This window comes from Nitrospira sp. (assembly GCA_016788885.1).
Lineage (GTDB): Bacteria > Nitrospirota > Nitrospiria > Nitrospirales > Nitrospiraceae > Nitrospira_A.
This window is the reverse complement of record JAEURX010000041.1, coordinates 1-48,778: the sequence shown is the minus strand read 5'-3', so window position 1 is coordinate 48,778 and position 48,778 is coordinate 1. Positions and strand designations below refer to the sequence as shown.

Sequence of the window (48,778 nt, the reverse complement as noted above, 5' to 3'; positions counted from 1 at the left end):
GATCGCGGGCTGCTGGCCGTGATGCGGACGGTGTTGGTCGGGTTTGCCGCGCTCGTCTTGCTGTTTGCCCTCAATTCGGAAGCCAGCATTTTCAAGATGGTGGAAAGTGCGTACAAGGTGACGCTGGTGGCGGCGTTTGTGCCGCTCTTGGCCGGGTTGTACTGGCCGCGCGCGACGACGCAAGGCGCCATGCTTGCCATTGTCGCCGGTCTCGCGACCTGGCTGACATTGGAGTGGTCCGTCACCCCCGATCAAGTCTGGCCGCCGCAATTGGTGGGCATGCTGGTAGCATCAGGGGGAATGGTCGTGGGGTCGCTGCTGCCGCAATGGATTCCGCATTCAGCTGCGACGGTTGGGGCACTGAACCGGTCGTCGGTCACGACCCCTGCGGAATAGTGAAGGGCACGGGGTTGTCTCGCTTTGCGAGAGCGGCGCATCGCGTCGGCTGGAGTGGAGGAGAGGGCAAGTAGCCCCAGCGGGTCGGTCGGATGGCCCGGTCTCAGCGCGTGAAACCGTTCGTCAGGTGGATGAGACGGGTTGCAACATTTCACCCACCAGACGAATCAAGTCTTCGGGTGAAAATGGCTTCTGCAAAAATGTCGTCTGTCCCTGCGACTCGTCGCCCGTGACGGGTGGATTGTCGCTATAGCCCGACATGTAGAGGACCTTCAGGTCTGCGAAGTGGCTGCGAAGGCGCGTTGCCAACTCTTTCCCGTTCATGCCGGGCATGACGAGATCGGTGACCAATAAATCAACGTGGAGCGAGTTGCGGCGAATCAGATCCAGCGCCTGGAAGCCGTCTTCCGCCTCATGCACCGTGTAGCCGTGGGTGCGAAGAATGTGCTGGGTCAGCAGTCGGACGGAAGGTTCGTCCTCCACGAGGAGGATGATTTCTGTCGCCTGTTTGGGATCGGGTGTGGACACGGCAGCCGGAAGCGCGACATGCGGAGGCACGACCTCCGGCAGAAACACCGTCATCGTGGTGCCGTGGCCGACGCTGCTCTCGACCGAGATCGACCCTCCACTTTGATGCACGATGCCGTATACCGTTGAGAGTCCGAGCCCAGTGCCTCGTCCCGGCGGCTTGGTGGTAAAAAACGGCTCAAAGATTTTGGCCTTCGTGGCCGCGTCGATGCCGGTTCCCGTGTCGTGGACGCGCAGTCGCACATAGGTGCGGCTGGTACGTGCGTCGTGGTTGGGACCCCACACGTTTTCGGGAAACACTTGGGATGTGTCGATGGTCAAGGTGCCGCCATGCGGCATGGCATCACGGGCATTGACGGCTAGGTTGAGCAGGACCTGTTCGAGCTGGACCGCATCAGCCTTGACCCATCGCGGAGAGGGATCGAGCTGCAGCACGATTGTGACGTGTTCACCGATGAGGCTCTTGAGCAGGGCCATGAGGTCCCGAATCACGCGATGGAGATCCAGTGAGACCGGGTGGAGCATCTGTTTACGGCTGAAGGCGAGCAGCTGCCCGGTCAGCGCCGCGCATCGTTCGCCCGCCCGCTGAATTTCCTGGACGAAGTAGCGGGCTGAGGAGTTTTGACTCAGCTCCTGAAGCAGCACCGCGCTGTATCCGAGGATGACGGTCATGACATTGTTGAAATCGTGGGCGACTCCCCCGGCCAATCGTCCGACGGCCTCCATTTTCTGGGCCTGCCTCAGCTGGTCTTCCAGTTCGCGGGCTTCGGTAATGTCTTCGGTGATCCCACTCAGGTTGTCGACGTCGCCTGTTTCAGAGCGGTGGATGACCATCCGATCATGGATCCATCGAATTTTTCCGTCAGGGCGGACAATGCGATACAGCAGCTGCATATCTCGCCCGGTCGGACTGGTCAACTCCGCATCATAGACTTCCATCACCATCCGTTGATCATCCGGGTGCACACAATCCCGCCAGAGTTTGGGATTGTCATAGAACCGTGCGGCCGGCAATCCCCAGATTCGTTCAAACGCCGGATTCACGTACAGCACCTGCGGCGGTTGGGCACGTGCGAACCACACTCCCTGGTTCAGGTTGTCGGTGAGATAGTTGAATCGCTTCTCACTCGAGAGCCGCGCGCCTTCTGTGAGGCGATGCTCACGCACCTCTTCCTGCAGTCTGGCATTGGCCTGCGCAAGATCGGTGGTGCGCTCGGCGATGCGCTGTTCCAGGTCACTCTGAGCAGTTCGGAGATGGTCCTCGATGATGCGACGTTCGTGGATCTCTTTGGTGATGTCCTGATTCAGCCGTTCCACGGCTTCCGTGCGTGTGGTGAGCGACTGCACCAGGCTGACCTTTTCCAACTGCAAGCGTATGGAGGACATCAGTACACGATTGAAATTCCACGCCGAGTGAACGGTGGCGAGAAGGAACAGGCAGCCCATGGCTCCCATGATGAGATGAAAGTCCTGTCCGCTGAACAGCAGGTGTCCGAGAACGGGCAGTGTGACCGGCATGGCGTAACAGAGAAAGAGGGGCAGCGAGACCGAGAGCACGGAGATGGCCCCCGCGGTCATGCCTCCCAGGACGAACAGGTGCACCAATTCATAAGGAAGTGGGATGTCTGCGGTGAGGAAATAGACGCTGCCGCCCCAGGCGACACCGGCTGCGGTGGTGCTGATCAACATCCAGCGGTGCCAGTCAGAACGAGCCCGGCCAGCTGGAGTCGCACGGCGATATTGCAGAATCAGGATCGCCCGTGCGGCGGCGATGAGCCACAGGAGCAGGACCCAGGCTACCAGCGGCGCATGCGGAACGACCGACCACTCCACGGCAGCGAGAATTGCCGCATTGGCGGCGCTGGCCAACACACCGGTCGGCATGTTGCGATAGAGGACGTGAATTTGTTGGGCGTGGAGGTCGGAGGTTGAGTCAGCCTGAGACGGGCGATCCATGGAGAGGCCTCGCTCGAAAACGGAATCACCGCGCACAAGCCACAGGGGAGATGGTTAGGCCTTCGGTGCGCATCGTGAATGACGGTACTCTAACACGGGTCCGAGAACAGCGGGGCATCAAAAATTCACCCGGAGGTTAATGGAGCCGACATGCAAGGTCGTGCGATAGGTACCGTTGACGGTTGGATTGATGTTGCCGGCGACGGTTCTATTTTCATACAGGATGGCCTGGTAGGCCAGGTCGAGACCGAGTCCCTTGGGGCTGAGCGTTTTGCCGGACCCGCCGCAAGGAATGACCCCGAGAAACCGGCCATGTTCCCGGCACATGAACCCGATTCCGGTGGAGACGGCATGGTTGTCGCCGTCGGGGATAGCAGGGTTGAAGGTTTGGTCGGGAATGGCTTTCTGGGAATGCCAGTACCCGGCGCGCAAGGCGACGTCCCAATCCGGCAGCGGTGCGGGATTCAGCCATTTGTGCTCCGTTCCGATCATCACGGTGTAGCCGCTGATCCAGTTGGCCGGGGTGGCGACGGTGAGGCCGTTCGACAAGTGAGCGTCCAGGTTGCGGACCGATTTCCAGCCTGTATAGTCCACATCCAATTCCAATTTCCATTCCCGTTCTGTGTTGCGAACGGGCCAGAGTGCGATGCCGCCGGTGAGTACCTGCGGCACGACAAAGGTCGTGCGGGCGTCCGCCACATGGGTACCGCCGGCGAGCAATTGGCCGTCGAGATGCAGCGTGGCCTGGCTGCGATAGATGAGGCCGATGTTGACGAGCGGGCGGCCATCTTCATTTCGCAACGGCGTGTACAGCAGGCTGGCATTGAAGCCGGCCGCCGTGTCCCGCCCATTCAATTCCATGCCGGTCCCGGCGGGAATGCCGCGCCCGCCCGGCCAGCGAAACTGACGCTCCACTTGCCCTTCGCCGAACGCTCCCGAAAAGGTATACACATCCGCTCCCAAGCCGATGGCCAGATCTGGCAGCGGTCTAAAGGCGATGGACGGACGAATATCGATCAACTCGAAGGCGGCTTTGGTGGTGGCGGTCGCAAAGGGGCTGCTGTCCGGCCAACGGGTTAATGTGCCGAAGGGGCTGAAGACGGCCAGGCCGACCGCGGTGCTCTCGGACGAACCGATGCCGAGATCCTTGAGGTTCGCGGTGATGTAGAAATTAGATGGAGGCGGAACGGCCACACTGCCGCGAAGGTCTCCATTGGCCTGCGTGCCTGCGGCATTCTGGAACGAGAACCCACCGGCGATGAGTGTGGTGCCGGCCGACAGTTGCACGCCGCGGAGTTGGGTCATGCCGGCCGGATTGTAGTACCCGGCCGAGGCATCGTCGGCTTGGGCCGTGAATGCGGACGCTTGACCGGTTGCCGAGGCACTGTGATCGTAAATGCGAAAACTGCCTGCTGACACCACAGCCGGACACGTGGCGATCATGCCGGCGAGCAGGAGGCTGCACACGGACGACACGCGTCCAGTCGTGAATCGGTTGTGTGGTTCTCTCGTGGTGCGACGGCGATCAGTCGGATGCGGCAATTTCGCCGCACCGGAGCGGATGTTCTGTAACGCATGGAAGGAGTTGTCGGTGGCGGATCGTCGTGTCTTCACCGGTGCTTTCCTCGTATGGCTAAGTCTAGGTACAAGATCGTAGGCAACCGGCCGTGTGCGATCATCTAAGAGCACGGCGGGCGCTTTGTCAAGCCTGGACCGGGCCGACGGGAGATTCAACGAGGTGGCCGGATGTGATTTCGTCCGCCGGATCGCGTATGCTCGGCCTATGGGGATGTGGTGGTGACGGTCGTTAGGCGCTGGTTCGTACGAGGGCTTCTGATCCTAGTGGGCGTCGTGCTCCTTGCCGCAGGGAGCGCCCTGACCTACGGCCTCTACCTTTCCACCAGCCTGGCCCTGCCGACGGGTGATGAGCATCCCCCCCGCCTCATTTATGGCGCCCCGTTCCTGCTGAAGCCCGATTTGGACATTGCTGCCTCGCATCTTATCGAACGCCTCAACCGTCTCGGGTACCACCAGGTCGATGCGGCCGTCCGCACACCCGGCGAATATCGCGTGACGCCCTCTGAAATCGACATCCATCTGCACGAGTTTGGTGATTTGCATCTGCGGCCCGTCCCCACTCGGCTGGTGCTCGATCAGGGGCGTGTGGCACGGGTACTCTCGATTCAGAGTGGCGACGAGTTATTTCCCGCGTATCTGGAGCCTCAACTGATCAGCGGACTGCGTGGCGCTTCGCGGCAAGTCCGCGAATGGGTGTCATACGACGACCTGTCGCCACGGTTTCTCGATATTCTGCTGGCGATCGAGGACCGTCGATTCTTCAGCCATCTGGGCATCGATCCGGTTGCCGTGTTACGTGCCGTATGGACCAATCTCACACGGGGAACGGTCATTCAGGGTGGGAGTACCATCACCCAGCAACTGGCCAAAAACCTGTTCTACTCACCACAGCGCACATTCGGCAGAAAACTGAAGGAATCTATTGCCGCGCTGGTCTTGGAGGCGAAGTATCGTAAACAGGCCATTCTCGAAAGTTATGCCAATGAGATTTACCTTGGGCAGGTCGGTTCGGTGTCGATCTATGGCGTCGGAGAGGCGTCTCACCGGTATTTCGGGAAACGCATGGACGCATTGAGTCTGGAAGAAGCCGCCTTGTTGGTGGGGATGATCAAGGGGCCGAATACATACTCACCGTTGAGAAACCCCACGCTTGCCAAGCAACGCCGGGATGTCGTGCTGGGTCGGTTGCATGAATTGGGCATTATCGATGAGGTGGCCCGTGCGCAAGCCGTCAACGCGCCCGTGCGAGTGATGCCGCCGCAAGACACGCTGGCCGATGCCCCGTTCTTCGTGGATTATCTGCTGCGTCAAGTAGAGGAGGCCACGGGCACTCCGCTTCCCGATGGTGTTCGGGCGTATACGACCCTCGATCCCGTGTTGCAGCGGTTGGCTGCGCAGACGTTGGATAGCGAGTTGATCAAGCTCGAAACGGCCTATCCGGCGTTGAAGGATCATCCCACGTTGGTGCAGGGGGCGTTGGTGGCCATCGATCCGGCGACCGGCGGCATCTTGGCGATGGTGGGAAGCCGTGACTATCGTATGAGCCAATTCAATCGCGCCGTGCAGGCGAAACGTCAACCGGGATCGTTGTTCAAGCCGCTGGTCTATCTGGCCGCCCTGGAGGCGCGCCGTGAACTGGCCGGTGGACAACCCATTACGCCTGCGACAGCCATTGTGGACGAACCGGTCACCTTTGATTCAGGGGCCGGCGTCTGGGCGCCGCAGAATTATGACCACAAATTCCACGGGACGGTGTCGTTGCGGACAGCCTTGGAACAATCCTTCAATATTCCCGCGGTCAAAATTGCGCAAGCGGTGGGGACCAAGCGCATTCTCCATCTGGCGGAGAGCCTGGGGATTCGAAGTGCATTGGCCGATAATCTGTCCATCGCGCTGGGGACGTCCGGGGTGTCGTTGCTGGAACTCACCTCGGCGTATGGCGTCTTGGCGCATGGAGGCTTGATGGTGGCCCCGACAGCCGTGCAGATGGTGATGACTCCGGAGGGGGATCCGGCCTGGCATCATACGCCGGCCCGGCATCAAGCGGTGTCGCCTCAGGGGGCGTATGTGATGACCTCGCTGTTAAAAGGGGTGGTGGAGCGCGGGACTGCGGCGAAGGCCAAAGCGATGGGATTGCGCGGGATTGTGGCAGGAAAGACAGGGACGACGGATGGCTATCGCGATGCCTGGTTTATCGGCTATACGCCGGATGTCGTCGTGGGGGTCTGGGTGGGTTTCGATGACGAGGAGGCGCTACATCTGACGGGCGCGCAAGCCGCCTTGCCGATGTGGGTGGAGTTTATGCGGCGGATCATGCCGGCGAACGCCCATGACTTTACCCAACCGCCTGCGGTGGTGACACGCGAGATCGATCCGCAGTCGTTGCAACTCGCGACGTCGAAATGCCCGCAGCGGGTGGCGGAGGTATTTGTCGAAGGCACAGAGCCGTCGGTCTACTGCGAAGTGCATGGCAGCGGGTTCTGGGAGCGGGTGAAACGCAGTTTTGGTTTTTTCTAGGTCGGTTCGAAAAGCTGGTGTAGGCTCGCTTCATGTTGGGATGGTTCTCCGGTTCACCCGCCACTGCCTGCGACAAGGAGTTCGTGATGATGAAGAAGTCCGGCTTTGTGGAAAGCGACAATATCACCCTGCTGGCCAAGGGCGTCTTGCTCAGGGGCGAAATTCATGTGGAAGGCACCGTCCGCATCGACGGTCGATTGGAAGGTGACCTGCAGACTGCCGGGACGGTCGTGATCGGTGAAGACGGGGTGGTGCAGGGGACCATTACCGCCGGGACGATCATCAGCAGCGGGAAGATCAAGGCGACGGTTCGGGCGACGGAACGACTGCAATTGCTCAAGACCGGGATCCTCATTGGCGAAGTGCATGCGCCAGCCTTCTCGATGGAGGATGGGGCCAAGTTCCAAGGCACGTCGGACATGGGCGTGTCGTCCTGGGGGGAGGATGCGCAGAAGCTCCCGGCCAATGTCCGTGATATTTCCTCTCAGCGGCCCAAGGCGGTTGCGGCGGTGGGCGAAAACTCCTGACAGTTCCCTCCTCGCGCGCGAGGGCCGCATGGCCCGATGTGCTCCCACAACTCCGGCTTGCTCTCTGCTTCTTTCGATAGCACCCGCTCAGGCACGACGGTCGTCCGTGCGTGACATCCTGAGCGGGTTCTGTTATCAACGCCTGCAACGCAGGTGATCTCGGGATTTCCATGAATCGACGACAGATTTTCGCAGTCTGCTTTTTCGGCGTCTTGCTGGGGCTGTTGTATCAGATGGGCCTCATGTTTCGCCCGTTCGTCTTTCCGGTGCTGTGGGCGGTGATCCTGGCGCATCTCTGCTTTCCGCTCCATGTGCGGTTGACGGCCTGGCTTGGCGGGAAGGAGTTGCATTCCGCCGTGATCCTGACGCTGGGCGCGCTCGCCTTGGTGGTGGTGCCGTTGGTCGTTCTCAGCGTGATGTTGGTCAAGGAGGCCGGATCCGCCGAACGCGCGGTGCGGGAGTGGATTGCTTCGGGAGGTGTTCAGCAGTTGCCGGACCGCCTCTCGGGACTTCCCGGCGGCGGGGTGGCGCGCGAGTGGTTGGAACGATTCACGGGACAGGAAAGCGACCTGGAGCAATTTGTGTTATCCAGCGCCAAGACGTTCAGCAAGTTCATCGTGGCTGAATTAAGCGATCTCGTGCGCGACGTGTTCATGTTGGTCGCCGACTTTCTCGTCATGGTGTTTACCCTGTTTTTTTTCTTCAAGGATGGCCGCCATTGGCTCGCGTCGCTCTACGGTCTGATTCCGCTCGAAGCCTCGCATAAAGACAAGATTCTCGTCCGCCTGGACCAAACCATTCGTGCCGTCGTGAAGGGGATTGTGCTGACGGCCGTCGCGCAGGGACTGCTCGCCGGGGCGGCCTATGCTGTGCTGGGAGTGCCTTTTCCAATCGTGTTGATGGCCCTGACCATCCTCCTGGCGCCGTTGCCGTTCGGCGGCACGGCGCTCATCTGGGGGCCGGTCGCACTGTATCTGCTGTGGACCGGGGCATTAGGCAAGGGGCTGGTCATGCTGGCGTGGGGAATCGGGGTCGTCTCGACCATCGATCAGATTTTGAAGCCGCTGTTTATCGGTCAGGGGGCGCAGATTCCCGTGTTGTTGCTGACCTTCAGTGTGCTGGGTGGTTTGGCTGCGTATGGCATTCTGGGTTTGTTTCTAGGACCGATTCTGGTCGGCCTCTTTCTCACCGCGTTGCAGATCTATCGGGACGAATATCAGCCGCCGGCCTCGTCGCTGGTTCAGCGCTGACGCCCCTTCGGGTCAGCGACCGTCAATCGAGCGGGATGGTGATCGTCATGCCCCCCATGACATCGTTGAGGGCAAAGTCGCGTTTGGGACTCAACGGGTGGCTGTTGTGACACTTGACGCAGGCCGCTGAAATCGCTCGGTCGGAATAGATGGCTTGAAAGTACTGTTTGCGGCCGCTCGTCACGATCCCGGTGAACGGCCGGTCGGGGGTCTGTGAAAAGCTTTCGAGGGCTTTCCGCTCCAGCTCGGTGGCAGGGGCATTGCGCTGATAAATCGGCCAGAGGCTAATGAGTCGGTAGCGAATGCCTCGTCCGGACTCCGCGACGAGTTTGCCGGAATGTTGCAGGAACTGTGCGGGGAGCGGCAGCGCATTTTCATGTTCCCAATGTTCCACGGCAGATACGATCCCCTTGGCCTGCATGCGATTGACCACCTGGTCGGTGTAGATGGTCCGGTCGGCGTCCAGCACCGCATGCACAAAGTCTGCGACTTTCTCCGGCGCAATGCCTGCCGGTGCCACGTCCTTGGCGTGTAATGAGTACGTTGAGGCGCAGAGCAGCAGGACGAGCCACAACCAGCGTGAGTGGGCGAGTGTCAGGATGAGATGCATGGCGCCTCCTTCCGTACCCGGGACTTGTCCGCCGGCAGCGTGATGACGCAGGTGGTGCCTTGACCCTCGGGACTCTCCAGGCGGATCTCGCCGCCGAACTTCTTGATCAACCGTTGCGAGACGGTCAGGCCGAGACCTGACCCTTCGCCCTGGCCTTTGGTTGTATAAAACGGATCGAACACTTTGCCGAGGTGTTGCTTGGGAATGCCGGGCCCGTTATCGCGGATTCGAATGGTCACGACATCGTCCTGTTCTTCGGTGGTGAGCCAGAGGTCGCCTTGCCCATTCATGGCTTGAATGGCGTTGGTCAGGACATTGATGAAGGCCAGTCGAAGCTGATCCGGGAGCGCGGTGACCGGAGAGACTGCGACATAGTGTTTCTGAACGTTCAGGCCGAGACATTCATGGGAGGTCTGCACAATGGCTAAAGCTTGCTCCAGTTGGGCGGTGACATCCACGGGGATGCGTTGGCTCTTGGATTCTCGCGCTGCGACGCCAGTGAAGTCTCGAATGATCGCGGCCATCTTCCGCCCATGTCCGACGATGTCCTGCGCATAGCCTTTGGCGCGCTCCAGATCGTCTTCCTCTTGAATGGCTTCCCCGAGACCGAGTATGCCGAACAGCGGGTTGTTGAGTTCGTGGCCGATGCCGGCCGTCAAGACATCGAGGCTGCCGGACTTCTCCGCTTGAATCAACTGATCCTGTAACCGGCTTTCATCGGTGGTGTCGCGTAGGACGAGCCCGAACCGTTTTCCTGCGCCGCTGCGGCCCTCAAGCGGAAACCATTCGTACTGATACAGATGAGGGCCGATACGGAGTTCACGCCGCAGCGAGGGGGGCGCAGGGCTGAGGGCTTGATTCAGCGGGTCGCGTGCCTCCTTCGGCGAGGGGGCTCGATCCGCACGGGGCGAAGCCACAGGCGTCCCTGCTTCAACCAGCCGCAGGTCTCGGCGGAGCGCCTGGAGATGTTCGTCATCGATGGGGAGCAGATCAAACAACGGCCGGGCCGTCCAGTCCTCCGTCTGCAAGGTCTCCCGTGAGGCCCGGTTCATGTACTGAATGAGGCCTTGCTGATCGATCATGATGATGGGCGTCGGCACGGCATCGAGCACTTGGTCCGTGGATTTTTGGAGGTATTGGACTTCCTGTGTCTTCTCTTCGACCTGGGTGCTCAGGCCAGCGAAGGCGGCCTCCAGTTGTGTGTGCATACGGTTGAATTCGACAGCCAGCTCTTCCAATTCATCGCCCGTGTGAATCTGGATCGGCTCCTGCAATTCCCCGCGTCCGATCAAGCGGGCTGCCTCTTGCAGTCGTCGGACCGGCGTGACGATTCGGATGGCGGCAAAATACCCTAAGGTCGCGAGCAGGCAGAGGGCAACCGACGCCAGAATCAGCATCCACAGCATGAGATGCCGGATTGGTGCAAACAGCTCGTCGGAAGACTGCCAGACAAATGTATGCCAGGCCCCGTTTTCCAGGGAACCGTTGGTGGCGCGACTCGTTTCAGGAAGCAGCGCAAATCCAATGATCGCAGTGCCTTGCCCTCCATGACCGTCGCTATCAGCGGTAACCCAGCCCGGTTCCCTGCCGGTGACATGAGGAATCAGCGTCGGGTCTGACAGGCGAACGCCCGTCGGAAGGATAGGGCAGCTCAACACGATCCCCCGACTGTCGATGAGCATCACGTGGCCGGTCTTGCCGAACCGGATGGGATGCGTCGAGGGAGAGAAGAATTCTTTGGCATCGATGACCCGATGGAGAACTCCCACCACTTCATACCGCAGGCTGTCCATGATCGGCAGCGAAATACTGAAGACGTAGGTCTTGGCCTGCTCGTCGAAATGCAGATCCTCGATATAGAGCTGGCCGACGCCCTTGTTGTAGGTACCTTTCCACCACGGGGTATCCGCATGGGCAAAGCTGGGGAAGGTGGTGAGCGCGGCAAAAAGATTGCCTTGCACATCGGTGATGAACAGCTTCTTGGTGGCGGCCCGCACGACCTGGGGCAGAAGCAGGTCCGATTCAGTCTGTGAGCCGGCATAAAATCCCCGTAGCAGAAGCGCCGTGGGATTCTCCGTGACGGCCTTCACGGCAACTGGATCTCGTGCGGCCCAATTCGTGCGTTGGCGGGCGCTGGCTGCCTGCGAGACGCGCGCGTCTCCGGACTGCAATCGATCGCGGTGGTGCTCCAACTGTTGGATGATTCCCGGATGCACCGCGATACGGGACGTTCTGGTCACTTCCTCGGCTACGAGCAGGTCCAACTTTCTGGCGGCCTCGGTGGCCAGGGCTTGGAAACTTTCACCGCTGACGACTTGGATTTCCTTAGAGCCGCGGAGGAAGGCCATGCCAAGCCCGAGCAGCAAAGGAACCACGCCGACCAGCAGCATGGAGACGATCAGCTTACGCTTCAGCCCCCATCCTAGCGGGTTGGACACGGGGTGTCGGGTGCTCATTACAGGCGTGCCCATGATGTTGTCGGTTGCATCTGTGGAAATTCGATCCGGAACGTCGTGCCCACACCGATGTCGCTGTCGACACAAATGTGCCCGTCCATCTTCGAGATCACCGACATGACATTGTACAACCCCAGCCCTGTCCCTTTTCCTGGGGGTTTCGTGGTGTAGAGCGGTTCAAAAATTTTCGAAAAGGCTTCCTTGGGAATGCCACATCCCGTATCGCTTACGGAGACGCTGACCGTGCCGTCCGGGCCGACCTTCGTTTCGAGGGTCAATGTGCCGTGGACCTGGATGGCCTGAACGCCGTTCGTGATCAGATTGACGAAGACGTGCAGCAATTCATCGGGATTTCCCTTCACAGTCGCCTCGTCGTCGTAGTGTTTCACGACGGTGACATCCTGTAGCGTGACGGCATACCGGGCAATTCTCAAGGCCTCGTCCAATTTGGTGTTGAGGTTGACCATCACGTCTTCGACGGCGCCATTGCGCCTGGCATATCGAGTCAGGTCTCGGCAGATAGCGCTGGTGCGTTTGACGGCCTCGGTGATGTCGCGGGCCTGCTCGTGTACGACAGCGAGGTCTTGTTCATCCACGAGATTTTCCGCAAGGCCGAGAATCAACTGCAGGGGGTTGTTGATGTCGTGTGCGATGCCGGCCGCAAACGACCCCAGACCGGCCAGTTTGTCGGCCTGGAACAGTTCGGCCTCAAGTGTTGATTGATGCTGAACGAGTTTCCAGAGCAGTCGCGTGGCGGCTCCGCTCAAGACCTCGGCGTCCGGGCGTTTCATGGCCTGAATCATGGCATTCATGGACGGATCGCCGGTCACATCCATGATCAGACCGACCTGTTCGTTCTGGATGAGGTCGGACACGTGCGGTTCCACGAGCACATGGAGGTCCCGTGCGCGCTGAAGGCCGGGAGCCGCGGGGTCCTTGTCCGTGATTCCGACGATCTCGACGTCGGGAATTTGATGAAGGAGATCTAGGAGGGCCATCCCGCCTTTGCCTGCTCCGATGATGGCAATCCTCGTGGCATGTGGTGTCATGTCTGGGTTCCATGTGAGAGCCAAGGTGCACAGCGTGGGTAACCATGTCCCGGCGTCTGATGCCGTCGGGGAGGTCATCCCGACCTCCCCGACGCTGCTCGTACGAGGCATCCGGCGACATGGTCAACGGCTACAGTTGGGCCAGCTCACGTTGCTCCATGGCTCTGGCTACTGCTGTGCGCAGCTTTTCCCCTTCCACCGGTTTCACCAGATAATCGACCACGCCGCTGCGAAGGAACGAGGTGGCCATGTCGGTGTCGGGGAACCCGGTCAGGACGATGATCGGGACTCGCGGCCATTCCTGTTGGAAATAGGCAATGGCTTCAACCCCGTTGATTTTCGGCATGCGAATGTCGCAGATCAAGACGTCAAGCAGCAGCCGGTTTTCTCCGGTATTGATCACCTCGATAGCCTTTTCTCCGTTCTCCGCCTCAAGCACCTCATAGCCGGCTTTCTGGAGGGTCATGCGAACGACTTTCCGGATGTCCGGTTCGTCATCGACGATGAGCACTCGGCCATTGCAAGCGGTTTCACTCATGAAGAAGCCTGATTTGAAGTCTTCCATGATGCCCTCCTTGATGGTGTCGGTGGTTGTCACTGTTTGCCAGTGAGGTACAGCAACAGGTGTGCCTCCGAGGTGAGGCAGGAGAGTCTTGTGATTTCAGATAGTTAGCTGGATGACGCGCCTGGTTGGTTCAGGCCTGGTGGTTGGGATCCACCAGGCCTGATGAAATGCACCACCGGCGAACGTGGTCGGTAGGCGGGGGTGTTGTATGAGGAACGCCGGTAGTCGTGTATGAAGGGAGGCGCGCCCTGGTGCCGGCAGGTCTTACTTGCTATGGGCTTGTCCGAAGAAATGTAGATCCTTGTCCCCGCGGATGTGTTCCGGGGTGATGACGTATTCCCCTCCCATGGCGGGCGCCCAGATTTTATCGGCCGTCGCTTTGTCCCCTCCGGTAAAAATGAAGCCCATAGCCCCGGCGACCGCGCCCAACATGGCTACGGCCATCTTGATGCCGCCGTACGGTAAGGTCAGGAAGTAGCTTCCCAGGCCCTGGATCGCTTCCGAGCCTGAGCCGGCGGCAGAGGCCGGTCGAACCGAGACGGTCGCCTGGCAGGCAAGGGCAATCAGGAGGGCGCACAGGATCATTCGAACCAGCGGACGGGGATGGTGTGAAACCGTTCGGATCATGGAAAGGCTCCTTTCATTCTACGTACATGAGCGTCAGGAAACCGCCTACACCAACCGGTAGTGTAGCGGCCCTCCGGCCAAATTACCATCTGCCGTCGTGCGGGGTGTCGCAGCGGTTTGCACCACTTGCAGTCACGATTGCCTTCGTCTTCCCGGATGCGCTATTCTCGGACACGATGATTACTGCAGAGGCCGTGACGACATACATCCGTCAGATATTTCCTGACGCTGCCGTGACCGTGATCGATAAGACTGGGACACAGGACCACTTGATCGTGCGGGTGACGTCGGCGGGTTTTGCTGAGAAGAATCTTCTGGACCGGCATCGGATGGTGTATCACGCGCTCGCTGCTCCCATGAAAGACGGGCGTATTCATGCGCTAGAGATTACCGCTACAACACCGGATGAAGTGAACAAGTAGGGAGGGACAGATGGCTGACCCGATTGAGGAAGAGATTCAACGAGAAATTAGGGCGAACAAGATATTGATTTACGGCAAGGGGACCAAGGCCATGCCGATGTGCGGGTTTACCCGGGAGACCATGCATTTTTTTGAGAAATACGGGTATCCCTACGAACTCATCGATGTGCTGTCTCAGCCGGCCAAGCGCGAAGCCTTGACCCGGTTGACCAATTGGCCGACCTTGCCGAAGGTGTTCATCGACGGACAGTTTTACGGGGACACCGATATTTTGGATCCGATGGAAGCCAAGGGCGAAGTCGAGCCCTTGTTGAAAAAAGCGTTCGCCGCATCCTAACGAGGGGGCGGCGGGTCGGAGAGGGTTCCTGCCTGTCCTTGATCCGTCCGGCCCATTGCACGACCTTCCCTTGTCCATCTCCTCAGGGTTCCCACCCGCACGATTCTTGCGAGTTCTTGCGTGACCGTCCCCCAGCCGATAGAATCCTGCCTGCTGCTTATGGGGAAGGATGTGCAGGCAAAACCTCCGCTCTGCGTCGATCTTGATGGCACCCTCATCAAGACGGATCTGCTTTGGGAATCACTTCTCGTGTTGCTCAAGCAGAATCCACTTCTCGTTGTTCTGCTCCCCTTGTGGCTCATCAAAGGCAAAGCCTACCTAAAACATGAGATTGCCAGACGGGTGACGCTCGATGCCAGCACCTTGCCTTATGACCAGGACTTAGTCGAGTTTCTCTCAGAGGAACGCCGATCCGGGCGAGAGTTGATACTCGCTACGGCCAGCCACGAGAGTTTCGCTCGGGCGGTAGCGACCCACCTCGGTTTGTTCGATGAGCGAGTCTTTGGGAGTGACTGCTCCGTGAATCTGAAGGGGGTGCGTAAAGTGGCCCTCTTAGTTGAGCGGTACGGGACTCGCCGTTTTGCCTATGCCGGAAACTCCACGGCTGACTTTCCGGTATGGGCCGAGGCCAGCGAGGCGATTGTCGTCAATGCGTCAGCCGCCGTTGAAAGTCGCGCTCGTACGTTGACGACGGTCAGCCGTGTCTTCAACTCGCCGGCGAAATGGGCAAAGTCGGTCGCCAAGGCGTTGCGTGTCCATCAGTGGGCCAAGAACGTGTTGGTGTTTGTTCCGGTGCTGGCCTCCCATCAACTGATCAACGGTCGGTTGATGCTGCAGGCGGGGCTGGCCTTTCTCGCTTTCAGTTTGTGTGCCTCCTCGGTGTACATCATCAACGATTGTCTCGATCTGGAGTCCGATCGTCGGCACCCGAGGAAAAGAAATCGGCCGTTTGCCTCCGGCAGTCTGTCGATCCCGTTTGGTCTCACCTTGGCTGCGGTTTGTCTCGTCGGGGGCGTCCTGTTGGCCGTTGCGCTTCCCCCATTGTTCCTGCTCGTGCTGGCAGGGTACCTGGTGTTGACTACTGGCTACTCGTTCTACCTGAAACAATTCGTGCTATTGGATGTGATCGTCTTGGCGCAGTTGTATACCGTGCGTGTCTACGGGGGCGGGGCCGCGACCGGGGTTGCGCCGTCGCATTGGTTGTTGACCTTCTCGCTGTTTCTCTTCCTGAGTCTGGCGTTGGTGAAACGGTTCACGGAATTGCGGCTCATGAGCCAAACCGAAGGTAAGGGGTTGCATGGGCGCGGGTATTGGGTGACGGATCTGGAGCACGTGTCCAGTATTGGAACGGCCAGTGGGCTTTTGGCGGTGTTGGTGTTGGCGCTGTATATCAGCAGTAAAGAGGTCCTTCTGCTGTATACGCACGCGGATGTGTTGTGGCTGGTGTGCCCGGTGATGTTGTATTGGATCAGTCGGGTCTGGATGCTGGCCTATCGAAGCCAAATGGATGACGATCCGGTGGTGTTTGCGGTCAAGGACCCCAAAAGTTATGCGATGGCCGCCATCATCGCGGCCATTCTCTTCTTCGCCAAGTGACGGTGCCCGGTTAAATCCCCCACGCCCCGCTAAGATGCAGATTGGCGCCGTTCACATAGCGCGCCTCTTCGCTCAGTAAGTAGCGTACCGCGCCGACTGTGTCTTTCACACTCCCGACATATCCGGCAGGAATCCGTTTGACCACGCCCGCAAGTTCCTCCGGCGGTGCGCTCCCGGAATCGATAAAGCCTGGAGAAATGGCGTTGACCGTAATCCCGTACGGCGCGAGCAGTTTGGCCAAGGTGCGTGTGAGGATCAATACGCCGGCTTTGGCGATATAGTGCCCGGTCACTTCCGGCTGTGCCACCATTTGATCGGCATTGGCCATGCTGAAATTGATGATGCGTCCGAACTTTCGTGCCTTCATGCCGGGAGCGACGGCTTGCCCGAGATAAAAAATCGGATGGAGGTTGCCGTCGAACATTTCCCGCCAGCCTGCCGCCGTTTCATCAAAGAGGTTCACGCGATGGTATGGGCCGGCTCCATTGATGAGGGCATCGATGCGTCCCCACTGGGTTTCGACGTGCGCGACCAGCTGTTGTGCGGCTTGCGGATCAGACACGTCGCATTGGACGGCCAAAGCTTGACCACCACGAGCTACAATTGCCGCACTGGTCTCCTGTGCGGCGGCCGCGCTGGTGCGGTAACAAATTGCGACGGACCAGCCTTGGCCGGCCAAATCGAGGGCGATGGCGCGGCCGATACCTTTGGCTCCGCCCGTGATCAGGGCTACGTGGTTGGGCATGTGAGTCTCCCTTAGGTCTGGCGAGTTCGCAGACGTTTGGCGAGCAATTCCAAGGCATCGGTCGTCCGCATTGAATAGACACGGTCCTGTTTGGGCCGTGTCTTGTCTGCTGCGCAGTCCTCAATCATCTGTTGAAGATCGTCGATGGTATCGACGTCGGACCAGGTCGGAAGCTGCGCGATGTTCAATCCCTCGGCCGTGGCCTTCTGTTGCGTGAGTGCCAGCACCTGATCCGTTGACCAGGGCATGTCTCTGAATAGGTGGGGATGCGGCCTCGTCATCCCGATCAGGTAATAGCCGCCATCCTGGGCCGGACCCAGAACGAGATCATGGCGAGTGAGGGATGCCACGGCATCCCGATAGTGGGTCAAGGGCAGCGAAGGGACGTCCGTTCCCACCACACAGACGTGCCGATAGCCGCGAGCAAACAAGGTGTCGAAGGCCTGTTGCATCCGTGCGCCAAGATCTTCCCCTTCCTGGTCCAACAGGGTGACACCATGGCGGGCTTCCATGATCCGGAAAAACGCATGGCTGCTTGACGGGGCGCAAGCCAGGTAACGATCGATCTGAAGCTTGAACTTGCCCATGGCGGCTTTGGTCCGCTCGAGCGTGTCGAGCACAAAACTGCCGTGTAGGGTGGCGGCCTCATCCTCGGTCAGTGCGGGGCATAGTCTGGTCTTGACCTGCCCCGGGATCGGGGCTTTCGCAAAGATGACCAGGGCTGTCGAGGCTGGTTGCTGTCGCTCTGTCGGTCGAACACGCATGAATTTATCTCACCATGCCATAAAAATGTTGGAGCCGATGCGGGCTGATGCCGATCCAGTACAGGAAGCGAAGGGTCCACATCAACAAAATTGTGCGCAGTGGGCCGTTGTGCTCCCACCGGCGAAAGGCGGTCACGACCGTCTCAGACAGGGGCACGACCGGCCCGGCTCGGTGTAGTCGCCCTGTAAACTCGATGTCTTCCATCAGGGGGATATCGGCAAACCGTCCGATGCGCTCGAAAACGTCGCGCCGCACGAAGATGGCCTGGTCGCCGGTGGCAATGCCGCTGAGTCGGGATCGAAGATTCATCAAGGTGGCGATGACCTGAGCCATCAGGCACGGAGAGTCGAAGCGCACATTGAACCGCCCGCCGATGCGGGCTTGGTCGGACAGGGCCGTCGAGACGGTCTGTCGCGCATTTGCCGGAAGCTGCGTATCGGCATGCAGGAACAGCAGGACGTCACAACGGCTGGCGGCGGCTCCTGCGTTGAGTTGGCGTGCGCGCCCGGGTGGCGCCGTCAGTAGGCGAACGCGGGTCGCTGATTGTGGCGAGATATGTTCGGTGGCAAACGGATCGAGTCCGGCGAACGATTCGACGATCGCGCAGGTCGTATCGACACTCCCGCCATCGACGATCACCAGCTCATCGAATCCTAGCCTGACAGTGTGGGCGAGTGTCTGCCCGATGCAGCGGGCTTCGTTGAGAACCGGGATGATGACGGCGATGGTCATCGGGCAAGAAGCAAGGGCGTGGTCACCGGCGCCACGAGGGACCATTCAGGTCATCGGCTTGGTGTCTTTGAACATGAAGTACATGACCACTCCGACCGTGGACCAGAAGACGACTTGCTTGTGCCAGAAGAGGACCTCGCCATAGTGGAAAAACGCCAGACTGATCAGCACGGCGCCCGCCATGAGGGAATAGCGGATGGTCGGGTTCTCGACCACGGCATTCGCCCAGACCGCGATGCCGCCGAAGTAGATCAGCAGCGGCACCACGTTGATTTCGAACCCACCGCTGATCGATAGGAAGACGTCGAGAAAGCCGATGAACATCAAGGCCGTGCCGATCATCATTCCGATGACATGAGCCTGCCGATCGGAATGGCTTTCCTCGTCCGGCCTCTCCTGGTTCAAATGGGGTCGGGACGGACGTGTCGACGCTTCAGGAAGATCGCTGGGTGGTGCCATGATCAGGCCTTAAAATGCTTGCTGAGGGTGAGGGCTTGCCGTTGGTACGACGAGCCGAGTGCCGTGCCATATACTTCTGTCGGCATGGCCAACATCTGATCATACACTACTTTGAAGAAGGTTTGCCCGTCGTGAATGAGGAATGGGACGTCATGGGGACGCACCTCCAAGACCACCTGGGTGCCCCGCATTTTGCCGTCCCCATAGCCGAAGCCGGGATCGAAGAACCCGGCATAGTGGGTGCGGAGTTCGCCGCAAGCCGCTTCATAGGCGACCATTTCAGCGGCATAGCCGGGTGGGACTCGTATCCGCTCCTTGGAGGCCAGGATGTAAAACTCTTCCGGTTCCAGGAGAAGACTGTCGTGCCGGTGTCGTTTTAAGGGCTCCCAGAAGTCGAGTGCCGCATAATGCCCGATCTTTGCCAGGTCGATGACGTGACTGTTTTTTTTCGCCCGGTACCCGATCACCGCATCGTCGTGTGCGCTGCCAGTGAGATCAATCCGCAAGAACAGGCCGCGCTCCGTGCGGAATTCCTGTTGAGGAAGCGCCTTCGGGGGGGAGGCGTTGCGGTAGAGGAGCGGGTCGGTGGTATGCAATTTTTGTAAGGCGGCGTCCGAGACCGTGGCATCGCCACGGACGAAGCGGATTTGATTCAATGAGTCGCCTGTGCGGACTTTGATGGCGAATGAGCGGGGGACGACTTCCAGGTAGAGCGGCCCTCGATACCCAGCCCGGATCTCATCGAAGCCTGCGTTCAAATCCGTGACCACGCGGGTGAAGACATCCAGCCGTCCAGTCGTGCTCTTGGGATTGGCCCGGGCACGAAGCGTGGCAGGAAGTTCCAGTTGTTCCAGGAGGGGGACCAGGTAGACGTGGCCTTTCTCGAGGATCGCGCCCTGCGACAGATCCATCTCATACATCACGAGATCGGACTGATAGAAGTCGAGGACATTGAGCCGGCTGCTAATGGCGGACAGTTCGGGCAAAAAGCTGCTGATCAGGCGATAGGCCTTCTTCCCCAGCCGCAAGTCCAAACTAGCCGGCTGGATCTGCCGGTTTTCGATTGGGGCTTCCGATGTGATGGCGCCGCTCCCGATCAGTTGAACAATATCTTGGTAGGGGAGAATTCCCTTCGAGGCCCGGGCCCGTTTCACAGGTGATCGCTCCCTCCGTCGCACCCATTCGCCGCTGTGCCCCAGGAAGGGTGTGCGCCGACCATCGGCAACTCGCGCCCGTGGGCGGAGCCGGGTTGGGGGTAGTGGTACGTATTGTTTTCGTAGTTTCTCAGCACCGCGCTATCTTCGTCCAGATTGACCAGATAATCCCCGGGAAGCAGTGGGATTTTCCCTCCGCCGCCGGGCGCATCAATGACAAAATGCGGAACGGCCATGCCGCTCGTATGTCCTTGCAAGGCTTTGATGATCCGGAGACCGGTCTCGACCGATGTCCGGAAATGGTTCGTCCCCTTCGTGAGGTCAGCCTGATACAGGTAATACGGCTTGACTCGAGCCAACAACAACTGGTGCATCAGCCGTTTCATGATCTCGGGGTCATCGTTCACGCCTTTCAGTAACACAGTCTGTGCCCCCAGGGGAACCCCGGCATCGGCCAACATGCCGCAGGCGCGTTTGACCTCCGGCGTCAGTTCGTCGGGGTGATTGAAGTGCAGGTTCATATAGAACGGATGGTACTTTTTGATGATCTCGCAGAGTTTGGGCGTGATGCGTTCCGGCAGGCTGCCAGGCACCCGCGTGCCGATCCGGATCACTTCCAAATGGGGGATCGTACGGAGTGATTTGAGAATCCGCTCCAAGAGATGATCCGGCAGCAGCAGGGGGTCTCCGCCGGACAGAATGACGTCCCGTACTTCCTGGTGTTCGCGCAAGTAGGCAATGGCCCGGTCGAGCTCTCCCTTTTTCAGGAATCCCGGTTTACCCACCAGTCGCTTTCTCGTACAGAAGCGGCAATAGATCGGACATTGATTGGTGACCATGAGCAGGACGCGGTCGGGGTACCGGTGGACCAGATGCGGGACGGGGCTCATCAGGTCCTCTTCGAGCGGATCGTCTTCCGCGTCGGCATCGGCCATTTCCGCACGATCAGGGACGACCTGTTTCCAAATCGCATCGCCTTTCTCCTTGATGGTGCCCAGCACCGTCGGGGTGATGCGCATGGGGTAGTCCCCCACGATGTCTTCGATATCCTTCGGGTCGACTCCGAGCCGTTCGGCCAGATCCTTCGGCTTCACCACGCTGTCGGCCAGGATGCGTCTCCAATCCTCCACTGGTCTATCCTTTCGCTGATGCCAGCCCGGTATCTCGAGCCGTGACGGGCTGCGTCGGTCCGTGGCATCTCGTATGTGCTATGGGTCGAGGCGTGCCCGATGTGGGGATGAGCGGTCTCCTCACGGTTGCGCCTTATCGTAGTGTGTCTGCAGGTGAGCGAGAATGTCGTGGGTTTCTGTCAGCACCGTATCCCCGTCCTTCAGGACCGGAACATAATATTGCCCCGACACTTCGTAGACTTGGGTGCGCATGGGGCGAAAATCCTGTACGATCACTCCCTCGTAGGGGATGTTCAATTCATCAAGACGGTCGCGGACGACCGCGCAATCGGGACACCATTGGACATGATACAGCGTCAGAGCCATGAGTACCTACGATGACAATGTTGGATCGGTCATGGGGGCATGCGGTGTGTGTCGGCCACCATTGGCACCTTCTCCCTCGGTGGGGATGTCCGGGTTGATCGCACAGGGCGCCATGATGGCATCGACCATGCCATGGATGATTTTTTTGTTGGAGGGGCACAGCGTGGCCAACACCCCGCCAAGCTCGGCCTTGTCGCCGACAATAAAATAGTAGGGCGACAAGCGTGCTCTCCCGGACATCGGCACCACGGTATCGCGTCGTTCATCGAAGTAGGCTGAATCGAACAAGCGACCTTTGTGAAATTCCTGTAACACGTAAGGTGTCGTTGGAAACGACTGGAGTGCCTGTTCCAAGGCGGAGGCCCATTCGATTTGCGGCAAATCGTGCCCGATGGAGACCCCCCGGCTGCCCCAGGCCAATTCAGAAAAGCCTGAGGGTTTGATCACCAGCTGCCGTTCTTTCTGGGTGGTCTGTGCCAAGCGACGAAAGTCCGACACCGCGCGTCCGCTGATTGCCAGGTGCGGAATGACCGCAGACGGGGGGACCGGCCTGGGGTCGAGGATCCAGGTGCGAGGCAGCACCCGCTGTAACCTGGACAGCAGTCCGTTGGGCAAGGCCTGTTCCCAAAACGCGGCAAGCTCCGGGTGGTGAAACAAGCCGAAAGCGAGCTTTTCCTCCAGGGCTGGTTTGTAGGGCGGAGTGACGGTGACCAGTCCCTTCTTGGCGGCGTACATCATGAGCTCGGCTTTGGGGATGTTCTTGAGATCGAACAATTCGAAAAAGCGATAGAGGAGTCCGATCCTTCGGCGTTGGGCCTCGTCCTGGAGAAACAGGCCCTCTTCGGTGAACTGAATGGCTCGGGGCTCGACACAGAAGGCGAGGAATCCAATTTCGCGCAGGCGGCCGGCCATCCATTCCATCTCAGGCCGATATTCCTTGGCTTCGTCCGAGACCACGATGGCCAGGCAACCCTCCTGCTCGCCTTGTTGGGCGCGGAGCATGGCGGCAAATCCCTGCAGCATGCCGTCGCGCCCGGCGATCAACGAAGAGCGGTCTGGCGACGCGGCAGGGGATGGATCGAGCCTGAGCTGGTCGTCGTAGGCCCGGGTCAAGCAAGCGGTCAGCCCGATTCCGCCGGGAACCGAGTCGAGCTCGGTGATGACCATTCCGTCGGCGGTGGGAATGACGTCTGGCCGAATGATACCCGGCAACAGGTTCCGAAACCGATTCATGCGGCTGTAGGTGATGAGGGCTTCCGGCTTCCCTTGATCCAGATAGTCGGCGACCCAAGCCGGTTGCGTGCCGCGCACACTGTCCTGGTAGAGGCGGTTCAGGGCCTTATAAAAGGCCAGCAGGTCCTGGCCGAGCTGCTGGAAGAACGTCACATCGGATGGGGACAGGTGAAACGCCGTCGGGGCTAGGCGGAACCGCAGGGGGGGCGGCGTGGAATCGGCGGTGGTTGATGTCGCGGGCCCTGTCTCGGCCGGGCTGTAAATGCCGGCATGAACGAGCGCATCGCGGATTGCGAGACAACGTCGGCGGGCTTCGTCGGAGTTCAACGGCTCACGTGAAAGTTGTGCCAGTGCCAATGCAATATCCTCGATGCTCGCAGCGCAGTCGCATGCTTCGCACTCGCGGTTTGGTTCGAGGTGGGACAAATCGTACCATGGCCTCCGACACCGGTACAAGTCGCCGCACCGGCGGGGGCTGCCTTTTCCTGTCCGGGGGCACGGTCTGGCGAGGGAAGGGTTCTTGAGCAGTAGGACACTTTGTGGGTTAGTGCTAGAATGCCGCCACAGCTCATGACGAGTCCATTCGTTCAAGCTTCCGCGGCGAGTCCGTCACGGCCCGTCGGTCAGTCCCTCCTGCAGATCGTGCCGAGCACGGCCTGTCTTCACTGTGACGTCTGTTGCCGATTCCCTGAGTCGACCAGTTTTCTACGCCCGTTCTTTACGGCGGACGAAATTCAGTCGGCGGTGAAGGCCGGTCTGTCACCGGGGCTATTTCCCGATGCGGAGGGCGCCCAAATCGAATTGGTGCCGAATCCGTCAGGCGAGGGCTATCTCTGTCCGGCATTTGATCCTGCCACCTCGGAGTGCCGCATCTATGCTGTGCGCCCACTCGACTGTCGGCTGTATCCCTTTGCCTTGATGTGGAATGCCGCGCATACAGAGGTGCTGCTCGGTTGGGATACGAAGTGTCCGTACATGCGAGACCTCCGCTCTGCCCCCATCGAGCAAGCGGCCGAGGACGTCGCGCAGTGGATCGAGGCGGAGGCCACCGTGGAGACGCTGGCGCGGTATCCCAGGCTGATCGGACGATTCCAGGATGATGTGATTGTGCTTCGCCCCTTGGCGCGGGTGACTGAACGTCTCCAACAGGGGAAGCTACGCGTGCGGACGCAGCCCTTGACCATTCAGGACCGTCCCCGGCTGGAGTCTGCCCTGGCCGAAAGCCCGGGCGCTCAGGAGACGCCTCTTGCAGCTGCCTCGTTGGCCTTTCATTACATCTGGCGCCATCGCCTGACTTATTCCTGGGCCGACCTGCACGGGCATCTGTGCCTGTTTGCCGATTCACCGGACGGAATCTTTCTGGTCCTCCCTCCGCTTGGCAAGGGACCGGTCGTTGATTCAGTGGCTGCGGCGTTTCGCTTTATGCGTGAGCGAAATGGACAGTCCCCAGTCACGAGAATGGACAATGTCCCGGAGGCGTCCGTCGCGGAACTGCGCGCTGCGGGATATGTCGTGACGGCGAGGGAACCGGATTATCTCTATGCGGCCGCCGACATGGCCGAGCTTGCCGGGGATGCGTATCGATCGCCTCGAGCGGCCTGTAACCGGTTTCTCCGTGAGCAGGGAGGAGTATTCGAGCCCTATGACCCACGTGATCGACTGGCCTGTCTGAGCCTGTTCCAACAGTGGCGTGAACAGAAGCAGCAGGCCGGGACAGACGATTGGGCCCAGGCCCTGCTGGAGGATGCTTCAGGGGCTCATGAGGCGGCGCTGTCTGGGTATGAGGAATTAGGCTTGACCGGGGCGGTGGTGCGAGTCGAAGGACGGATTCGAGCCTACTCCATGGGGATGTGGCTGAACGAGTCGGTGTTCTGTGTCTTGCTGGAAGTGGCGGATCGGGATATGGTGGGGGCAGGGCCGTTCATATTTCGTGAATTCTGTCGCCAAGCTCGCGACAAAGGGGCATGGTGGATCAATACCATGGATGATTCCGGTCTCCCGAGTCTGGCTCGCGCCAAACACTGGTATCGTCCTGCGCGATTGTTGCCCAATTACACTGTGACGGAGCCTCGACGATGACTGCGTCCTCCCCTGCCGCGTCCTCACGCCGTTCGTATCCTTGGTTGCCCGTCTTGATCGTCGGGATGACGATCGTGGCGTTCGTGATTGGGGTCGTCATGCTGCGCTCGATCGAAGTGCGGATGGTGGAGGCGACGGGAGAAAATCTCACGCTCGCCTCGGCGGAGATAGCGGATAAGCTCGACCGCCTGCTCTTTGAACGGCACGCCGATGTGCGCATGATGGCCCGAGCGTTCTCGGACCGTTCCGCTGATCGGAAGTATATCAATGAATATCTGCAGTGGATGAAGGAAACCTACGCGCCGGTCTATTTGTGGCTGGGGGTAACCGATCCTCATGGACGCATGGTGGCTTCGACGGACTCTGCGACCATCGGTCTGGACTATGGCCGGAGCGGCTGGTTCGAGCGTGTCCGCGATACCGGAACGGTGCAGGTCGACGAAGTCGAAATCCACGAATCGAATAACAAGATCGAGTCGATCGCCTTCACGGCTCCCATCGTCAACGCGAGTGGTCAGTTTCTCGGAGCGGTCACGACCCGCATCGGACTGCCGATGCTGGAGGACGTTCTGATCGAGACGGTGCGTGAAATTCAGCAGACCGAAGGCGCGGCGGGGCCATTCGAGTATCAATTTTTGACCAAGGCCGGTGTGGTGTTTGTCGATTCCGCGTCGGCCGCGGTGGAGCGGACCAATCTTCGCGAGCTGGGGTTGCCCTCGGTACTGCTGAGCGGATCGGGCAAGGCCGGGTACGTCGAGGAAATGCATGTGCGCCGTCGTGTGCCGGTGGTGACGGGATATTCACAGACCAAGGGGTATAGCGAGTATTCGGGGTTGCAGTGGACGATTCTTTTGCGGATCGATCGCGACGTCATTCTTCTGCCGATCCGGGCGATGATGTGGAAGTTGGGCATTGCCGGTGTGGTGGTCTGGATTCCGATGGTGGGATTGCTGCTCTGGGCCACCGGACGACTGCGTGATCAGCATCGGCAGGCGCAACAAGAGAGTGAATGGGCACGGGCCGCAGAAGCGGCGCTGTTGCAAAGCCAGGAACGCAATCGGGTCATTGTCGACACGGCGCTGGATGCCGTCATTTCCATGGACGCGGGGGGCATCATTACCGATTGGAATGCCCAGGCCGTCAACATCTTCGGATGGGAACGGGAGGAAGCGCTCGGTCGCCGTGTATCGGAAACAGTGATTCCCGCGCGCGACCGGGAAGCACATGAACGCGGGTTGCGCCATTTCCTGGAGAGTGGACAAGGTGCGTTGCTCAATCGACGGATCGAGATGATGGGCAATCATCGAGATGGCCACGAATTCCCCGTGGAAATTACCATCTCACCCGCCAGATTGGGCGATGCGTACATTTTCAGCGCCTTCATCCGGGACATTACGGCCCGCAAGCGGACTGAGCGGCAGCTGGCCTCTCAATATGCCGTCACCCGCGTGTTGGCCGAATCACGGACGTTGGAGGAAGCCGGTCCGAAAATTCTCCAGGCGATCTGTGAAAGTCTGGAATGGGAACTGGGTATTTTCTGGCGGCTGGACCGGCAAAGCAGTGTGTTGCGCTGCTTGGATGTCTGGCAATCACCGGGGCTGAATGCCGAAGAGTTTGTGCTGGAGACCTGGCAGCATACGTTTTCGATCGGCCAGGGGCTTCCAGGACGGATTTGGCAGGCAGGGGAGCCCACCTGGATCAAGGATGTGGTGCAAGAGGCGAATTTCCCTCGCGGCGCAGCGGCCTCCCGGGTCGGGTTGCATGGTGCGTTTGGATTTCCTGTGCGAGTCGGCACGGAGGTAGAGGGCATCATCGAGTTGTTCCGGCGCGAAATCAAACAGCCGGATGAACAGTTGTTGAAAATGGTGGCCGATGTCGGGCTCAAGATCGGGCAATTCGGCGATCGGGCCCGGGCTGAGGAGGCCTTGCGCCGCACGGAGGCGCAGCTCCAGCAGTCGCAGAAGATGGAGGCCGTCGGACGACTGGCCGGCGGGGTCGCCCACGACTTCAATAACATGCTGACGGTGATTCGAGGGTACAGCGAATTGGTGTTGAGCCGGCTCTCATCGACCGATGGATTCAGGAAGGAGCTGGAAGAGGTCAAAAAGGCGGCGGATCGTGCCTCCGGTCTCACGGGGCAGTTGCTGGCCTTCAGCCGGCGGCAGTTCATTGCGCCGAAGGTGTTGGACCTGAATTCCGTGATCCACAACATGGAGGGCATGCTCAGGCGATTGCTGGGCGAGGACATCGTGGAGCTGTGTACGGTGCTCGACTCCGGGTTAGGGCAGGTGAAGGCGGATCCCGGACAGGTCGAACAGGTCATCATGAATCTGGCCGTGAATGCGCGTGATGCCATGCCGAGCGGCGGCCGATTGACCGTGGAAACGGCCAACGTCCACTTTGGCCCGCGCCGGAATCGTCCGCCGATGGGCGCCGAGCCAGGCTCCTATATTGCGCTGATTGTGCGCGATACGGGACATGGGATGGACGAGGATACGCAGTCGCACGTGTTTGAGCCATTTTTTACCACCAAGGAAAAGGGCAAGGGGACGGGGCTCGGTTTGTCGACCGTGTACGGCATCGTCAAGCAGAGCGGTGGGTTCATCGAAGTGGAGAGCAAGCCGAGTCGTGGTGCTACCTTCAAAATATTCTTCCCTCGTGTGGAAGCCGCTAGTCAGGAGGCCGAATCGGTGGCCGTCGGCGGTGACTCGGTTCGAGGGCGTGAGACGGTGTTGCTGGTGGAGGATGAACCGGGGGTTCGGCGGTTGGTCAATGAAACACTGCGGCTCCATGGGTATACCGTGTTGGAGGCTCGCCACGGGATTGAAGCTTTGCTCACCGGCGCCAAGCACGCGGGGCCGATTCATTTGCTCCTCACGGATGTCGTGATGCCGCAAATGAGCGGCCCTGAAGTCGCTGAGAAGCTGGCGACGGTTCGTCCGGAGGTCAAGGTGCTGTACATGTCGGGCTACCCGGACCATCCGGCCTTCTCCAAAGGCGGCATCGATACCGAACATTCGTTCCTGCAAAAGCCCTTCACCCCGACGACACTGGCACAAAAGGTTCGTGAAGTGTTGGATGGCTCAAAGGTCGGCTGATGGGTGGACCGCGTCTGGCTTCTCCTGTGCGATCACGCCGATCGCTTGAACTTCCTGCTCGTTTCCGTTTATCGTGGCGCACCGTGCTGACGACTCAATTTACTGTAGGGGTGTGGCGATGAACGAGGGGCGAATGGCGACGGCTTCGAAAGGGCAGGAACAAGAGATCGACCGGTATCGGATCGCACAGGAGCCCTTTTATGCCGACGTGCGGGGCGAGGTTGGGCTGTTCACCATCGCCGCCAAGAGCCGGATGCCGGTCATGCTCAAGGGCCCGACCGGCTGCGGGAAAACACGGTTCGTCCAACACATGGCCTACCGGTTGGGGCGGCCCCTCATCACCGTGGCTTGCCATGAAGACCTCACTGCGTCCGATCTCGTCGGCCGGTACCTCTTGAAGGGCCAGGAGACGGTATGGATGGACGGCCCGCTCACCCTTGGAGTGAAGCAAGGAGCGATCGTCTACCTGGACGAGATCGTCGAAGCCCGCAAAGACACCACGGTTATTATCCATCCTCTGAGTGATGACCGTCGGCTCCTACCGATCGAGAAGAAGGGGCAGGTCATCGAGGCGGTCGATGATTTCATGCTGGTTATCTCCTACAACCCCGGCTACCAAAGTATTCTCAAAGATCTGAAACAAAGCACCAAGCAACGATTCATGGCCATCGAGTTCGACTATCCGGTGCCGGAGATCGAGGCGCAGGTTGTGGAACGTGAGGCGGGTGTGAGCCCCGAGATCGCGCAACGGCTCGTGAAGGTTGCCGGGAAAGTCCGCAATCTGAAGAATCACGGGCTCGAAGAGGGCGTCAGCACCAGACTGCTCATTTACGCTGCAACGTTGATCAAGCAAGGCATTCCGGCTGAGCGTGCCTGCGATGTGGCCCTTGCCCGTCCGATCACCGATGATCCGGACATGTTGCGCAGCATCGTCGAAGTCGTGAAGGCAGTGTTCTGAACCGGGTGCCGGCTGTGGCCCCTGGTCCGTAAGCACGTCGTGAGCAGCACTGATCCTCAGCGGACGCGCCAGATTCCCATCGCGGAAGACATCATTCGTACCACTCCCGAGGGCGCCGTTATTGCGGTGCATGTTCAGCCAAAAGCTTCCCAGACGCAGTGTGTCGGGCTACACGGGCACGCGGTGAAGATTCGTGTGGCGGCGCCGCCGTCTGACGGGGTGGCGAACGAAGAGTTGTGCCGGTTTCTTGCCCGGCTGTGCCAGGTTCCGCCGAGTGCGGTCGTCATCCTTAGCGGGGCGGGAAGTCGTCAGAAACGAGTATTGGTGAAGGGCCGTTCCGCGGAACAGGTGCGCGCACAACTTCGACTCGAATGAGGCTCAAAGAGACAGGTCCAACGCGACCGTAGGGGAGAGCGATGGGAGGCCCTATGCAGAATGACGTGTATGCCAGGCGGGAGCGGCGCATCTCTAGTTTGGCGCGGATCGGGGAGCGGGGCGCTCAAGGCATCAGTGGTCTCATGATACTTGCTGTAGTCGCCTGCGCAGGCCCAGAGCCGATTCTCAAGTCGACCACCTATTTGCAGCTTCATGGAAAAGATCAGGCGGAGCGCGAGGCAGCCGTGTGCGGCCTGAAAGCCGAACGCTCTGGCTTAGCACATGGGACGAACCGCAGCGGGAACGTTGGTGCCGGCGCGACTCTTGGGCTCATTGGCGGGGCGGCGGTGGGGGCTTCTGCCGGGTTGGTCGGCGGGCCTACCGGAATTGCTATCGGCGCGGCCGCAGGGGGTGCAGTCGGCACAGTATTAGGCCTGCTGGCGGGAACCTACAAGCCACTTCAGCCTGGGCAGGAGTATGCCGCGTTCGTTGAACGGTGCTTGAAGGAAAAGGGATACGAGACCGAAGGGTGGCAATGATCAGGTCGGCCCGGGTTTGACGTCTCGATCGGTTAAAAGGTAAAGCACCCCGAATAATCGGCGATCAAGCACTGGATCCGAATAGAAATCCGTTCCATCCGATCCAACTGTTGTCGAGTGGGCGCGGATCCATCCACTGCCCGCAGCCACTCAACATCCTGCTTCAGTTTCCTCAACGACCAGCGTGACGTTCCCGGTATGAGTGTGTGCTCGTGAATCGCCTGCTCCGCGATGCCGCGGAATGAGGCGACTTCATCGGCGAACTCCACTCGATGCGGGTCGAATGTATATACGGCCTCGTCCTGCCCCATCTGTGCCAGGAGCTGACGCAGCCACTCAACCGTGGCGGCCATTCGATCATAGTGGAGCGTGCTGGCGACGTCGCCTGCTGTGTGGTAGCGGGGTGAGCGCGCGGCGGACAGAAAGAGGAATGGAATCTGATGGTTGCGGAACACGTCATAGTCGCTAAAGGCCTTGTGTCCGTGATCGGGAATTTCTTCGACGAGGTGGATTCCGACCGGGAAGACGGTGAGGGATGGAACCGACGTGCGGGTGACGTGCTGATAGAATGCCGGGCTTTTCTCCGCTCCAGTGGCAAAGATGGCATTCTTGAGCGGCGTCCAATGCACGCCTCCCATCAGGTCCATGATGATCGCGGCATGAAGGTTGTCTGTGTGGCCGATTTCCGGGGGCAAGTGATGAAAGAGAAACTGTGAGCCCATGTCGGCGGTGCCAAAGTACGGAGACTCCTCGCTGTTGAAGGCCACGAACAGGATGCCGTAGTGCGAGAGGCGTGGAAGGTTTCTGGCCGTTTCAATCAGGATCGCGATGGAGGAGGCGTTATCGTCGGCCCCAAGGAAGGGATAGCCCAGATGGTCATAATGGGCGCCGATCACAATCCAGTGCGTGTGGTGAGTGTGGGCAGTCGGCGGGATGGCGCCCATGATATTGTCGCCCATCCGGGCTGAAATGATCTGCCGATAACCGCCGAGGGAGGGGAGTGGTTGCAGGCCGACCGCGCGAAACTGGTCCTCGATGTATTGTGCAGCCTGGCGGTTGCCGATGCTGCCTGGTTGGCGACCGGCAAGGTCTGGGCTGGCTAAGAAGGAGACGTGTTCATGGAGCAGTCGGCCGGAGGGGCTGGTCACCGGTAAGGCACGCGGATCGATCGCCTCCATCGTGTGGAGACACCCTGTCGTGATGGCGGAGAGCAGGACGAACAGGATCCAGTGCGTGGGGATCGGGACCCGTGGGCATTGGAACCAGCCGCCTCTGCCCACGACTAGACCGAGGGCTCCGAGGGAGAGGCGGGAGTGGAGTCTGTGGCTGCCATGGGCAACGCCTTGTGTCGGAGTGCTCGGCCCTTCTCCGGAGTCGGGTCGGGAACAAGGCCATAACATTGGCGTCCTTCGTGGTCCTCGGGCAGGTATTCTGTGATGGGCATCCCCTCCTCGTTCACGAAGAGCAGGCAGTGGCAGTATTTATAGATCTGCATTTCGTCGCAGGCACACATCCAGCGCCGCAACTTGGCTTCGGCTTGTTTGTCCGGATAGAAGTTGCAGGGGCAGAGAGGCTTGCCCAATTCGTCGATGTGCGCGGCCAGCCCTAGGACGACGGCATTGGTGACCGCCGGATTCGGATGCATGCTCGTGCCGCTCTTTTCGGCGAAGCCTTTGACATACTTCCACATTTTTTCGAGACTTTCTTTGCTTGGCTCAGCCATTCCGTCCCCCGCCTTCCACTCGTCCAGGTAAAAGTCTGCCGGTCACTCCGCGTCCCACTCGGCCGGACACAGTTTACAAGCGAAATTGTGTCCTTTACAATCCACGACTTCCCTTAAAACGGACTCTTCAACCATGGCGTCTGGGCGTGCGTCCCAACAACTTCTTGACCTGCTGGCCGACCAATTGGGGCCCGATTCTGCCTTGGCAGTGGTGACCGCCGTCGCCCAGTCGTCTCGCAGGCCCGATACCGTGGACGGCGTGTTGGTGCTGCTGGAAGAGCTTACGGATGAGGCTCCGAAAGCGGCGAAGGGAGCGATTGATGCCCTGGCGGAACTCCAGCGGCGGGACCTGCTCGCCGATGTATTGTCCTGGCTCGATTTGGGTGTGGCCCTTGCTGCGGACTCCGGGGCATTGGCCCTGCGATTCTTCAAGGAGAGTCCGCTCCTCCTGGGTTTGCTCGAACCCGCTCAGCGACAGGTCGTACTGACGGCAGGGCTGGAACTTGCCGATCGACAAGCCAATGTGGCGGTGGAGTTTATGCGGATTGCGCCGGAGGTCATCCGGGTGTTGCCGCCGGAAGACTGGCCCACTTGGCTGGACCTGGCCTGTGAATTAGCGGAGACGGACTTTGCCTTGGCGGTGGAATATATCCGGCAGATTCCCTCGATCGCTCCTGTATTGATGCCGGAGGTGGTGCGGCCTTGGGTGCGGTTCGGAATGAAGTTGATCGTCGACAACAGCCTCGGCAAGCCGGACTACTTGGGGTCGTTGGAGTTTTACCGGACGAGTCCCTCCATCTTGAAGGACATTGCCGACTCGGGGCAGCGCCATCACGTCATTCGTCTTGGGGCACAGATGGCTGAGCGCTCGCCGGAAGCCGGCATTGCGGCGTTGGCTGAGGCGCCTGCAATCCTTCGGGGCTTGCCGAGTGACGAATGGCGGGCGCAGATGTTGCGCTATGGGATGTTGGTCGCCGAGCGTGACGCCGATACAGCCCTGGCCTATCTGCGGCGCTGTCCTGAGTTGATCGCCTTGATTGGCTCCGGTGACGGGGCCCTGGAAAAGTTCCAGGCCTGGTTTGCCTCGGGCATGGAGGTGTTGGAATACAGCCTGGACGGGGGCCGGGCGTATTTTGCGATGGAGTCGGAGAAGGCGTTGGGCGCAGTGTCCCAGGCGATGAGTGGTGTGCCGCTGCGACAGATCGCCCGACGCGTAAATCTGTTTGCTCAGGCGCTCTGCGGCCGGGATGTGCGAATTCACGATCTCCCTCATGCGCTTGAATCGGCCCAGCCGATGGTTCGCGCTACGGTCAGTGAAGACGGTCGGAGTATCGGGCTTCCCTCGATTGTCAGGCGGTATCCGACGTATGAGGACAATGTGCGACTCTATCTGGTGATGGCGGCACACGAAGCCGGCCATCTTGAGTTCGGCACATTCGATTTGCCCATCGCCCGATTGCAGGACCTTACCGAAGCGCTCACGCGACGATATGGTCGCAGGGTTTCAGCGGAAGCCCGCACCTTGGGAGATGTCTTCGCACGGTATCCCCAGCCAGGGCTGATCCGCGATCTCTGGGCCCTTGTCGAGGATGCTAGGGTGGAGTATCTGCTCCGTGCCGAATATCCGGGATTGAGCCGGGATTTGGCCGTGATTGCCAAAGACGCGGTGACTGTTCGAGGTCTGGCGCATGGGATGACGGTCCGAGAGATGGTCGTCGACCAGCTCCTCCTGCTGTCCACTGTCGAGGCAGACGCCGTTCAGATACCTGATCCGGTCAAGCGCGAGGTCACTGAGCTCTGGGAGCTCTGTCAGAACATTTTTCATTCCCACGCGAGTGCCGAGGAGGCGGTGCGACTTGCCGATCGGTTGTATGTGCGGATGGACGAGTTGCTCAAGGTTCGCCGGGAAGCCATCCCGAGTTCTGATGAGGCGGAGGCCCCGGAACAATCGATCCCTGCTCCTAAGTCCTCGGAAGACCTGTCCGATACGTATCGGCCTATGGACAACTGGGACTATCGCGGCGCGATGGATCCTAATCTGGTCCGAGATCGAACTGACTCGGCTTCCGATGATCGTGCACCGTCTGGCCAGGGTGACAGCGAGGGTGGCGCTGGTTTAGCCGGCGACTCCGGTGGGTCGTCGGGTGCGGGCACGGCACGATCACAACAAACGTCGCAGGAGATGTTGGTTGCCGGGCGACGCCCGCCGACCATGGTGGAAGAGATGTTGGCGGTAGAAGGCGAGGGAAGCCAACCGCAAGATGAGCACGCCGGGGCGGTGAGGGCGGTGCGGTACCACGAGTGGGATGCCGCTATTCAGGACTATCGCACGAACTGGTCTCGTGTGTTCGAACGGGACGCGGTCGAGGGAGCCTCCGAGTTTGTGGAAGAGACCTTGGCCGCCCAACGGGGGCCGGTCCGGCTGCTGAGGCGGTATTTTGAGAGTCTGCGTCCCCCAGGGTTCCGGCGCGTTCCCGGCCAAATAGACGGGGAAGAGTTGGACATGGATGCCCTCGTCGGCCGGCTTGCCGATCTGAAGGCAGGGATCGAGCCATCGGAACGGATCTATGTGCGGCGGGAGAAGCGGGAGCGCGAGGTGGCCGCAGCCTTCCTGGTCGACCTGAGCGGGTCCACCAGTCGACAGGTAGACGAAGGACGGCGAATCATCGACATTGAAAAGCAGGGGCTTGTGTTGCTGTGCGAGGCGCTGACTGCAATCGGCGACCAATTCGCCGTCTATGGGTATTCGGGACAGGGGCGGCATCAGGTCGATTTTGTGGTGATCAAAGGCTTCGATGAGCCGGTAACCGGACGAGCGGGCGCCAAACTGGGAGGGATCCTTCCGCTCCAACAAAATCGTGACGGGGCCGCGATCCGGCATGCTTCGAGTAAGTTGCTGGCCCGTCAGGCCAAGACGCGATTACTGGTGGTCATCAGCGACGGGCGCCCCCTGGACGACGGCTATAAAGACGAATACGCGCTGGAGGACACACGCATGGCGTTGCGGGAAGCCCGCGCGAGTGGCATCGAGCCGGTCTGCATCACCATCGACAAGCAGGCGGACCCGTATCTGCGGCGGATGTACGGGGACGTACGGTACGTCGTGATTGATCGTGTCGAGGGGTTGCCGGAGAAGCTGCCGAGGATTTACCATCGGCTGACCGCCTGACCGGTCAGTCCAACGGATGTTCAGTATTGGAGCATAGTCACGATGTTTGAACAGTCACCACGACCGACTGTACCGCCCTGGCTGTACAAGCTGTTCACGGGACATCAGTATCCCTATGTCCGGCGGCAGGCGAAATTTGCGAATCGAAACATCAAGCCGGGCGAAGAACGGCCTGAGCCGACGCGGGAAGAGATCGACGCAAAGTTCTGGGAAATTTACCCGCGTTGTACGGCCAAGCTTTTGGAGGAAGTGAAGGCCGGCATGATCGTGGTGTTTCACGAACTCGGCGAATATCCACCGGGCGGCTATCAGGGACTGGTGGACGCGCCGGAAGCGTTTCTCGCGGCGACGTATGGAAAGAAGAAAATCAAAGTGAATTTTTATGACGGGGACAATTTCGTCTGCACGATCAATTTCAAGGTCGGTGGCTGGACGGGTCATGAACACGCGTGAAGGGTAAACGGTAGGTGCAAAGGGGGCTTTGCGCCTGACGTTTCACGTTTCACGCTTCACGAGGTGGGATGATGGGACGACCAAAGATTACGGTAGTGGGTGCGGGGAATGTCGGGGGAACGGTCGCGCAGCGGTTGGCCGAGAAGGATGCGTACGAGGTCGTGCTCGTCGACATTGTCCCGGGGATACCCCAGGGAAAGGCGTTGGATATTACCCAGGCCGGCCCGGTATGCGGCTACAGCACCAGAGTTGTCGGGACGAACGGTTACGACGAGACTGCAGGGTCGTCCATCGCCGTGATCACCTCGGGGATCCCTCGCAAGCCAGGAATGAGCCGTGATGAACTGTTGGCGACGAATGCCAAGATCGTCAGGTCGGTTGTGCAGGAATTGGTGTCTCGTTCGCCGAATATTATTCTGCTGCTCGTCACGAATCCGCTGGACGCCATGGTGCATGTGGCACGCCAGGTCAGCGGGCTGTCGAAATCGCGCGTGCTCGGGATGGCAGGGGTGCTGGATACCGCACGACTGCGGTCCTTCGTTGCGGAGGAATTGCATGTCTTCGGGACGGATGTGCAGGCGATGGTGTTAGGCGGGCACGGGGACACGATGGTCCCGCTGGTGCGGCAAACGACGGTGGCCGGCACACCCATCACCGACCGGTTGTCGCAGGAGCGGCTGGCCGCGTTGATCAAGCGGACGCAAGACGGCGGGGCGGAGATTGTGGGATTGCTCAAGACCGGTAGCGCGTTTTATGCGCCGTCCGCCGCGGCGGTGGATATGGTTGAGTCGATCATGAACGATCAGAAACGGGTGCTGCCTTGTGCGATGTTGTGCGAAGGGGAATACGGATTAAAGGGCGTCATTGTCGGTGTGCCCGTGACCTTGGGGCGCGCCGGTGGAGAGTCCATTGTGGAATACGATCTGACGACCGAGGAGCGCCGCGCGTTACAGGCCTCTGCGGATGCCGTGCGAGAGCTCTGTGCGGTGGTCGATCGTTTGCTGACGGCCTAGCCACAGGCTTCAGTGCGATAGGGCGCGCCGGTTCTTGACAAGCCTCGGCAGCCTACAGTAGAGAACGTGGCTGGCAGTAAACCGTTACAGTTGGGGGGCGTATGAAATTTCTGGAGGATCCGTATCAGACATTGGGCGCTGGTCTTGCGCTCGCTGTCGGATTAATAGTCGTCTATCTAGGGATGGCGGGAGTGGGCGCGGGCGAGGCCGACTGGTTCGGACTGGTCGTTCGCTGGGTTCATTTCCTGGCCGGGATTACCTGGATCGGACTGTTGTATTTCTTCAACCTGATCAATGCGGGCTTTCTCAAGAGCTTGGATGGACCGACGAAGAACATCGTCATCCCGAAGCTGATGCCTGCAGCACTGAACTGGTTCCGCCATGGCGCCACGGTCACCGTTCTTGCGGGGATCGTGCTCTATGGCTACCTCTATGCGAAGGGAGGGACCGGGGCCATCGCTCTGGGGATCGGCGGGCTGCTCGGTATCATCATGATGGGAAACGTGCATGGAGTGATCTGGCCGAATCAGAAGAAGGTGATCGCGGCAGTGGCCGCTGCCGCGCAGGGGACGCCGGCTCCGCCGGAGATGGCCCAGTGGGGTAAGACCGCCTTGTATGCCTCGCGGATCAACTTCCTGCTGTCCATTCCGATGCTGTTCTTCATGGGCGCGGGAAGCCACCTGAAGTAGCAAGGTCTGTGACGGAAATGTTGGGGATTGGTTGTCCGAAAGGGTGATCAGTCCCCTTTTTCTTGCTGTCATCCTTGCCGGGAGTTACTGGCGGACCTCGGCGAGCCTTTGGGCCGAGCCGGTGTAGGTCTATCAGGCCTAACTGATTGAGATTGAGGCCTAATCAGGCGAACGTGGCTTGACGCCTCTTGAAGAGCAGCCGTATAGTAGCTACCTGCTAACCTGGGGGCGATAACCCCCGAAAGGGAACAACGTGACCCTACCTCAACCACGGGTATTGCAGAAACTTGACGGGGCGCCTTGGGAAATCGATCCCTACCTCAAGACCGGCGGCTACGACGCCTGGCGAAAGTGTTTGAAGGACCTCACGCCGGCTGACGTCGTTGGAGAAATCAAAAAAGCCGGTCTGCGTGGACGGGGCGGAGCCGGTTTCCCAACCGGGATCAAGTGGGACAAGGTGCTGAACCATCGGGTGCAGGAACGGTACTTTGTCTGCAATGCCGGTGAGCATGAGCCGGGGACCTTCAAAGACCGTCATCTCCTCAAGCATATCCCGCATCAATTGATCGAGGGTTGCCTGATCGCGTCGCGAACCGTCAACGCCAAGGCGTCCTATATCTATGTGAATCATGAATATGAGGAAGAAGAAGCGAATCTGAGGAAAGCGATTGCTCAGGCGCGTGAGCGCGGCCTGCTGGGGAAGAATATTCTCGGCACGGGTGTTGATCTGGATTTGGAGGTGTTTTCCGGTCACGGCAGTTACGTGGCGGGCGAAGAGACGGCTATGTTGGAGTCGATGCAGGGGCGTCCGGCGATGCCTCGGCAGAAGCCTCCGTTCTACCCGACGGATTTCGGCCTCTACGGGAAACCGACGTTGGTCAACAACGTTGAAACCTTGTGCAACATTCCACAGATTTTGAAGAACGGGGCTGCTTGGTTCACGCAGGTTGGGACCGAGAAGTGCCCGGGGACGATGCTCTTCTCGCTCAGCGGTTCGGTCAATCGGCCTGGCGTGTACGAAATGCCGATGGGCATCACGATTCGGGATCTGATCGAGACCTGCGGCGGAGGCGTTCCGAATGGACGTAAGATCAAAGCGGTGTTTCCCGGTGGCCCGGCGTTCTCGATGGTGACGGCCGACCAGCTGGATTTGCCGATGGATTTCGATTCGCTCAAGAAGGCCGGGACCGGGCTTGGTTCGGCCGGGACCATTGTGATTGACGATGCCACCTGCATGGTGGCGGCAACCCTGAAGTATTCCAATTTCTTCAAGGGTGAAAGTTGCGGACAATGTCCCCCGTGCCGGATGGGTACGATCAACCTTGCCACACTGGTCGAGAAGATCGAACGGGGCGAGGGCAGCCGGAAGGACTTGGATTCACTGCTGCAGCTCTGCGGATTTGTGAAGGGGACGGGGTATTGCACGCTCATTACCGGTGCTGCAGTCTTGGTGCAGAGCAGTCTCCGATTGTTCCAGCATGAGTTTGAAGAGCACATTCGGCAGCAGCGCTGTCCCTATCAGCCTGCGCGGACCGGGGCTGGTGCGAATAGCTGAGGAGGCCCTGGGATGCCGCATGTGAGTTTTCTTCATTCCCAGGGACGAAGCGGGAAGGTCGACGCGAATCTCACGTTGTTGGAGGCGGCCAAGGCTCTCGGCTTCCAACTGAATCACGATTGCGGCGGCAATGCATCGTGTACGACATGCCGAGTTGAGGTCCAGACAGGCGGGAATAATCTGTCCGAGATCGACTTTGACGAACAGGATTTATTGGACCGGGAAGCCTTGTCCGAACCGTGGCATCGGCTTGGGTGCCAGGCACGGGTGCTGGGTGACGTCGTGGTCAGGGTTCCCGAGACCAAATGGGCGCAAGCGACGACCGGTTCCCCGAATCAGGTTGAGAAAAAAGGGGGCGGGCTTCCGTAAGCTCCCGCAAGATGGTAGAGTAAGACAACGTGCCGAACACGTAGCCCAGAAGGAGGAACAACGATGGTAACGATTACGCAATTGGCCGAGCAGAAGATAAAAGAACTCATGACCGAAGAAAAAGATGTCGTCGGGCTGCGGATTTATGTCCGTGGCGGAGGCTGTCACGGATATCAGTACGGGATGGCTTTCGAGTCGAAAATGGCCGACGACGATACGGTCATTGAGAAGGGTGACGTGAAGGTCATCATGGATTCCCAGAGCGCACCGCTGCTGCAGGGGGCGGAAGTGGATTATGTCGATAGCTTGCAGGGATCGGGATTTTCCATCAAGAATCCCCAAGCGAAGACCACCTGTGGGTGTGGCAGCTCCTTCAGTGCGTAAGAGTTCCGGTTCTACAGCCGGAGTGTCGTGTATTGAGTGAACCATCAAGCCGGGAGTGGCTCCCTTCCTAACGGGTAGCCCTCCCGGCTTGTTCGTTGTGTCGATTTGTCGGGGGTGTCGTCCGGATGTCACAGGCCACCGTCACGCGGCGGTATCGGTTTTGCGCCGCCCATCGTCTGCATACCGATCAATTGTCGGTGGAAGAAAACCGGACCATCTTCGGCAAGTGCAACAATCCCAACGGGCACGGTCATAACTACGTGGTCTTCGTCTCCGTCCGGGGCGACATTGATCCACGCACCCACCAGGTGTTGGATGTGTCGAAGCTGGATGCCGTGGTTGAACGGATCGTCGTGCAGCGTTTCGACCATCAGGACTTAAACCTTGATTCAGGGTTTACCAGCCAGACTACGACCGGCGAAAATCTGGTGCTGTTGATCTGGGATCTGCTCGTGAACGAGGTTCCGTCGGGGCGGCTTGTCAAGGTGGGTGTGATCGAGACGCGAGACAACTACTTCGAATATTCCGGGTCCGCAGAACATGCGCGGGCAGAAGATGGAGTGAGGCATGGCTAAAGTGGTTTCCGGGTCCCGCGCCAGGCGGTCGAAGGTGGCCGATGAGGCGGCCAGTCAGGATCCGATCGAAGGGCTGATGACGCAACTCCTCGTAGAGGTGGGGGAAGATCCCGACCGCAACGGACTGCTGAATACGCCGAAGCGCGTCGCCAAGGCCATGCGCTTTATGACGCAGGGATACCGCCAGGATATCGATCATTTGCTCAATGGCGCGCTCTTCCCCATCGAGTACGATGAGATGGTGATTGTCAAAGATATCGATTTCTTCAGCATGTGCGAACATCACCTGCTCCCGTTCTTCGGCAAGTGTCATGTGGGCTATCTGCCGAACAAGAAAGTCGTAGGCCTCAGCAAGATTCCGCGAGTCGTCGATGCATTTAGCCGGCGCTTGCAGGTGCAGGAACGCTTGACCGTGCAGATCGCTGAAACGCTCAAGAGGAAGTTGAATGCGCATGGCGTGGCGGTAGTCATGGAGGCCCGGCACCTCTGCATGATGATGCGAGGCGTGGAGAAGCAGAATACCGTGGCGGTCAGCAGTTCGATGCTAGGCGTCTTTCGGACTCAACAGCAGACGCGGGAAGAGTTCTTGAAGTTGATTCGCGGCAGTAGTGTGAGAGACGGAAACTAGTCGCTCATGCTTCGTGTGATTTCTGTAGACCCTCGACGAACCCCCGCAGCACTTCGTTAAAGACCTCAGGTTGTTCGCGATTACTCACGTGTCCGGCGGCTGGTATGACGGCTAGCCGGGCACCGGGGATTTCGCGCGCCATCAACTCCGCATCGGCATGGGGGGTGGTGAAGTCTTCTTGGCCGACCACCACGAGCGTCGGGCAGGTGATGGCCTGGAGCTGTGCCACCGAGTCGAGACGGTCTGCCATGGCCATCAGGTCGACCACGATGCCGCTCACCGGTGTCTGCTGGATCGTTTGGCGAATGTACTCCACCAAGTCGGGCTTGTGCTGAAGCGATGTTGCGCCGAGCAGTTTCGGCAGCATGATGTCCGCCACGGCGCCGGCCCCTTTCCCGTAGGCAGTCTGAGCGAGATGGAAACGTCCAGTGCGACCCTCTGGACTATCCGCTTGGGCTCGGGTATCCGCCAATACCAAGGCCAGGAGGCGATGGCGGTGTTGTCTAGAGAACGCGAGGCTGACATACCCTCCCATGGAGAGTCCCACCAGAATGGCTTGAGGAACGGCCAGGTGATCGAGGAGGGCAGCCACGTCATCGGCATAGTGGTTGAGGGAAAACGACCAGAGCGGCGCATCCGACTCGCCGTGGCCACGGAAATCGAGCGTGATGGTTCTGAAATGCGACGAGAGTGTCGCCACTTGTGGCGCCCACATGGAGCGATTCAACGGAAAAGCGTGGAGAAAAACGACTGGGACACCCATCCCGTGGTCATCGTACGCGAGCCGGATACCATGGGCGTGGAAAAACATCGAGAAGTCCTTGATGTGGCAGTTGCGCAGTCGTTCGTAGCACTGCCCGGTGGGAGAATCAAGAGGTTGCTGAATTGCAGGACTGCGGTTTGCGGTGATTCCGGTGCGGCGTATAGAATGCACTCGTCGTCTTGAGGGGGAGCGATGATGTCAGCCCATGATTCCACAGGTGATCTTTTTGCTGTCCCTCGGACATCGGTGCCTGCAGGGAGGGTGCCGTTGGCGGAACGCCTGCGTCCTCGACACTTCGATGATCTGGTGGGGCAGGATGATGTGGTGGGGACGGGGCGCCCGCTGCGACAAGCTATTGAGCAGGATCGATTGTCGTCCGTGATTTTCTGGGGGCCGCCGGGTTGCGGAAAAACCACCTTGGCGGGGCTGGTCGCGCAATACACGAAATCGCAGTTCGTGCCGTTCTCGGCCGTCACCGGAGGTATTCCGGAACTGCGCGAGATCATCAAGGCTGCGGAGCAGCGGCGAGCCGTGGGGCGGGCGACCACGCTCTTCGTGGACGAAATTCACCGCTTCAACAAGGCACAACAAGATGCCTTTTTGCCTCATGTCGAGCGCGGGACGGTCGTACTTATCGGGGCAACCACCGAAAATCCATCTTTTGAACTGATCGCGCCCCTGCTCTCCCGCTCGCTCGTGGTGGTGCTCAAGCCGCTGACGGCAGAGGCGCTCGGTGTGATTCTTGACCGTGCCGTTGCCGATTTCGAGCGCGGTCTGGGTTCCCTCCGACTGACCGTACAGCCTGCGGCCCGTGAACGGTTGATCGCATTCGGCAATGGTGATGCGCGGAGTTTATTGACTACGCTGGAGTTTGTGGCCGGTCAGACTCCGGAGGGCCGGGATGGGACAAGAACCATCGACGAACGCCTCCTGGATACCGCGTTGCTCGCGCAATCCCTGCGCTATGACAAATCGGGGGAGGAGCATTACAATCTTGTATCGGCCTACATTAAGAGTCTGCGCGATTCAGATCCGAATGGGGCGTTGTATTGGCTGGCGCGAATGCTGGAAGGGGGAGAAAATCCTCGATTCATCGCTCGCCGTATGGTGATTTTTGCGTCGGAGGATGTCGGCAATGCCGATCCCCAGGCGCTGCTGGTTGCCAATGCTGTCGCCCAGGCCGTGGAGTTCGTGGGCCTTCCCGAGGCGCAGATCAACCTGGCGCATGGGACGACCTATCTGGCTTCATGCCCGAAGGATAACGCGTCGTATGTGGGGCTGCAGGAGGCCCGTCGTGATGCTCGGCAATATGGCAATCTTGGCGTGCCGCTGCACCTGCGAAATGCGGTGACCTCACTGATGAAAGACATCGGGTATGGCCAGGGGTATCGATATGTGCATGATGATCCGGCAGCACGCGGTGACCAAAGCCATCTTCCCGATTCGCTGAAGGGGGCGCGATATTATCGTCCCCGGACGTCCGACGACGAAGAAAGGGGCTAGACAAACCTGCTGTTCCGGTTATACTGGGCGCCGAGGTGCCGATGCCGCGTCAGTCTCATTCAGCCGAGAGTGTCACCGAACGCCGGAAGTATGTCCGTGCGACCCTGGTCGGGTCGGCCCTGGTCTCGCCTCAGAGCGGCGCCAAGGGGTTTACGGCGGTGCTCAACAACGTCAATAAAATCGGTGCAGGCCTCCATTCCAAGGAAACCCTGCCGATCGGTGCAAAGATCACCGTGTCGTTGGCGTTCCTGGATCCCGATCTGGTCGAGCAGCAGGAGAAGTTGACTGCCACAGTGGCCTGGGCCAAACCCTGGGAGAAGGGAACGTTGCTTGGGGTGGTGTGGGATGATCTGGTGACGAAAGAAAAGAACCGCTGGCTGTACTACTATCTTGAAGAGACGTTGAAGTCGGGCACCTAACCGGCTGCCGTCAGTTTTTCCCGAACCTCTTGCAGTTCTTCCGACAACGATTCCCAGCGAGCCGTGAGACGCTCCAGCTCTTTTTTCCAACTTTCCTGTTCCCGCTGAAGTTCGCTCCACCGACCCAATTCCTGATAGAGTTCGGGATCGGCCAGTTCCTGCTCGCGCGCCTTGACCTTACTTTCCATAGAGGCGATTTCGGATTCCGCGCGTGAGACCTGCTTCTCGAGGCGTGCCTGCGTTTTGCTCAAGTCGCGCCGTTCACCGCCCTGAGATTTCGGTTGCACTTGCGAGGCCATGGCCTTCGTGGGGCCGGCGGACTTGTCGGCCTTGGCGGCGGCGAGTTCCGCGCTGCTTTCCTTGATCGACTCGAACTCCTGTGCCTTTTTCCATAAATAATATTCGTAGTCACCAAGATAATTCTTGGCCTGGCCGTCGTCCACTTCCACGATGAGCGTCGCGACGCGGGCGAGGAATGTGGGGTCGTGCGAAATAAAAATGATGGTGCCGGGAAAATCCGTCATGGCGTCGGTCAGCATATCCACCGACGCGGGGTCGAGGTGATTGGTCGGCTCGTCGAGTAACAGGGTATTGGCGGGTTCCACCAGCATGCGTGCCAGGGCTACGCGGTTGCGCTCGCCTCCGCTGAGGGCTTTGATGGGTTTCTTCTGGTCGTCGCCTGAAAACAAAAAAGCACCGGCAATGCCGCGGAGAAAATTCGTTTCCGCCTGAGCGGAGACTTCGGCGAGGGACTCCAGGATGGTGTCGTCCGGGGTCAACGATTCGGCCTGATGCTGGGCGAAGTAGTGGAGCGTGACTCCGTGTCCGACGTGGCGTGACCCCTTTTCGAACGGCAACACTCCGGCGAGCATCTTGAGCAACGTGCTCTTGCCGGCGCCATTTTCTCCCACCAGCGCGATGCGTTGCCCGCGTTCCACCGTGAAATTCAGAGACCGGTAAATGATCTTCTCGCCGTAACTCTTGGCCACGCCTTTGAGTTCCAGCACGTGTCGACCGCTGGCGGCCGGCAGGGGAAACTTGAAGCGCACGCGCCTGGTGTCGCGTTGCCGCTCGATCAGCTTGACCTTGTCCAGTTGCTTGATGCGCGACTGTACCTGTTTGGCTTTATTCGCCTGGTACCGAAAGCGGTCGATGAAGTTTTGGACGCGGGCCACTTCTTTGCTCTGGCGGTTCGCGGCCGCTTCGATCTGGGCATCCCTGGCTGCACGGAGCTCTTGAAACTTGGTGTAGTTACCGCGGTATTCCTGCAGTGTGCGATCGCGGAGTTCCCAGATGTGGGTGGCGATGCCGTCGAGGAATTTCGTATCGTGGCTGATCACCAGGAGCGTGAGGTTCGAATCAAGCAGGAATCGTTCAAACCAGCGCTGAGTGGGTTTGTCCAAGTGGTTCGTCGGCTCGTCCAGCATGAGCACATCGGGGTTCGAGAGGAGCAAATGTGCCAGTGCGACTCGCATCCGGTAGCCGCCGGAGAGATTTTCGAGCGGCCGGGCAAAGTCGGCTTCCGAAAATCCCAGACCAGCGAGGATTCGCTCGGCCTCATGCTCCGGGTAGATGTCCCGGTGGACGGCATCGAGCACGGTTTTTCCGACGATCGTTTCCAACTCCTGCGGGAGATAGCCGATGCGCAATCGCGGGCGTTTGCGAATGTTGCCCTTGTCGGGAGACTCCTCGCCCAGGATCATCCGAAAGAGCGTGGTCTTTCCGGCTCCGTTCGGGCCCACGAGTCCCACGCGTGCGCCGGGGCGCAGGTGGGCGGTGGCTCCTTCGAGCAGGACTTTGGTCGAAAATTGTTTATGGACGGATTCGAGCTGAAGCATGGGGCAGTGTGACTCGGTGTAAGGGGTGATTAGTCTGGCGAGGTCCCTGCTACGGAGCGTCAGCGTTCAGGGAAGCGCCGGCTGTCGGCTACGCCGAGGCTGGTCGAGATGGGGTATCCCCGCACACATTCGGAGTGTTGGTCGGACAAGCTTGATTTGGTGGAGCTGGCCGGGATTGAACCGGCGACCTCGTGAATGCCATTCACGCGCGCTCCCAACTGCGCCACAGCCCCACGCAAGCTTGCATCTGTATGTGCACAGGCACCGGAAAACACGAGCACGGGTGCAGATGTAACTCTGCAATCTAGCATGGCCGGTTTTTGTCAGTCAAGAAAAGGGTGGTACGGAGGCGACGCTCGTTCCTCCTTTTGTGCTCCCGCAACACGCGGCTTCGGAAAGCCCTTGTTGGACACGCGCAGGAATTAGGGAGACAGAGCATCGCCTCCTCGGGAATAGGAGCACGGGAGTGTGGAACTCGCACGATCGGAATGTGCCCGCTCAATGCGCGCAGTGAAGACCCAAGTGCTTTTGCCTTCCCTACAAAGGGAGGTACGGGATGCGCACAGAAAACGGTACGGCAGCCCGTGCCTTGAAAACGCTGCTTGACAAACCAAGAGGCGAATCCTACCATGATGCCCTTCCGGCTCTGATCAGCACGCGGTCAGGGCTTTTTTTTCGAGTACAGCAGGCAACGAAGGAACAGAGGCAGCGAACAATGGCGAATCTCGTCATCATCGGGTCCCAATGGGGCGACGAAGGCAAAGGGAAGATCGTCGACATCCTTGCCAAGGATGCCGATCTGGTTGTGCGGTACCAGGGGGGCTCCAATGCCGGCCATACCGTCATCAATAAACGGGATACGTTCATTTTCCATCTGATCCCGTCGGGGATTTTGTATCGCGGCACCCGGTGTCTGATTGGGAATGGCGTCGTGGTCGATCCCGGTGCGTTGATCGAAGAAATGGACCATTTGCAAGGACAGGGCGTGAAGATCGCGAAGAACTTTGCCGTCAGCGATCGTGCCCACTTGATCCTGCCCTATCACAAGGCGATTGATAAAGCGTCCGAGCAGTCGAAAGGGGTGCGACGCATCGGCACCACTGGGCGCGGCATCGGGCCGTCCTATGGTGACAAGATGGCGCGCATTGGGATTCGGATGGGTGATCTGCTCAATCCGTCGCTGTTCAAGCAAAAGCTCGAAGAGAACCTTGTCGACATCAATTGGCTGTTGGAACAGCTTCACAAGGTGGACTGTTTTGAATTGGAGAAGGTATACCAGCAGTACATGGGGTATGCCGATCGATTGAAGAGTTACATCATCGATACGACCCTGGTCGTCAATAAGGCGGTAGATGCCGGGAAGACCGTCCTGTTTGAAGGAGCGCAAGGTACCCACCTGGACGTGGATTTCGGCACCTATCCCTACGTGACCTCGTCGAGTTCTTCGGCCGGTGGTGCCTGTACGGGGACGGGTGTGGGCCCCACGAAAATCGATGCGGTGATGGGTATCACCAAGGCCTATACGACGCGTGTCGGCAGCGGTCCGTTCCCGACTGAGTTGACCGACGAAGTGGGCGGGTGGTTGCAGGAGCGCGGAAAAGAATTCGGTGCAACGACCGGTCGTGCCCGCCGTTGCGGGTGGTTCGACAGTGTCATCGTTCGTCATGCCACCAGAGTGAATGGCCTGGCTTCGCTGGCCGTGACGAAGTTGGATGTGTTGGATGGGTGTAAAGAGCTCAAGGTCTGCACCGGCTACCGTGTGGACGGCAAGATCCATCGAGAGATGCCGTCGGACTTGCTGGCGTTGACGAATTGCGAGCCGGTGTATGAACGGGTCCGTGGCTGGAGTGCTCCGACGACCGGCGTAACGACCTACAAGAAGTTGCCCACAGAAGCGAAGCGGTATCTCTCGCGGATCGAGGAGTTGTCCGAGTGCCGGATCGATATGATTTCTACCGGCTCGCGCCGCGACGAAACCATCATGCTCAACAATCCGCTTAAGGCCGGCCGTCGTGTCCGGTCGAAACGTTCACGGTAAGCAGTGCGCGGTTTCGGCGGCGATGACTCGCCGTAGCGAACTGTCATGTGTCAGTGGTATGATCCCCCCGCCACGAGTCCCAACCGAAAATCGTGGCCTCCGTGCGTTGGAGAGTCGGTAGCTCAGTCGGTAGAGCATCGCCCTTTTAAGGCGAGGGTCCTGGGTTCGAATCCCAGCCGACTCACCACCATAAATCACATCACGCGTGCGCGATGTCGCGCCTCAAATGAGGGTGGTGATATTCGCTAGCCCATCGCACTCTAACAACATTAGCGGCCTGATAGGTGGGTCTTCTAGTCTTTGAGGCAGCCATTCTGGCGACACATAGGAAGGAGAGGCTGATATGAAAGTTGCAGATGCAACGGCCAAGGTGTTCGTCACGGCGTTTGAGGCCTTGCCGAAAGGAGAGCGCGATGCGGTCTTGCGTCAGATCCTCTCCACTCCAAATCTCCGAATGGACGTGATCGATGTGGCTCGCTGGCAGGAACGTCGCAGCGAGCGGGCCGTTCCGTATGAAAATGTCCGCAGAAAACTCAGAAAGGCCGGTCGGTTGTGACGTACCAGCTCCTTATCAAGCCGTCGGCGAGAAAGGAGCTTGAACAGCTGAGCGATTCAATTCTGCGGCGCATAGACGAGGCGATTGTTAAGCTATCGAATCATCCCCGCCCGGTAGGGAGTAAAAAGCTGGTGGGGGCTCCACTCTATCGAATCCGTATCGGTACGTATAGAGTGGTCTACGAGATCGACGACAATCGAAAGACCGTGACGATCGTGACCGTTGGTCATCGCGGTGATGTGTATCGATGAATCTTCGCGGCTCCACTTTCAACTGGCCCACCATCCAAAACTAAACTCGCGAGACCTCAGGCTTTTGATACTGCCCAAGCAGGCCCTATGCGGAGAGGCAAGGGATGGGGCAGGGCAGTATGGTCACGAAGGTACTTCATTTCACATGGCGCGGGGCCGCCACCTGCTTCTCATTGACCATCGGACTTCCTGAAATCCCTCCGTCAGGAGGGCGTGCCACTCCAGCATGGAAGCGCGGTGGCGGTCTTCTTCTTCGGCGTCTATTGGGGCACCCGAAATACAGGGTCTCCCCAGTGCGGGTTCCCTCACGATGATTGGAAGCTTGGATGACTTTGAATTGCTTCGATCGGCTCACTAATTGTCCGGCCTCCACGGCGAGGCGCACGGTCTCCACTGCGACAGAGGCCTCCCGGTCGTCCAGCGCCACATCGATGCGGGTCACATGGCCCTTCTGGGTAAAGATCCAGGCCAACACCGTCTTCAATTTGGTCTCATCCCACTGGGAGACGATTCCGGCGGACAGATCCACATGCACTTCCTTGGGATTGCGAGGAGCACCCGTCCCCAGTTTCCCGACGCCCGTTTTGCCTTCCGTCATCAATTGCGCCACGGGATAGCCGCGAAAGCCCGTCTCACTCTGAAACCAGTCGCCACCGATGAGCTTGGTTACCTCAGCAACCTCCGCTTTTGGCAGGGTGAAGGCGAGCCAATCGATGGTTTGGGTGAACCCTCCGGAACCCGTCATTTCTTCCTCCTTGGGGTCTGTGCGATAGACGCCCCCGTCTTACCAAGTCGGGGGCGGGGC

At 59.5% G+C, this 48,778-nt stretch carries 46 protein-coding genes and 2 tRNA genes; 27 read left to right on the top strand and 21 right to left on the bottom strand.

Translation table 11 applies throughout. The annotated features are described in order from the left end of the window. On the top strand, window positions 1-396 hold a 396-nt coding region (locus JNL86_11435; protein MBL8043518.1), incomplete at its 5' end, for a sodium:solute symporter. 123 nt (window positions 397-519) lie between these two features. Here the strand turns inward: JNL86_11435 and JNL86_11430 are convergent. Together JNL86_11430 and JNL86_11425 are read right to left on the bottom strand one after the other, a co-directional pair. Beyond that, on the bottom strand, window positions 520-2,880 hold the full coding sequence (locus tag JNL86_11430; protein MBL8043517.1) for a response regulator: 2,361 nt from the start codon (window positions 2,878-2,880) through the stop codon (window positions 520-522). A gap of 117 nt (window positions 2,881-2,997) precedes the next feature. Then, complete coding sequence (locus JNL86_11425) at window positions 2,998-4,323, bottom strand: outer membrane protein transport protein (GenBank protein MBL8043516.1); 1,326 nt, start codon at window positions 4,321-4,323, stop codon at window positions 2,998-3,000. 354 nt (window positions 4,324-4,677) lie between these two features. Between JNL86_11425 and JNL86_11420 the strand changes: the two genes are divergently transcribed. The 3 genes from JNL86_11420 (at window position 4,678) to JNL86_11410 (ending at window position 8,752) form a co-directional block, all read left to right on the top strand. After that, entirely contained in the window at window positions 4,678-6,975 is a 2,298-nt protein-coding gene (locus JNL86_11420; protein MBL8043515.1) for a PBP1A family penicillin-binding protein, read from the top strand. 86 nt (window positions 6,976-7,061) lie between these two features. Then, window positions 7,062-7,502, top strand: a complete 441-nt coding sequence (locus tag JNL86_11415) for a polymer-forming cytoskeletal protein (protein ID MBL8043514.1) — start codon at window positions 7,062-7,064, stop codon at window positions 7,500-7,502. Between the two features lie 170 nt (window positions 7,503-7,672). Further along, window positions 7,673-8,752, top strand: coding sequence for an AI-2E family transporter (locus tag JNL86_11410; protein MBL8043513.1), 1,080 nt, complete (start codon window positions 7,673-7,675; stop codon window positions 8,750-8,752). A gap of 22 nt (window positions 8,753-8,774) precedes the next feature. Here JNL86_11410 and JNL86_11405 read toward each other — a convergent pair whose 3' ends face one another. The 5 genes from JNL86_11405 to JNL86_11385 all read right to left on the bottom strand — a co-directional run bounded on the left by JNL86_11405 (window position 8,775) and on the right by JNL86_11385 (window position 14,059). Continuing rightward, window positions 8,775-9,362, bottom strand: coding sequence for a DUF3365 domain-containing protein (locus JNL86_11405; protein ID MBL8043512.1), 588 nt, complete (start codon window positions 9,360-9,362; stop codon window positions 8,775-8,777). Then, on the bottom strand, window positions 9,347-11,800 hold the full coding sequence (locus JNL86_11400) for a HAMP domain-containing protein (protein ID MBL8043511.1): 2,454 nt from the start codon (window positions 11,798-11,800) through the stop codon (window positions 9,347-9,349). The genes JNL86_11405 and JNL86_11400 overlap by 16 nt, the downstream gene beginning before the upstream one ends. Window positions 11,801-11,817: 17 nt before the next feature. Continuing rightward, window positions 11,818-12,867 carry a hypothetical protein gene (locus JNL86_11395; GenBank protein MBL8043510.1) on the bottom strand — a complete coding sequence of 350 codons (1,050 nt, stop codon included), beginning with the start codon at window positions 12,865-12,867 and terminating at the stop codon, window positions 11,818-11,820. Between the two features lie 130 nt (window positions 12,868-12,997). Next, window positions 12,998-13,432 carry a response regulator gene (locus JNL86_11390; GenBank protein MBL8043509.1) on the bottom strand — a complete coding sequence of 145 codons (435 nt, stop codon included), beginning with the start codon at window positions 13,430-13,432 and terminating at the stop codon, window positions 12,998-13,000. Between the two features lie 264 nt (window positions 13,433-13,696). Continuing rightward, window positions 13,697-14,059, bottom strand: a complete 363-nt coding sequence (locus JNL86_11385; GenBank protein ID MBL8043508.1) for a hypothetical protein — start codon at window positions 14,057-14,059, stop codon at window positions 13,697-13,699. 176 nt (window positions 14,060-14,235) lie between these two features. Between JNL86_11385 and JNL86_11380 the strand changes: the two genes are divergently transcribed. The 3 genes from JNL86_11380 to JNL86_11370 all read left to right on the top strand — a co-directional run bounded on the left by JNL86_11380 (window position 14,236) and on the right by JNL86_11370 (window position 16,414). After that, the gene (locus JNL86_11380) at window positions 14,236-14,481 is read left to right on the top strand and encodes a BolA/IbaG family iron-sulfur metabolism protein (GenBank protein ID MBL8043507.1); all 246 of its coding nucleotides are present in this window, start codon (window positions 14,236-14,238) and stop codon (window positions 14,479-14,481) included. 10 nt (window positions 14,482-14,491) lie between these two features. Further along, window positions 14,492-14,818, top strand: coding sequence for a glutaredoxin (locus tag JNL86_11375; protein MBL8043506.1), 327 nt, complete (start codon window positions 14,492-14,494; stop codon window positions 14,816-14,818). A gap of 159 nt (window positions 14,819-14,977) precedes the next feature. Continuing rightward, window positions 14,978-16,414 carry a UbiA family prenyltransferase gene (locus JNL86_11370; GenBank protein ID MBL8043505.1) on the top strand — a complete coding sequence of 479 codons (1,437 nt, stop codon included), beginning with the start codon at window positions 14,978-14,980 and terminating at the stop codon, window positions 16,412-16,414. 10 nt (window positions 16,415-16,424) lie between these two features. Here the strand turns inward: JNL86_11370 and JNL86_11365 are convergent, their stop codons facing one another. The 8 genes from JNL86_11365 to JNL86_11330 all read right to left on the bottom strand — a co-directional run bounded on the left by JNL86_11365 (window position 16,425) and on the right by JNL86_11330 (window position 23,355). After that, entirely contained in the window at window positions 16,425-17,159 is a 735-nt protein-coding gene (locus JNL86_11365; protein MBL8043504.1) for an SDR family oxidoreductase, read from the bottom strand. 11 nt (window positions 17,160-17,170) lie between these two features. Continuing rightward, window positions 17,171-17,923 carry a TIGR04282 family arsenosugar biosynthesis glycosyltransferase gene (locus JNL86_11360; GenBank protein ID MBL8043503.1) on the bottom strand — a complete coding sequence of 251 codons (753 nt, stop codon included), beginning with the start codon at window positions 17,921-17,923 and terminating at the stop codon, window positions 17,171-17,173. Window positions 17,924-17,927: 4 nt separating this feature from the next. Next, window positions 17,928-18,701, bottom strand: a complete 774-nt coding sequence (locus tag JNL86_11355) for a TIGR04283 family arsenosugar biosynthesis glycosyltransferase (protein ID MBL8043502.1) — start codon at window positions 18,699-18,701, stop codon at window positions 17,928-17,930. Then, window positions 18,702-19,115 (bottom strand): hypothetical protein, encoded by a 414-nt coding sequence (locus JNL86_11350; protein MBL8043501.1) that lies wholly within the window; start codon window positions 19,113-19,115, stop codon window positions 18,702-18,704. It lies immediately after the preceding gene. Window positions 19,116-19,117: 2 nt separating this feature from the next. Beyond that, window positions 19,118-20,269, bottom strand: a complete 1,152-nt coding sequence (locus tag JNL86_11345) for a 2'-deoxycytidine 5'-triphosphate deaminase (protein MBL8043500.1) — start codon at window positions 20,267-20,269, stop codon at window positions 19,118-19,120. Then, window positions 20,266-21,399 carry a KamA family radical SAM protein gene (locus tag JNL86_11340; GenBank protein MBL8043499.1) on the bottom strand — a complete coding sequence of 378 codons (1,134 nt, stop codon included), beginning with the start codon at window positions 21,397-21,399 and terminating at the stop codon, window positions 20,266-20,268. The genes JNL86_11345 and JNL86_11340 overlap by 4 nt, the downstream gene beginning before the upstream one ends. Before the next feature lie 120 nt (window positions 21,400-21,519). After that, window positions 21,520-21,765 (bottom strand): glutathione S-transferase N-terminal domain-containing protein, encoded by a 246-nt coding sequence (locus JNL86_11335; protein ID MBL8043498.1) that lies wholly within the window; start codon window positions 21,763-21,765, stop codon window positions 21,520-21,522. 6 nt (window positions 21,766-21,771) lie between these two features. After that, entirely contained in the window at window positions 21,772-23,355 is a 1,584-nt protein-coding gene (locus JNL86_11330; protein MBL8043497.1) for a hypothetical protein, read from the bottom strand. Between the two features lie 213 nt (window positions 23,356-23,568). On the opposite strand from JNL86_11330, the gene JNL86_11325 reads away from it, so the two are divergent. The 5 genes from JNL86_11325 (at window position 23,569) to JNL86_11305 (ending at window position 30,047) form a co-directional block, all read left to right on the top strand. Further along, complete coding sequence (locus JNL86_11325; GenBank protein MBL8043496.1) at window positions 23,569-25,077, top strand: DUF2156 domain-containing protein; 1,509 nt, start codon at window positions 23,569-23,571, stop codon at window positions 25,075-25,077. Beyond that, window positions 25,074-28,175 carry a PAS domain S-box protein gene (locus JNL86_11320; protein MBL8043495.1) on the top strand — a complete coding sequence of 1,034 codons (3,102 nt, stop codon included), beginning with the start codon at window positions 25,074-25,076 and terminating at the stop codon, window positions 28,173-28,175. Before JNL86_11325 ends, JNL86_11320 begins: the two co-directional genes overlap by 4 nt. 118 nt (window positions 28,176-28,293) lie before the next feature. Then, entirely contained in the window at window positions 28,294-29,133 is an 840-nt protein-coding gene (locus JNL86_11315; GenBank protein MBL8043494.1) for a CbbQ/NirQ/NorQ/GpvN family protein, read from the top strand. A gap of 72 nt (window positions 29,134-29,205) precedes the next feature. Then, window positions 29,206-29,508, top strand: coding sequence for a YggU family protein (locus JNL86_11310; GenBank protein ID MBL8043493.1), 303 nt, complete (start codon window positions 29,206-29,208; stop codon window positions 29,506-29,508). 53 nt (window positions 29,509-29,561) lie between these two features. Next, on the top strand, window positions 29,562-30,047 hold the full coding sequence (locus JNL86_11305; protein ID MBL8043492.1) for a hypothetical protein: 486 nt from the start codon (window positions 29,562-29,564) through the stop codon (window positions 30,045-30,047). Between the two features lie 32 nt (window positions 30,048-30,079). Here JNL86_11305 and JNL86_11300 read toward each other — a convergent pair whose 3' ends face one another. After that, entirely contained in the window at window positions 30,080-31,225 is a 1,146-nt protein-coding gene (locus tag JNL86_11300; GenBank protein ID MBL8043491.1) for a M28 family peptidase, read from the bottom strand. A gap of 104 nt (window positions 31,226-31,329) precedes the next feature. Continuing rightward, complete coding sequence (locus JNL86_11295; protein ID MBL8043490.1) at window positions 31,330-31,770, bottom strand: ferredoxin:thioredoxin reductase; 441 nt, start codon at window positions 31,768-31,770, stop codon at window positions 31,330-31,332. A gap of 133 nt (window positions 31,771-31,903) precedes the next feature. On the opposite strand from JNL86_11295, the gene JNL86_11290 reads away from it, so the two are divergent. From JNL86_11290 to folE, 9 genes are all read left to right on the top strand, one after another. Beyond that, a complete protein-coding gene (locus tag JNL86_11290) occupies window positions 31,904-34,939 on the top strand; it encodes a VWA domain-containing protein (GenBank protein ID MBL8043489.1) in 3,036 nt (1,011 codons plus the stop codon). A gap of 42 nt (window positions 34,940-34,981) precedes the next feature. Then, window positions 34,982-35,392 carry a hypothetical protein gene (locus JNL86_11285; protein ID MBL8043488.1) on the top strand — a complete coding sequence of 137 codons (411 nt, stop codon included), beginning with the start codon at window positions 34,982-34,984 and terminating at the stop codon, window positions 35,390-35,392. Between the two features lie 71 nt (window positions 35,393-35,463). After that, on the top strand, window positions 35,464-36,405 hold the full coding sequence (gene mdh, locus JNL86_11280; protein MBL8043487.1) for a malate dehydrogenase: 942 nt from the start codon (window positions 35,464-35,466) through the stop codon (window positions 36,403-36,405). Between the two features lie 182 nt (window positions 36,406-36,587). Continuing rightward, window positions 36,588-37,094 (top strand): urate hydroxylase PuuD, encoded by a 507-nt coding sequence (locus JNL86_11275; protein ID MBL8043486.1) that lies wholly within the window; start codon window positions 36,588-36,590, stop codon window positions 37,092-37,094. A 253-nt stretch (window positions 37,095-37,347) separates the two neighbouring features. Then, window positions 37,348-38,649, top strand: a complete 1,302-nt coding sequence (gene nuoF, locus JNL86_11270; protein ID MBL8043485.1) for an NADH-quinone oxidoreductase subunit NuoF — start codon at window positions 37,348-37,350, stop codon at window positions 38,647-38,649. Between the two features lie 12 nt (window positions 38,650-38,661). Further along, window positions 38,662-39,018: a (2Fe-2S)-binding protein gene (locus JNL86_11265; GenBank protein MBL8043484.1), complete on the top strand. Its 357-nt coding sequence runs from the start codon at window positions 38,662-38,664 to the stop codon at window positions 39,016-39,018. A gap of 63 nt (window positions 39,019-39,081) precedes the next feature. Next, window positions 39,082-39,402, top strand: coding sequence for an iron-sulfur cluster insertion protein ErpA (erpA, locus tag JNL86_11260; protein MBL8043483.1), 321 nt, complete (start codon window positions 39,082-39,084; stop codon window positions 39,400-39,402). A gap of 125 nt (window positions 39,403-39,527) precedes the next feature. Then, a complete protein-coding gene (locus tag JNL86_11255; protein MBL8043482.1) occupies window positions 39,528-39,977 on the top strand; it encodes a 6-carboxytetrahydropterin synthase in 450 nt (149 codons plus the stop codon). Next, complete coding sequence (gene folE, locus JNL86_11250; GenBank protein ID MBL8043481.1) at window positions 39,970-40,605, top strand: GTP cyclohydrolase I FolE; 636 nt, start codon at window positions 39,970-39,972, stop codon at window positions 40,603-40,605. The genes JNL86_11255 and folE overlap by 8 nt, the downstream gene beginning before the upstream one ends. Before the next feature lie 4 nt (window positions 40,606-40,609). Here folE and JNL86_11245 read toward each other — a convergent pair whose 3' ends face one another. Further along, entirely contained in the window at window positions 40,610-41,320 is a 711-nt protein-coding gene (locus JNL86_11245) for an alpha/beta fold hydrolase (GenBank protein MBL8043480.1), read from the bottom strand. Between the two features lie 243 nt (window positions 41,321-41,563). On the opposite strand from JNL86_11245, the gene JNL86_11240 reads away from it, so the two are divergent. Together JNL86_11240 and JNL86_11235 are read left to right on the top strand one after the other, a co-directional pair. Beyond that, complete coding sequence (locus tag JNL86_11240) at window positions 41,564-42,871, top strand: replication-associated recombination protein A (GenBank protein ID MBL8043479.1); 1,308 nt, start codon at window positions 41,564-41,566, stop codon at window positions 42,869-42,871. Window positions 42,872-42,912: 41 nt separating this feature from the next. Further along, a complete protein-coding gene (locus JNL86_11235) occupies window positions 42,913-43,290 on the top strand; it encodes a PilZ domain-containing protein (GenBank protein ID MBL8043478.1) in 378 nt (125 codons plus the stop codon). Here the strand turns inward: JNL86_11235 and JNL86_11230 are convergent. Together JNL86_11230 and JNL86_11225 are read right to left on the bottom strand one after the other, a co-directional pair. Beyond that, window positions 43,287-45,128, bottom strand: coding sequence for an ATP-binding cassette domain-containing protein (locus JNL86_11230; GenBank protein MBL8043477.1), 1,842 nt, complete (start codon window positions 45,126-45,128; stop codon window positions 43,287-43,289). The two genes, JNL86_11235 and JNL86_11230, sit on opposite strands and share 4 nt — an antisense overlap. Before the next feature lie 157 nt (window positions 45,129-45,285). Next, window positions 45,286-45,361 (bottom strand) — tRNA-Ala (locus JNL86_11225). Window positions 45,362-45,843: 482 nt separating this feature from the next. Here JNL86_11225 and JNL86_11220 point away from each other — a divergent pair. The 4 genes from JNL86_11220 to JNL86_11205 all read left to right on the top strand — a co-directional run bounded on the left by JNL86_11220 (window position 45,844) and on the right by JNL86_11205 (window position 47,973). Next, complete coding sequence (locus JNL86_11220; GenBank protein MBL8043476.1) at window positions 45,844-47,166, top strand: adenylosuccinate synthase; 1,323 nt, start codon at window positions 45,844-45,846, stop codon at window positions 47,164-47,166. Window positions 47,167-47,277: 111 nt separating this feature from the next. Continuing rightward, a tRNA-Lys gene (locus JNL86_11215) sits at window positions 47,278-47,353 on the top strand. Between the two features lie 156 nt (window positions 47,354-47,509). Next, window positions 47,510-47,722, top strand: coding sequence for a hypothetical protein (locus JNL86_11210; GenBank protein ID MBL8043475.1), 213 nt, complete (start codon window positions 47,510-47,512; stop codon window positions 47,720-47,722). Beyond that, window positions 47,719-47,973, top strand: coding sequence for a type II toxin-antitoxin system RelE/ParE family toxin (locus JNL86_11205; GenBank protein ID MBL8043474.1), 255 nt, complete (start codon window positions 47,719-47,721; stop codon window positions 47,971-47,973). The genes JNL86_11210 and JNL86_11205 overlap by 4 nt, the downstream gene beginning before the upstream one ends. A 136-nt stretch (window positions 47,974-48,109) precedes the next feature. Here the strand turns inward: JNL86_11205 and JNL86_11200 are convergent, their stop codons facing one another. After that, window positions 48,110-48,718 carry a replication initiation factor domain-containing protein gene (locus tag JNL86_11200; GenBank protein MBL8043473.1) on the bottom strand — a complete coding sequence of 203 codons (609 nt, stop codon included), beginning with the start codon at window positions 48,716-48,718 and terminating at the stop codon, window positions 48,110-48,112. Window positions 48,719-48,778: the final 60 nt, after the last annotated feature.

What these genes read in the sequence shown, in the direction of transcription:
- JNL86_11275 (MBL8043486.1), top strand. Translation starts at nt 36,588, where the DNA reads ATGGCGGGAGTGGGCGCGGGCGAGGCCGACTGGTTCGGACTGGTCGTT.
- JNL86_11305 (MBL8043492.1), top strand. Translation starts at nt 29,562, where the DNA reads ATGCAGAATGACGTGTATGCCAGGCGGGAGCGGCGCATCTCTAGTTTG.
- JNL86_11315 (MBL8043494.1), top strand. Translation starts at nt 28,294, where the DNA reads ATGAACGAGGGGCGAATGGCGACGGCTTCGAAAGGGCAGGAACAAGAG.
- JNL86_11375 (MBL8043506.1), top strand. Translation starts at nt 14,492, where the DNA reads ATGGCTGACCCGATTGAGGAAGAGATTCAACGAGAAATTAGGGCGAAC.
- JNL86_11285 (MBL8043488.1), top strand. Translation starts at nt 34,982, where the DNA reads ATGTTTGAACAGTCACCACGACCGACTGTACCGCCCTGGCTGTACAAG.
- JNL86_11355 (MBL8043502.1), bottom strand. Translation starts at nt 18,701, where the DNA reads ATGGTCCCTCGTGGCGCCGGTGACCACGCCCTTGCTTCTTGCCCGATG.
- erpA (MBL8043483.1), top strand. Translation starts at nt 39,082, where the DNA reads ATGGTAACGATTACGCAATTGGCCGAGCAGAAGATAAAAGAACTCATG.
- JNL86_11395 (MBL8043510.1), bottom strand. Translation starts at nt 12,867, where the DNA reads ATGACACCACATGCCACGAGGATTGCCATCATCGGAGCAGGCAAAGGC.
- JNL86_11255 (MBL8043482.1), top strand. Translation starts at nt 39,528, where the DNA reads ATGTCACAGGCCACCGTCACGCGGCGGTATCGGTTTTGCGCCGCCCAT.
- JNL86_11240 (MBL8043479.1), top strand. Translation starts at nt 41,564, where the DNA reads ATGTCAGCCCATGATTCCACAGGTGATCTTTTTGCTGTCCCTCGGACA.
- JNL86_11220 (MBL8043476.1), top strand. Translation starts at nt 45,844, where the DNA reads ATGGCGAATCTCGTCATCATCGGGTCCCAATGGGGCGACGAAGGCAAA.
- JNL86_11365 (MBL8043504.1), bottom strand. Translation starts at nt 17,159, where the DNA reads ATGCCCAACCACGTAGCCCTGATCACGGGCGGAGCCAAAGGTATCGGC.
- JNL86_11235 (MBL8043478.1), top strand. Translation starts at nt 42,913, where the DNA reads ATGCCGCGTCAGTCTCATTCAGCCGAGAGTGTCACCGAACGCCGGAAG.
- JNL86_11405 (MBL8043512.1), bottom strand. Translation starts at nt 9,362, where the DNA reads ATGCATCTCATCCTGACACTCGCCCACTCACGCTGGTTGTGGCTCGTC.
- folE (MBL8043481.1), top strand. Translation starts at nt 39,970, where the DNA reads ATGGCTAAAGTGGTTTCCGGGTCCCGCGCCAGGCGGTCGAAGGTGGCC.
- JNL86_11335 (MBL8043498.1), bottom strand. Translation starts at nt 21,765, where the DNA reads ATGGCTCTGACGCTGTATCATGTCCAATGGTGTCCCGATTGCGCGGTC.
- JNL86_11385 (MBL8043508.1), bottom strand. Translation starts at nt 14,059, where the DNA reads ATGATCCGAACGGTTTCACACCATCCCCGTCCGCTGGTTCGAATGATC.
- JNL86_11200 (MBL8043473.1), bottom strand. Translation starts at nt 48,718, where the DNA reads ATGACGGGTTCCGGAGGGTTCACCCAAACCATCGATTGGCTCGCCTTC.
- JNL86_11410 (MBL8043513.1), top strand. Translation starts at nt 7,673, where the DNA reads ATGAATCGACGACAGATTTTCGCAGTCTGCTTTTTCGGCGTCTTGCTG.
- JNL86_11230 (MBL8043477.1), bottom strand. Translation starts at nt 45,128, where the DNA reads ATGCTTCAGCTCGAATCCGTCCATAAACAATTTTCGACCAAAGTCCTG.
- JNL86_11370 (MBL8043505.1), top strand. Translation starts at nt 14,978, where the DNA reads ATGGGGAAGGATGTGCAGGCAAAACCTCCGCTCTGCGTCGATCTTGAT.
- JNL86_11265 (MBL8043484.1), top strand. Translation starts at nt 38,662, where the DNA reads ATGCCGCATGTGAGTTTTCTTCATTCCCAGGGACGAAGCGGGAAGGTC.
- mdh (MBL8043487.1), top strand. Translation starts at nt 35,464, where the DNA reads ATGGGACGACCAAAGATTACGGTAGTGGGTGCGGGGAATGTCGGGGGA.
- JNL86_11210 (MBL8043475.1), top strand. Translation starts at nt 47,510, where the DNA reads ATGAAAGTTGCAGATGCAACGGCCAAGGTGTTCGTCACGGCGTTTGAG.
- JNL86_11320 (MBL8043495.1), top strand. Translation starts at nt 25,074, where the DNA reads ATGACTGCGTCCTCCCCTGCCGCGTCCTCACGCCGTTCGTATCCTTGG.
- JNL86_11390 (MBL8043509.1), bottom strand. Translation starts at nt 13,432, where the DNA reads ATGGAAGACTTCAAATCAGGCTTCTTCATGAGTGAAACCGCTTGCAAT.
- JNL86_11430 (MBL8043517.1), bottom strand. Translation starts at nt 2,880, where the DNA reads ATGGATCGCCCGTCTCAGGCTGACTCAACCTCCGACCTCCACGCCCAA.
- JNL86_11415 (MBL8043514.1), top strand. Translation starts at nt 7,062, where the DNA reads ATGATGAAGAAGTCCGGCTTTGTGGAAAGCGACAATATCACCCTGCTG.
- JNL86_11380 (MBL8043507.1), top strand. Translation starts at nt 14,236, where the DNA reads ATGATTACTGCAGAGGCCGTGACGACATACATCCGTCAGATATTTCCT.
- JNL86_11245 (MBL8043480.1), bottom strand. Translation starts at nt 41,320, where the DNA reads ATGTGGGCGCCACAAGTGGCGACACTCTCGTCGCATTTCAGAACCATC.
- JNL86_11360 (MBL8043503.1), bottom strand. Translation starts at nt 17,923, where the DNA reads ATGCGTGTTCGACCGACAGAGCGACAGCAACCAGCCTCGACAGCCCTG.
- JNL86_11425 (MBL8043516.1), bottom strand. Translation starts at nt 4,323, where the DNA reads ATGATCGCCACGTGTCCGGCTGTGGTGTCAGCAGGCAGTTTTCGCATT.
- JNL86_11325 (MBL8043496.1), top strand. Translation starts at nt 23,569, where the DNA reads ATGACGAGTCCATTCGTTCAAGCTTCCGCGGCGAGTCCGTCACGGCCC.
- JNL86_11350 (MBL8043501.1), bottom strand. Translation starts at nt 19,115, where the DNA reads ATGGCACCACCCAGCGATCTTCCTGAAGCGTCGACACGTCCGTCCCGA.
- JNL86_11300 (MBL8043491.1), bottom strand. Translation starts at nt 31,225, where the DNA reads ATGGAGGCGATCGATCCGCGTGCCTTACCGGTGACCAGCCCCTCCGGC.
- JNL86_11290 (MBL8043489.1), top strand. Translation starts at nt 31,904, where the DNA reads ATGGCGTCTGGGCGTGCGTCCCAACAACTTCTTGACCTGCTGGCCGAC.
- JNL86_11295 (MBL8043490.1), bottom strand. Translation starts at nt 31,770, where the DNA reads ATGGCTGAGCCAAGCAAAGAAAGTCTCGAAAAAATGTGGAAGTATGTC.